Source organism: Brevibacillus sp. NPDC058079 (assembly GCF_042885155.1).
Lineage (GTDB): Bacteria > Bacillota > Bacilli > Brevibacillales > Brevibacillaceae > Brevibacillus.
In genome coordinates this window covers 704,115-757,693 of sequence record NZ_JBHVSO010000002.1, presented here as the reverse complement: position 1 = coordinate 757,693, position 53,579 = coordinate 704,115, and the positions used below count along the sequence as shown (strand labels likewise).

The following is a 53,579-nucleotide window of genomic DNA, read 5'->3' as shown; positions in this document are numbered from 1 at the left end:
CTCCCGCAACCAAATATGGAGCTGTGGTGAAGTTGGAGTTCACGCCGGTCTGTCACACCGGAGGTCGCGGGTTCGAGTCCCGTCAGCTCCGCCATCTTTCTTAACGAGATGGCATAGTTCATAAACGTGAAAAAGGTTTAACGGAATAAAAAAACCTTGATTTTTCATGAAAGATATGCCATAATTAAAGATATGCCGGTATAGCTCAATTGGTAGAGCACCTGACTTGTAATCAGGGGGTTGTGGGTTCAAGTCCTATTGCCGGCACCATGAAAATGGGGAGATAGTGAAGTGGCTAAACACGGCAGACTGTAAATCTGCTCCCTCCGGGTTCGGCGGTTCGAATCCGTCTCTCCCCACCATTTTTCATGAGCCATTAGCTCAGTTGGTAGAGCATCTGACTTTTAATCAGAGGGTCGAAGGTTCGAGTCCTTCATGGCTCACCAGTTTTTACAAACCCGAAAAGTGAAAGTCAGCTTATTAACAGATCTGGCTACTTGGATGGGAATATGCGGTCGTGGCGGAATGGCAGACGCGCTGGCTTCAGGTGCCAGTGGTGGCAACACCGTGGAGGTTCAAGTCCTCTCGACCGCACCAATCAACTTCTTCTTACAATGCGGACGTAGCTCAATTGGTAGAGCGTCGCCTTGCCAAGGCGAAGGTCGAGGGTTCGAGACCCTTCGTCCGCTCCATAACATGTGCCCTTAGCTCAGCTGGATAGAGCGTTTGACTACGAATCAAAAGGTCGGGAGTTCGAATCTCTCAGGGCACGCTTCTTTACTACAAAAGTGAAGAAGATATAATGTCGGGAAGTAGCTCAGCTTGGTAGAGTACTTGGCTTGGGACCAAGGGGTCGCAGGTTCGAATCCTGTCTTCCCGACCATGATTTGCCCACGTTTTACAGGTTTGCCGGGGTGGCGGAATGGGCAGACGCAACAGACTTAAAATCTGTCGGGAGTTTCTCCCGTACCGGTTCAAGTCCGGTCCTCGGCACCAGCATCTATTTTGATGCGGGTGTAGTTCAATGGTAGAACTCCAGCCTTCCAAGCTGGTCGCGTGGGTTCGATTCCCATCACCCGCTCCATACATAAAGCAGAGAGCCAATTGGTTCTCTGTTTTTTTATGTCTAGGAAAGCAGGACTATTTTTACTTGAGGCAAAAGTATGAAGGCTTATCCAATAGTTGAATAGATAAGCCTTTGTTCAATACAGGTATAAATTTTTGTCGAAAGCTGTCTGACGTTTTCTATGGTAGCAACATATGTTTTCGTGTACAGTAAAACTAAGGTCGCTTACCGATGAAATTGGTAACGGATCTCTTGCCTTGCCTCCTGCCTTGTCAGGGGGCTTTTTTGCGTGATACAAAAGAGAGCGACCTAGAGAGCTTCCAATCGTGGACCAACTTCCTGGGCATTCGCAATCGGCAGAGAAACGATAAAGCGTGTGCGTTTTTCATTGGAATCACAATGGATCGTGCCTTGATGCTTTTCGATAATATTTTTGCAGATGGACAAGCCGATACCTGTCCCATTTTGTTTAGTCGTAAAGAATGGTTGGAAAAGATTTTCCACGATCTCGGGTGGAATCCTTTCTCCATTGTTTTCCACACTCAAATAGAGCCATCCATCTGAAGAAGTGGAAATGACATGAATATACTTGTCTGTGCGATTTTGTACGGCGTCAATGGCATTGTTTAATAGATTGACGACAACTTGCTTCAAGCCTTCTTCATAACATGCGAGTGAGCAGGGGTGGATTTGTTTTTCAAAACGTATGTTTTCTCCCACGAGGCGAGGCGTAATCAGCATCTCTACTTCTTCAAGCAGTTCTTCTACTTGAACGGTTTTAAAGATTTCATCGAGAATTGGTTTTTTTGAAAAGCTGAGGAATCCGGTCAGTTGCCGATGTAAATTCTCAAATTCATGCATGACGACTTGGATATACGTCTGAAGCTGGGCCTGTTCCTGTGTAGACTCGCCGATCAGCTTCAGGAACCCTTCAATGGCGCACAACGGATTGCGCAGCTCATGAGCCATATTGGCGGCTATTTTACCGAGCATGGTCAGTTTGTCGTTATGCAAATAGGAGATCGTTTCTTCCTTCTGGACCAGCTCTTTATTAATCATTTGTTCAAAATGATAAACAGCCCAGAACACACTTTCATCCATGGCCTTGCCCAGTTGGCTTTCCAAATAGTGCATTTCTTGTGAGGAGAGGGACCATCTCTGTAATTCCGGTTGGAGAACCCGCCAGAATACATTCCGGTACAATTGATACGTGCGCAAAATGGAGGAGAAGGGGAATTCCTGAGAACGAAGCCACTCTCCCATATCTAATGCCCAAGTCTGCATGTCATGATCTACATCCTCAACCAGATAGCGAGCCAAGAGCACTGTTCGTTTTTCTGCAAAATCGCGAGGAATGGTTACAGGAATTTCCATGCTGCGAACAATTTCTTGCAGCCATATTGTAGTGATACTTGGTGTTAAGTCTAAAATCTTCCTTGAAACGTCATAAAGGTTTAGCGTCACGGTCTCCACCATCTCTTATCCACCCCACTAAAATCGTAAGGGAAAATGCCTAATTTAGACAAGGTATAATTAGCCTGATTTCGCAATAAAATGTATTTTTTTCGGAAGTTTTTATCTACAAAATCCGCTGAAAACCGCCTTTTTTCGGAAAAATATTCAATCATGAGTCCGATTCCAGTCGCATAAAGTAGAATGGACGAACTTTATTGGACCAGGGAGGCAGGGATGGGCGAGTATTTTTGGCTGGGTCTTGTACACATCTTTATGATCGATCTGGTATTAAGCAGCGACAATGCTGTGGTCATAGGTATGGCCTGCCGCGGACTCCCAAGAAATGAGAGAAAACGGGCGATTTTATATGGGACATTGGGTGCAATCCTCTTGCGAATTGTGCTAACGGGAATGACTACCTGGATGTTGGATATTCCTCTCGTGAAGGCAATCGGGGGATTATTATTGCTATGGATAGCATGTAAGCTGATGCTGGGTGAGAATGAAGAGCTCGCAAACGTATCGCATAATCAGACAATTGGTCAGGCAGTCAGGACTATCATAGTAGCAGATTTTGTCATGAGTTTGGACAATGTTTTGGCAGTTGGTGGAGCAGCACATGGCGATTTATGGTTAGTTTTGCTGGGGTTAGCGATGAGCATTCCACTATTAATGTGGGGAAGTGTGTGGATTGCCCGCATGATGAATCGTTTTCCCAGTATGGTCATCATTGGCGGCGGAATTCTTACCTTTACAGCAGTTGATATGTGTCTTCAGGATCCGTATGTCTGGAAGTGGGTGAATCCTTTGCTTCTCAATCATATGTGGTTGCCCGTATTTGCTGCCGTAGTAGTTATGTTTTGGGGGCGGATGAAAAGGACGTGAAAAGGTGATGAGGATTGTACATTGTTGGGCATACTACAACAAAGGTCATGGCCGTTTTGCGGAGTGTAAGTGGTCACATCCAGCTTAATGAAAACATAGCGGGAAAGGAACTATTTCGAAATGAATACAAGCCTCTTGATGCTATGGGGATACTGGGATGAAATCTACCAGCGTTGCACCAGACTTACCTATATTGAGAAAGGGAACAATATATTTCGGGTTGTTGTTTTACGCTATCGGGGAGAGCCACTTGTTACTACCGATAACTGCATCATTCATGACGGGGATTTGATCTTAAAGCTACATATACACAATTATTACTTTGCTACATTGTGCAAAGGAGTGAAGGATGAACTGCGCGTGGCACTTCTTTTGCGAAGACATATCCTCCAATCACTGCCGAAGCTAGCCACGTTCCTGGATTCGATGGAAGATAAGGATCAAATAAAAGGGATAGTGGGAACGACCATGCTACATAAAGGGGTAACACCTTTGGGCTTCTCTATTTCTGATGTGCCCATGACCTGGTTTTTTCGATACAAGCGATGGTACTTGCGTCTCATGCTCAGAATCGTGCATCCCAATGGAAAGCGACGATTGCAATCATGGAATCATGAAAGGCCCCTAAAGCGTGTTTATATGTCCAAGGAATTTTTACTCAATCGATATGCTGAGGGCAAGCAGCCTCTAGGAGAGTCCTACTAATGCCAAAGCGGTTTCTGTTAGTGACAGAGGAATGGGCAGGGAGTGGTCATCGGATGGCTGCCGAAGCTCTGCAAGAAGTTTTACTGGAAAGTGAGGGTGCACGATCGGCGCGAGTGGTGGGAGGGCTAAAAACCGCCAGTCCAGGCCTACGTGTGCTCTCTCATTTTTTTTATCGCAATATGCTGCGCTACGGTCAACCCGTGTGGCAACGCATCTATGAACAGGATGAAATGCTGAGTAGTGCATTGAGCAAAGCACTGGGATGGTGGCTATCCGCAAAATTAACCAATCAACTGTTGCAAGAAGAGAAGCCAGATGTCGTCATTGCTACGCATGCATACTGCTTGTCCGCATTGGCAGAAGCGAAGAAAAGGGTGTCCAAGCCTTTCCAGCTCGTTTGTGTGCCCACGGACTTCCATATTAATCGGTTCTGGGTTCATCCAGAAATTGATGCATACATGGTGGCACATGAGCAAATTGCACAAATTCTATTCGAACGCTATGGAATTGCCCCTGAAAAAATCCATGTTTATGGCATTCCAGTTCGGCCTGCTTTTACGACAGCGTTGCATACCGACAAAGCGGCTTGGAAAAAACAGCTTGGACTTGTGCCAGATCGATTCACCGTGTTGATTGGTGGGGGAGAAGGTGGTTATGGTGGAGTGGAGCAGGTCGTACGAGAGTTGCTGTTGGAAGAGCAACCATTGCAGATCGTAGTCGTGACTGGGAAGAATACAAGCCTGTACAGACGACTGACGGGCCTGTTAGGTACGGAGATCACTGACCATCGTTTTATACTGAAAGGGTTTGAGCCGCAAATGTGGCAGTGGATTGGAGCAGCTGACGCCTATATAACGAAGCCAGGTGGCATTTCGTGTGCGGAGTCACTTGCTCTTAAGACACCGCTCATTTTATTTCACCCATTGCCCGGACAAGAAAAGCATAATTGCTCCTTTTTACTCGAGCAACAAGCGGCGATTTTGGCTGAAACGCCAGTAGAAATCAAAGAAATCATCAGGTCATGGCGTCAGCCTGAAAAAAGGGATGCTTTTGTTGGAGGTTTAGACAAGCTGGGGCGACCAGAAGCAGCTCATCGAATAGCCCATGCCCTGCTCCAATTAACAGACTAAAATTGGAAGAAAAAAAGAACGAATGAACAAGCAAAACTTCACACATATTAAACTTACAAACGACGAGGAGGTGATATAAATGGCGAACAACAACAGATCCAGTAACAATCTGGTGGTTCCTCAAGCAAACCAAGCTCTGGACCAACTGAAATACGAAATCGCATCCGAATTCGGTGTTCAGCTTGGACCAGACACCACTTCCCGTCAAAACGGTTCAGTTGGAGGAGAGATTACAAAACGTCTTGTCTCCTTTGCTGAGCAACAACTGGCTGGACGTGGCTAATCTCATAAGCTGGATGAAGGGAGGCACCTATGGTGTCTCTCTTTTTATTTCTCTAATGAAAGGTAATTATTTACAGATGAAAATAGGGAAGACCACCGCATAAATAATGGGTGGAGGCGGATTCTATATGTGTTAGGAGGTGAGTGGATATGACAGTAGGAGCACAAGTAAAACAAACGCTTGCCAGCTTGAAAGGCGCACAAGCAGATTTTGAAACGTTTGCTCTGAGCACGCAAAACAAGAAAGCTAAGCAACTGTATTCGCAAGCAGCAGAGCAAACGCAATCCATTGTAGATAACCTCCAGCAGCGTGTAACGGAGCTGGAAAAGGAAGAACCACAGTTTAAGGGATTCTAGTGGAAGTGTTGGGAAAGGGAGAGGGACTTCCTCTCTCTTGGTTTTACTATCTATAACAATCACCTCAGGTGATGGAGGTGGCTTATGCCTGATTGGTTATCAATCCTGTTGCGCTCAATAGGCGCTGTTGCTTACTTATTTCTTTTGACAAAGATCATTGGGAAAAGGCAAATCAAGCAACTTACATACATCGAATATATCGTCGGCATCAGCATCGGTTCGATTGCGGCTTTTATGGCAACCGAAATGGATGGGCCGGTCTACCATAGTTTGATCGCCATGGGGGTATTTGCGCTTTTCCCTTATTTAATGGAGTGGCTTTCACTCAAGAGCAAGTTTCTCCGCGACTTATTTGAAGGAAAATCGACGGTTCTGATCAAGGAAGGCAAAATTTTGGAAGACAATCTGAAAAAAGAACGATTGACCGCGGAAGACTTGATGGAGCACTTACGAGTCAAAAACGTGTTCCGAGTAGCCGATGTAGAGTTTGCGTTAATGGAAACAAGCGGGGAAGTCAGTGTCCTATTAAAATCAGAGAGTCAGCCGGTAACACCCAAACATCTAGAATTGACAGTGGCACCTTCGGAAGAGAATCAATTAGTCATTATGGATGGGGTGATCATGGACGAGCCCCTGGCAACAGCAGGTCTGAATCGCAGATGGGTTCGCACGGAGCTGCAAAAAGCGGGAGTCGCTTTGGAAAATGTATTCCTCGGCCAAGTAGACAAAGGTGGAGAGCTCTATCTCGACCTGTATGACGATAAGCTGATGGTTCCTGGTGCCCAAGCGATGAAGCTGGCTTTTGCTACATTGAAAAAATGTCAGGCCGATCTGGAGCTATATGCACTCAGTACAAAAAATGAACAAATGAAGCGTACCTACCAAACCGATTCGGAACAGCTACAACAGATTATCGATCAAGTAAAACCGTTCATGATACGGTAAAAAGGAGTAAGTGACATGGCAGATCAAAAAAAGAAAAAGCTGACTCCCGTCCAGCAAGAATATCAGCAATTGGCAAAGGGACACGAGCCTCCGCGACCGCTTTTGCGCAATTTTACCCGGGCATTTTTAGTGGGTGGCGGCATTTGTATGGTCGGACAAGGGATACAAGAACTGTTCATTCACTACTTCCATTTTACGGAGAAAACCGCTGGGAATCCTACTGTAGCTGTTTTGATCATTCTTTCGGCTCTTTTGACTGGTCTAGGACTATATGACCGGATTGCCCAATGGGCTGGGGCAGGAACGAGTGTACCGGTTACGGGTTTTGCCAACTCGATTGCATCTGCGGCGATCGAGCATCGGAGCGAAGGATTTGTGCTGGGGGTCGGCGGGAACATGTTCAAGCTCGCGGGGTCAGTGATTGTGTTTGGAGTAGCGGCGGCATTCGTCGTTGGCTTGATCAAAACCTTGTTTACGATGGGAGGCTGACGGATGCGCCAGGGTCATCAGTCTTGGGTCTTTCCTTTAAAACCTGTCATTCTCGGGCACGCTGCGATTGGTGGGCCTTTTGAGGCTAAGGGACCGTTAGCCGAAGACTTTGATATCTTGCACGGAGACTTGAATCTCGGACAAGACAGCTGGGAAAAGGCGGAGAAAGTCCTGCTGGAAGAAGCGTGCTCGAAAGCGGTGGAGAAAGCGGGGCTCACGAAAGAGCAAATAAACTTTATGCTTGCCGGGGATTTAATGAACCAGATCATATCTGCCAGCTTTTCAGCCCGGACGCTTTCGATTCCGTTTCTGGGGATTTTCGGAGCGTGCTCAACAGCGATGGAAGGCTTGGCATTGGCTGCTCTCATGGTGAATAGTCAAGCTGCAGATCACGTCTTGGCTGCTACCTCCAGTCACAATGGGGCTGCGGAAAAGCAATATCGTTATCCAACGGAGTATGGTTCGCAGAAGCCCCCAACGGCACAATGGACCGTGACGGGAGCAGGGGCTGCTGTTGTAGCCAGTCAGGGAAAGGGATTGCGGATTACGGGAGCCACTATCGGGCATGTAGTCGATATGGGAATGACAGACCCATTCAATATGGGAGCAGCGATGGCGCCAGCCGCGTTATCCACGATTGAGTCGCATTTCCGTGACTTTCAGCTCCCTCACGACCATTATGATTTGATCGTAACAGGAGATTTAGGACGAACGGGCCATGCCATTTTATCTAATCTGTTGCCCAAGCATCACATGCACATTCCCTTAGAGCGTTATATCGATTGCGGGAAGCTCATTTATGGAGAAAATCCAAATGTGTGGTCGGGTGGTAGCGGATGTGGCTGTATCGCTACAGTAACGTACGGGCATCTACTTCGGCGGATGAAGCAAGGAGAATGGAAGCGAATCTTGCTGATTGCCACGGGAGCCCTCTTATCCCCGTTGACCTTCCAGCAGGGAGAAAGTATCCCTTGCATCGCCCATGCCGTGGCTGTTGAGTCGGAGTAACTTGGAGAGTGATACCATGATGTTTTTGTGGGCGTTTCTCGTAGGAGGAACGATTTGCTTAATCGGTCAATTTCTCATGGATGTCGTCAAGCTCACACCTGCCCATACAATGTCCTCTCTTGTTGTCACTGGAGCAGTGCTAGACGGATTCGGTCTGTACGAGCCACTGGTTAACTTTGCCGGAGCAGGAGCGACAGTACCCATCACGAGCTTTGGGAATGCACTGGTGCACGGGGCAATGGCGGAGGCCGAGCAACATGGAGTCATTGGCATTATTACCGGCATTTTTGAAGTGACGAGTGCAGGGATTTCGGCTGCCATCGTCTTCGGATTTATCACGGCAGTCTTGTTCCGACCAAAAGGATAATGGCAGGTACATGTTACCACTTGTGCCAAAATACTTGAATTGAACCTACTTTCGCCAACTTGTAGAATGGGTTGGGTAAAGGAGGGGACAATTTATGTGGTGGAGCAAGAAAGCAGTAACAACCTTGCTTGCTGCCTTTATGGCTGTAGCGTTTATTTTCCCGGCCGACTCCCTGGCAGCCACACAGATTCAACGCGGTAGTGTGAACGGGGATGTATGGGATTTGCAGTATCGTTTGCAGATGCTGGGCTACTACAATGGCAAAGTGGATGGCATTTACGGTGCGAATACAACAAAGGCCGTCAGACAGTTTCAAAAAGCATACGGATTACAGATTGACGGTATCACTGGTCCACATACATGGCGCGTTCTAAAGAAAGTGTCGGTAAATAAAGCGGAAATGCAGATGCTGGCACAGCTGGTCTATTCCGAAGCTCGCGGAGAGCCTTATGAGGGCCAAGTAGCTGTGGCTGCGGTCGCGTTGAACCGTATCCAGTCCAAAAAATTTCCCAATACACTTGCGGGTGTCATCTTTGAGCCATTAGCGTTTACCGCAGTAGATGATGGACAATTCTGGATGACTCCTAACAAGACTGCTTATCGGGCAGCTTGGGATGCTGTACGAGGATGGGACCCAACCAAAAATTCTCTTTACTACTTTAACCCTGTTACGGCGACCTCCAAGTGGATTTGGTCTCGTACACAAGTGAAAAAGATCGGCAAACACATTTTTGCCATTTAACCATTGTTCATGCAGCCCTTGAAACAGTATTCGTCATGATGCTGTTCGAGGGCTTTCCTTTTGACTGGAAACTATTGTTCATTGTTTTTGCAAAATAGTTCGATAAAATGATACGAAAGGATTCGCATATTTCCCCATGGAGGTTGATGATGAAGAAACAGATGATCCTTGCCTCGCTGGCAGCCCTTTTGCTAATAGGTACACCAGTTGTCGAGGCAGAAACAACGAAAATGAACGAAACACCTTATGTAGACATTAGCGGCCATTGGGCAGAACAAGAAATCAATCAACTTTACATAGCCGACGTAATTGGTCAAAACGAATATTTTCGACCTGATGACAATGTGACATTGGGTGAACTGCTCACGATGTTTGTGAATGCGAAAGGGATTGAACCTCTTGGCAACAAGCAACCATCCTTTGCGGACGTACCAGCAAACAGCTGGCTGTCGCCCTATGCAGAGACGGCCTATCGACTGGGAATTGTCCATGGGCAAAAGCAGGGGAATCACCTATACTTACATCCGGATGCCCCAGTAAAAAGAGCAGAGCTCGCCTCTATTCTGGTAAGAACGATGGGGGACAGCGGAGTAGTCAATAACCTGAAGTGGTCTACGACGATCCAGACATTGAACCAACACCCGGATGGGAAAAATGTGAAAGAGAAAGAGCAACGCCCACTCGTTTATGCCATGCAAAACGGGTTAATGAGTGCCTATGAGGACGATACATTAAAGCCGAACAAGTATATGACGAGAGCCGAAGCAGCCACATACGCGGCCCTTCATTTGCTTTCGGATAAGCCGAGAACGACAAAAGCTCTCGCAAACGGAACACCTTTTCGTCAGGAATTAACGGTACAGACGACTGCTTACAGCTACACGAACGACAAGATCCTGTCGTATCTGGAGTACCCACTGCGCGAAGGTGTTGTAGCGGTTGATCCAAATGTCATTCCGCTTGGTACGCACTTGTACATCGATGGCTACGGCTATGCAGTGGCAGCTGATATCGGTGGTGCGGTAAAGCAACGCCATGTGGATCTGTATCTTCCGACGTTGAACGAAGCTGAAAATCATGGCTTGCAAAAAGGCGTCAAAGTATACGTGCTTGACTAATAAAAATGCTGAACATATTTCCTGCTCTTTCCACTCATACTAACGTGGAAGGGGTGGGATTTTTTCATGGTATGGGTGTTGCTAGGATTGCTTGGTTTATTTGTCCTACTAGTGATCACGCCAATACAGTTGACGTGTTTATACAGTCGCGAGGGTGATAATGATCAATTGGAGATTACGATTGCAGCTTGGGGTATCATTCGCAGGAAATACGAAATTCCCATTCTCCTCTTGAAAATGACAGAAGCTGGGCCTGAGCTTGTTGCAAAGGTGGAAACGATCCAGCATGGAAGCAAGCTTCGGGAAAAGGTCAAAGATTTTACGCGGAGACAAGTGAAGATATGGTATCGCAATTATCGTGACGTGCTGGAAAGAGTACGTGACTTGCTGCCTTTGCTAAAAGACCTGTTCAAACAAATTCGCTGTACGAAGTTAGAATGGCATACGTTGTTGGGCACAGGTCAGGCAGCGGAAACAGGGGCGCTGACAGGACTAATCTGGGGAGTGAAAAGCCTGATAGTCGGGATTCTCTCCCACTCCATCTCTTTACAGACGAAGCCTGCCATGAGTGTACAGCCTGTCTGGAACCAAGCACTTCTACATACGAAAGTTCAAGCGGTGTTGCATTTTTATTTGGGCCAGTTCGTTTTCTATGCGCTAAAAGTTTTTCTGCGGATTCGAAAAAATAAACAGCGAAAATGGCAAGCTGCGCCTACGCGTGCTTAATCACAAATGTGAGAGCATATATATTTATTCCCTTGTGCAGGGTACATGCTCCGGATTTGTTGGGGGAATGATAAAACATGAAACAGATAGGAAGGAGGAGCGACAAATATGGCAGACCACCCGATTCAAGGCCTCATGAGAACAGCGATGGAAAATCTCAAGCAAATGGTGGACGTGAATACAATCATTGGTGATCCTGTTGAGACACCTGACGGTAGTGTCATTCTTCCGATCTCCAAGGTAGGATTTGGTTTCGCGGCGGGGGGGAGTGAGTTCCAATACGATCACCATCATAATGGGCACCAACACACTCAACAGCATGAACATACTGGTCACCCATTTGGTGGGGGTAGTGGGGGCGGTGTCTCCATCACACCTGTAGCATTTTTGGTCGTAGGCAAACAAGGAATTCGTTCGATTCCGCTTGAAAATACGACCCATCTCTATGACCGGATTTTGGATTCTGTTCCGCAAATCGTGGATAAAGTTCAGGGGATGTTTACCAAATCGGATGAACCTACTGTTTATTCCAATACGATAATTGCCAGAGCAGAAGAACAAGATTTGGAAGACCTTATGGATCGAAAGTAAGGAAAACACAAAACAGGTATGCTCCACAAACGGGGCATACCTGTTTTATCGATAGTAGGCGTATGACATTACCAGAGTTCGTTTACATACAAGCCTGTTTTCGCAACATGCTGATAATGAAGGCTCGAGCTGGAGGAGGCGATATAAGGATGGAGGGCCATCGCTTCCTCGTAATAACGGGAAAAGGAGCCGAGGGGCTTGCTTTGCAATCCCAGCGTACCTGCTCTGAATGCTTGGGCTACACGCTCCATTGTATTTGTATAGTCCACATAGCGGGTCTGTACGGCCTCCAACCATTTCTCATTATCCATTTCCAGTTGTCCATCTGGTAACAGCTTGATTCCAAACGTTTGGAGTTTTTCCTCTTCATCTTTTGCCACTTGAGCGAATGCATCCAGCTTTTGCGTCGTCAAGGTATCTGCTTTTTCCGCAAGAAATAGCTGTAGGCGATTATTTTTACTTACTAACGACTGTGTTCGCTCATGTAATAGCTCAATGTCAGGCCCAGCCTCGCTGTCTTTCCCGGCGGCAATCAATTCCCGAGCACTCTTCTCCAAATCTGAGGAAAACCGGTACAGACGCGATAAGGAATCGGAAAGCTCCGTTGTCCATTGCTGCTGACGAGTGTAGTACGGCTGCAAATTAAAACTGAGAATCGGGTTGACTGGCGTGCTTAATTTTGCCTGAAGCATATGGGAATGATAGCGCCCTACCCGCTGCGTAAATGGAACATGGCTGACTCGATTCGTTTTCATGTCGATCACCTCCTCATAAGCAAATGGAATGAATCCCCAGGAACAATTTACTATCTCCTATTATAGACGATGCCTACTCCATTTCAATGAGCAGATCGCCAGTTTGAATGGCTTCGCCTGCTTTCACGTAGACGGCTTTAATTTTTCCGTCGAGCGGGGCTTGAATCGTCGTCTCCATTTTCATCGCTTCACTCACCAAAAGATGCTCACCTTTTCGCACCTTGTCACCTTCAGCTACAAGCACCTTGAGCACTTTCCCTGGCATAGAGGCACCGAGGTGGGCAGGATTTTGTGCTTCTGCTTTTCGGCGGATCAGTTCAGAGACTTTTGCAGACTGGTCACGGATGAAGATTTCACGTGGCTGTCCGTTCAGTTCAAAATAGATGATGCGTCGTCCATCTGGATGAAGCTCGCCAACTGCGACCAGCTTGATAATCAGTGTCTTACCGCGCTCGATCGTAATGGCGGTTTCCTCACCCGGACGCAATCCGTAGAAAAACGTTCCCGTATTCAATACCGACAGGTCACCGTATTCCTTCAGGCGTTGTTCAAATTGCAAATAGACTTGCGGATACATGATATAGGACAGGACGTCTAGATGACTGGGCTCACGTCCGATTTTGGCCTCCAGCTCAGCGGCAACTTGCGTAAAGTCAACGGGCGCGAGCAATTCACCTGGACGTGCAGTAAAGGCATCGCGACCTTTTAGCACGAGCTCCTGCAACTCCTTCGGGAATCCTCCCGGCGGTTGGCCAAGATACCCCTGGAAAAATTGAATGACGGAATCCGGAAAGTCGAGGCGTGTGCCTTTCTCCCAAATGTTTTCCTCATTCAAATTGTTTTGGACCATGAACAGGGCCATGTCACCGACGACCTTGGATGACGGGGTCACTTTTACGATGTCGCCACACATCTGATTGACGACAGCATACATGTGCTTCACTTCGTCCCAACGACCTTCCAGACCAACCGCTTTGGCTTGCTGCTCCAGATTGGTGTATTGGCCTCCAGGCATTTCGTGAACGTACACCTCAGTGTTACTCGCTTTCATGCCGCTTTCAAAGCCTTGGTAGGACGGACGTACATCCTCCCAGTAATCTGACAGCTTGTTGAACGATTCAAGAGATAAGCCAGTCTCACGCTCTGTATGGGCTAGGCTCGCGATCAACCCGTTCAAGCTTGGTTGGGAAGTGAGTCCAGACATGGAGCTGACGCAAGCATCGACGATATCCACGCCTGCTTCGATCGCTTTCAGAAGCATGGCGCCAGCGTTTCCTGACGTATCGTGAGTATGCAGATGGATCGGAATGCTGATTTCTTGTTTTAAAGCAGAGACGAGCGAATGAGCAGCATACGGCTTCAAAAGACCTGCCATATCCTTGATCGCGAGAATATGGGCACCTGCTTTTTCCAATTCTTTAGCCAGATTGACATAGTAGGCCAAGCTGTATTTGGTTTTGGTCGGGTCTAGAATATCTCCGGTGTAGCAAATCGCTGCTTCGGCTACCTTGCCAGATTCGCGTACGGCTTCAATGGCTGTTTGCATCCCAGGAAGCCAGTTCAGGCTGTCAAAGATCCGAAAGACATCGATGCCATTTTCCGCAGAGGCTTTGACGAAGGCGTGGATCACATTATCCGGGTAATTGGTGTAGCCTACGCCATTTGCTCCGCGCAAGAGCATTTGGAACAGAACATTCGGTATGCGTTGGCGGAGAATTTGCAGTCGTTCCCAGGGAGATTCCTGCAAAAAGCGCATCGTCGTGTCAAAAGTGGCGCCGCCCCACATCTCCAGCGAGAAGAGCCCGGAACCGAGCTTGCCTGTCGCTTCTGCAATGGTAGCGAGATCGTAGGTGCGCACACGTGTAGCAAACAAAGACTGGTGGGCATCGCGGAATGTCGTGTCTGTGACAAGCACCTGCTTCTGCGTCTGAATCCAGCGTACGAGACCGTCGGCACCTTCTTTGTCTAGAATTTGCTTCGTGCCGTCCGGATATGGCTGAGTAAATGGTGTCCGCGGGATGCGAGGCGAGTCGAAATGCGGCTTTTTCTCCGATTTCTGGAGACCAGGATATCCGTTGACAATCGTGTCTCCGATATAAGATAGTAATTTGGTACCACGGTCTTGTCGGCCAGGGAAGATGAACAGCTCTGGTTTGGTGTCAATAAACGATGTATCGTAGTTGCCACTCAAAAAATCAGGATGTGTCACGACATTCTCCAAAAACGGCAGGTTCGTTTTCACGCCACGAATACGGAACTCACGCAGTGTGCGCAGCATTTTGCGAGCGGCTTGATCAAAGCTCGCGCCATACGTGGAGATTTTGACCAGAAGCGAGTCGTAAAACGGTGTAATGATCGCGCCTGGATAACCATTGCCGCCGTCCAGCCTTACGCCGAAGCCTCCACCGGAACGCCAGGCGGACAAGCGACCGGCATCTGGCAGGAAGTTGTTTTCAGCGTCTTCTGTTGTGACACGGCACTGGATGGCAAAACCACTCATCTGGATATCACTTTGCGCATTGATGCCAATTTCCTCATCGGAGAGCGCATGCCCCTCGGCTACGCGAATCTGCGACTGAACAATGTCGATTCCAGTGATGAGCTCCGTGATGGTATGCTCTACTTGAATGCGTGGATTGACTTCTATAAAATAAAAACGCTTGTCCGGCGTTAACAAAAACTCGACAGTACCAGCGTTCGAATAACCGGCTTTTTGCATGAGAGTGAGAGCAGCCTGGCAAATATCTTCACGCAGTTTGTCATCCAACGATAGGCTCGGTGCTACTTCGACCACTTTTTGATGGCGCCGTTGAACAGAGCAATCGCGCTCATACAGATGGACGATGTTTCCATAGTTGTCACCGAGAATTTGGACCTCGATGTGTTTGGGCTGTTCTAAGTATCGCTCCAAATACACCTTGGCATTGCCAAAGGAAGAGCGGGCCTCCGAACGTGCGCGATCTAACGAATCTTGCAATTCATCCTGACTGCGGACGATACGCATGCCACGGCCTCCGCCGCCAGATACGCCTTTAATAATGATGGGGTAGCCGTATTCTTTGGCAAAGAGAAGCGCCTCTTGGAGTGTTTCGATTGGTTCTGGAGTACCTGGAATCACTGGGATTTCCGCTTCAATCGCAAGACGACGGGCTTCTACCTTGTCCCCGAATTTGTCGATCAGCTCAGGGGATGGTCCAATGAAAATGATGCCTTCCTCTTGGCAACGCTTTGCAAAATCAGCATTCTCAGCAAGAAATCCATAGCCTGGGTGAATGGCATCGATATCGTTGCGCTTGGCAATTTCGATGATGCTTTCGATATCGAGGTAAGCCTCAATAGGCCCTTTTCCGGCTCCGACCAAGTAAGACTCGTCGGCCTTGAAGCGATGGATAGAAACGTTGTCCTGCTCGGAGTACACGGCTACCGTACGTATGCCGAGTTCCGTTGCTGCGCGAAAGATCCGAATGGCGATCTCACCGCGGTTTGCTACCAGTAGGCGATTGATTTTTCTCTTTTTCATTATTCTCTCCCCCTTACGTCTCGGAAAAAAAGACGTATTAAAATTATATATAGAACAAATATACAAAATTTTCTCGACACAAGACACACCTTTTTTCGATCACAGGAGGATGGATGAACGTGAACAATCAGAACGACAAGCTGCCTGTATTTGTGTACGGCACACTTTTGACGGGCTTTGGAAATCATAGGAATTACGTGAAAACGTATAAACATGAGGCAACACCTGCGACGATCCTAGGTGAGATCTATCATTTGCCGGCAGGCTATCCGGGATTGCTGAAAGGAGAGCAGGAGGTCGTGGGGGAGATCGTCACATTTGCCCCTGACGTGTATGAGCAAGCGTTAGCTGGACTGGACGAGCTGGAGACCTACTATGGCGAGGGTAATCCGCGCAATGAATACGAGCGGATCATCGTGGCAGCGACGATGGAAGAAACAGCTCAGGTCGTGAACGTCTACGTATATCGTTATTTGGATCAAGACCTGGTCAAGCAAACAGGCGTGCACATTCCGCATGGGAATTGGCGACGCTACATGCAAGAGCAGTCTGAATAGCCATTGCTAGTTTTGCCAAAACTGGTAGGGAAAAGGAGGGAGCCCTGCCATGGAATTACTCCATTGTGAACCTGCACAAATCTGGCGTTACTTGATTCCGCAAAATCACTGGATGTTTCCCGCCGAAGTTCCAGAAGATGAACTGATCTTTCATTATCGCGACCATATTTATTTTGTAAACAATGACGGCTCAGTTTTGTCCATGCCACAGCCTGCTTGCTTCGAAACGCTGGATATGGGGACCTTGCTGGAGTATTTGGCAACATCGGACGACACTATTGATTTTGACGATGAAGGAGAATTCGATTACGGTCATGTCTTAAAGCGTATGGGGTATATCGTGCCAGTCAGGGACAAGCGGGAAAAAGCTACGTATCAAATTGAGATTATCAACACGGCATTGCCGAAAGCACATGGAACGCGGTACGAAATGAAGCAGGTTACCTTTGCTTTTGCCCTCTATCACGCGCTTATGCGCTGTCATGAGCTGAATGCGAAAACGGATTGGGAGTATGAGCATGAAGTGAAGCGAATCGCTGAGGTACAAGCCAAGCAAAGCGGGAAAGTGCAAGTGAATCTGTAATTTCTACTATTGGCATAGTGAAAAAAAGTGAATGATAGGGTATGATAATTGAGGTACATACTGAAAGATTTGGTGAGGAGGAAGAAATCATGACAACTGTTGTTGAGCGTCAAGGCGCATTTGTATTCAAAGGTGGTCCTGTAACACTGCTCGGTCCTGAAATCAAAGTAGGAGATACTGCTCCTAACTTTACTGTAGTAGGTGGCGATCTGTCCCCTGTAACTTTGGAAGATTCCAAGGGAACTGTTCGCATCATCTCTGTAATCCCTTCTATTGACACTGGCGTGTGCGATGCACAAACTCGCCGTTTCAACGAAGAGGCTGCGAAATTGGAAGGCGTTACTGTGCTGACTGTTTCCGTTGACCTGCCATTCGCGCAAAACCGCTGGTGCGGTGCTGCTGGCATCGACAAAGTGAAGACAGTATCTGACCACAAAGACCTGTCCTTCGGTACAGCTTACGGCGTAGCGATCAAAGAATTCCGTCTCTTGGCTCGCGCTGTATTCGTAATCGATGCAAACGACAAGGTTGTACACGCTGAGTATGTGGCTGCTGCTGGTGAGCATCCAAACTACGAAGCTGCGATTGCTGCTGCACAAGCTGCGAAGTAAGCGAAAAACAATCCTTTTCATAGGTAAGCTCCCTTTTTGTCCAAGTGACGAGAAGGGAGTTTTTTATTTGCAGCAAGTGGAAAAAATAGTCTTGACGGATTTTGTAACCAGTGGTTATATTATAACCATCGGTTACTAACCATTGGTTATAAAGTTTCCGAGAAGTAAGGAGCTGAATATCACGCATGGCAAGCAAACAAGAAATACGCTCAGAAGAAACGAAACGGGCGATTTTGACGGCGGCAGCAGACCTTTTCGCCACCAGAGGCTTTGATACGGTATCCATCAGAGAAATCGCCAAAGCAGCCGGCTGTTCCCATACAACCCTCTATATTTATTTCAAGGACAAAGAAGCACTACTTCATCATTTGTCCAAGGAACCTTTGCAAAGCTTGACTCTACAAATGGAAGAAACACTTTCCAAACAAGGACGAACACCAGAAGAGAATCTGCGTGAAATCAGCAGTCAGTTCATCCACTTTTGCTTGCGCAATCGAACGATGTATACCTTATTCTTCATGATCAAAGCCTCTCGGATCGATGTAGAGGAACCGGAAAAAGAATTGCAAACGCTGCGCAATCAACTGTTTGGTTTATTGAGTGAGGCTGTAAGACGATGCTTGCCAAGTGACATAGAGGAAGAAAAAGCGCTGGCCCATGCTCGGATTTACTTCTACACGTTGCATGGCATCGTCGGTACGTATACACATTCCGAAGAACCATTGGACAGCTTGATGGAAAGGCTGGCACCTACATTCGCTTTATCCGTAGATGTTTTTCTCGCAGGAAGTCAAAAAATAATGAACAGGGAGTGACGATAGAATGATCAGAGTGGAGCAAATCTCGGCGAACATTTGGTGTATCAAAGCATGGTTGTTGATTCCTTTGCGGGTCTGGATTGTCAGGGAGGAGGATGGCGTTACGCTTGTCGATGCGGGGATGCCATTTATGACGAAACGGATTATGGCTTTTATCAAGCAGCTGAATGCAGGACCACTCAAGCGAATTTTGCTGACGCATGGTCATTCGGATCACGTGGGGGCCGTTAAAAAAATCGCGGCGGCAGAATCTGTACCAGTCTTTGCCCATCGAATCGAGATTCCGTATATGGAAGGGAAAGAGCTGTATCCTCGTCGTAAAAAGCTGGAAGTAAACGTCCAGCCTGGCTTGGCTCAGTCTTTGCCAGAGGATGCCGAAGGGAATATAGCCCCTATTGGCGGGCTGCAACCTTATCTGACACCTGGTCATTCTCCGGGGCATGTGGTGTATTATCATGAAAAGGACGGAGTGCTTTTGGCAGGAGACTTGTTTACTTCCAAACGCGGCAGATTGCATCGTCCCATGCCGATGTTTACGGCGGATATGGCTCAAGCACTCAAAAGCAGTTTGATCGTCCGCCAATTGCGACCACGCCATTTGGAAGTATGCCATGGCAAGCCGATCGAAAATCCGGCAGAACAGCTTGATGACTATTTAAAAGAGGTCTCTACTACTTTTTCGATTCCAACTCGTGTTTGGCAATCATAGGGCAATGATCGACTACCAAGTCGTATGAAACGAATCCCCTTTTTCTCGCGTCATAGGTTTGAGGTGATTGGATGAAAAAGGTAGGATGGATTGGTCAACTTTTTCTGATAGCGACACTGTTACTGACGGGGTGTGGGAACGGAACGTCCGCGCAAGGGACTTCGCAGCTTTCGGAACCACCACAGCCAGTCATTGAATGGAGCGGAAAAACAGCTACGACGGTGCCCGCATCTTCCTGCTGGAGCTACAATAACGAGGCGATCTGCAAGGATACGGCGGCACCACCAGAACTCGTCGCAGAGCAAAAGCCTGCCCCACTGCAAGTAAGGCCAGGGGCTACGCTGACCGTCACTTTTGCCCAGCAGCCAACTACAAATACGCTCAAGGTAACCCAATGGAACGGCATGAAAGAAGTAGAGCAAGTAATAGAGAACGGCAATCAGTGGAAGGCCCCCGAACAGCCAGGCTGGTATTTGTTTGACGTTCGCGGTCAGTGGACGCAAGGGGATGCAGGGCATGCATTTGTCATCGAAGTAAAGGACAGCATCGGATCAGCATACCAGACGGTTATGGCCAAACAGCCATGATCGTTTTTTGCTATACTGAGGGGGAGGGAAGACTTAAAGGAGAGACAACATGCTAGAAGAATTAATTAGCTTCACAGTTGATGAGGCAGATGCAGGGCAAACTGTGCGAGAAGTACTGCAAAAGCGCTATGGTGTATCACGCCGCTTGCTTATACGTGCCAAGTTTAAAGGCTCCATTACTCGGAATGGTGTCCTCGTTTTTGTGAACGAAAAATTGCATGCCGGCGACAAAATAGCAGTCATGGTGGAGGAAGAGGCGGAAGAGAACGTTGCCCCAGAGGACATGCTGCTCTCCATCCGTTACGAGGACGAGGATTTGATGGTCATCGCAAAGCCAGCGGGATTGGTCGTTCATCCGACAGGAAATCATCCCAGTGGAACGTTGGCAAACGGGATGATCGCTTATTGGAAAAAGCGTGGTGAGCACAGAAAGTTCCGAGCGGTGAACCGTTTGGATAAAGATACATCAGGCTTGATGATCGTAGCCAAGAATCAATGGGCGCATGAACAATTCAGCCGCATGCAGCAGATTAGGACGTTACAGCGGACCTATCGAGCTATCGTTCAAGGGATCGTGGAGTCAGACGAAGGTACGATTGATTCGCCGATTGGTCTAGCGGAAAATTCGTTTATCACCAGACAGGTGAGACCGGATGGGCAGACAGCTGTTACCCACTATCGTGTGCTTGCCCGAGGGGAAGGAATGAGTTTTGTTGAGGTGAAGCTGGAGACGGGACGCACTCATCAGATTCGTGTACATATGAGCAGTGAAGGGTACCCACTTGCAGGAGATGATCTGTATGGGGGAGAACGGGAGCATATCGGCAGACAAGCTTTGCATGCATGGGCGCTATCCTTTGTCCATCCGCGTAGCGGTCTTGCAATGAGCTTGGAGGAGCCGCTGCCACGTGATATGGAGCAGCTAGTCCAACAATTTTTTCCCGATTATCCGTGCAAGGAAATGACCTAGGCGAAAAATTTCGTCATTTCCCTCTGGAAAGCTGTAAGCGTTTTCGATATGATAGAAGAAATTCGTTACAAACAATTGGAAACACAACAGAGAATAGCTGGCTGTCTGCGGGGGAAAATCCCGCAAAGATTTTTTTCAGTAGCAGACTAGACCCAGCTTGCGCCTGAAGCCTGTTTCGGAGCGTTTTGACAAAGAGGGTTTCCCTTTCTATTTGTCATGCACCGGAATTGCTTTGGGGGTGAGCTGGGTTTTCTTATTTGCCCAAGAGAAGGAGAGGGTTTCATGAAGCTAGTTTCCTATCGAGAAAGGGAAAGGGATGCTTGGCGAGCGGGGCTCTTGCACGAAGGAAAAGTCAAAGATATTGCACATGCTTGCCCAGGCGCGCCGAGCACAGTGAGTGGTTTGCTCGAGGAGTGGGCGAACTGGCTACCCGTTCTCCAAACAGCATACGAGGCACAGGATGGCTGGGATTTGGAGCAAGTCGAGCTAGGTTCGCCACTCCCGCGTCCCGCCAGCTTTCGTGACTTTTACGCCTTCGAGGCCCATGTGATGACAGCGCGAGCCAAACGCGGACTTCCGATGGTGCCTGAATGGTATCACTTCCCCGTCTTTTATTTTTCAAATGCAGCAGCTTTTACAGGGACGCAAGCGAATATTCGCAGACCCAAAGCAACCGAGTGGCTGGACTATGAGCTGGAAATTGCCTGCGTGATTGGAAAAGCAGGAGTAAACATTCCAGTAGAACGAGCGGAAGAGCACATCGCAGGATATTGTATCTTAAACGACTGGAGCGCCCGGGATATACAACGGGAAGAGGTCAAGGTCGGATTAGGGCCAGCCAAAGGCAAAGACTTCGCAACGTCTATGGGACCGTGGCTGGTTACACCAGAGGAGCTGGAAGATGTACGTATCACAGGCGAAAAGGGCAGCCGCTACGATCTGGAGATGGTGGCACGCATCAATGGTAGGGAGTATTCAAAAGGAAACTTCAAAGACATTCACTATACATTCGCTGAAATGATTGCCCGCGCCTCAGAAGACTGTTCCTTGTATCCCGGAGATGTTATCGGATCGGGAACAGTAGGGACTGGCTGCATTTTGGAGCTGGGGACAGAGCAGTATGCTTGGCTTGCGCCAGGTGATGTAGTGGAGCTAGAGGTGGAACGCCTCGGTGTGCTTCGCAATACGATTTGTGAATAAGGATGAAAAAAGGAGGAAGGAACGTATGGCTTTTTATCAACGAATGGGGGAAGTTCCACAAAAGCGGCATACGACGTTTTACAAGCCGGATGGGGGACTGTACCGCGAGCAAGTGATGGGAACCAAAGGGTTTTCCGGAATTCAATCAATCCTCTATCATCACAATCCGCCTACCCAAGTGAGGGAGACGCGCAAATACGCAGATGTTCGCTTGGAATATGTGGAGCAGATTGATTTGAAGCATCAGCATTTTAAAACGTTTGATGTTCAGCCGGGTGGGGACCCGATTTTCGGACGTCGCTACATGCTGGGGAATAACGATGTCGTCATGGCAGTATGCGCACCGACAGAGCCTATGAATTACTTTTATCGCAACGCGGATGGGGATGAAGTCGTCTTTGTCCATCAAGGTGAGGGAGAATTGCAAACGATTTTCGGTACACTCACTTACAAGCCCGGCGACTACCTCGTCATTCCGATCGGCACGACCTATCGGATTGTACCTTCTGTGCAGAGTCGTTTCCTCGTCATCGAGTCACAGAATGAGATCGTGCCACCAAAGCGTTATCGCAACGAGCACGGTCAATTGTTGGAACATTCGCCGTTTTGTGAACGTGATATTCGTTTGCCTGAAAAATTGGTGACACATGTGGAAAGCGGAGACTTCGAGGTGCGCGTCAAACGCCAATCTGTGGTCTACAGCTACTTCTTTGACTTCCATCCGTTCGATGTCGTTGGCTGGGACGGTTATTTGTATCCGTATGCACTGAGTGTTCATGATTTTGAACCGATTACTGGACGCATTCATCAACCGCCACCTGTCCATCAAACCTTTGCTGGTCAAAACTTTGTCATCTGCTCGTTCGTTCCGCGAATGTACGACTATCATCCGCAAGCAATCCCTGCGCCTTACTACCACAGTAATGTAGAAAGTGACGAGGTGTTATACTACGTTGATGGCAATTTTATGAGCAGAAAAGGTATTTACGAGGGTTCGATCACTCTGCATCCAATGGGGATTCCTCACGGGCCGCATCCAGGCAAGGTAGAGGCGAGCATTGGGAAAAAAGAAACACAAGAGCTGGCTGTGATGCTGGACACATTCAACCCGCTTCACGTTACAAAGCAAGCGTTGGAAATTGAGGATGAGGCATACATGTCAAGCTGGTTGCCACCGCAGGAATAGGAAGAGGTGTAAAAACGCAATGGAAATCGCTATTCACGAGATTGAACGGCAGGAAAAATACAAGCTCTTGATCGGATGTATCGTCCCGAGGCCGATCGCTTGGGTCACCTCGTTAGGGGAGGGGACGATCGTCAATGCCGCTCCTTTCAGCTATTTTAATGTCGCCAGCATTGAACCGATGATGGTGTCAGTTGCCGTCATGCGCAAGCCGGGTAGTGTCCCAAAAGATACGGCACGAAACATCATGCAAACGGGAGAATTCGTGGTCAATATGGTGGACGTACACAATGTGGATGCGGTCAATCAGACTTCTGCTGATTATCCGCCAGAGATCAGTGAAGTAGAGGCATTGGGGCTGGAAGTCGCCCCATCTGTTCTCGTCAAGGTGCCGAGACTGCGTGCATCCCGCATCCATTTTGAGTGCAAGCTGCATCAAATTGTGGAATTAGGTAGTCCGACGACTTCGGATTTGATTATCGGGGAAGTGGTGCATGTACATGTAGCGGATGAGCTGTATCATGCAGGAAGGATTGATGCAGCAGCGTTTGCACCCGTTAGTAGATTAGCGGGTCATACGTATGCGACTCTGGGCGAACAGTTTGATCGTCCCCGCCCTGTTTATGAGCCACCTGCTAAATGATTGATCTCCGTCCAGCGACGGAGGACAAATCCCTCTACGGACCATTTTACCGGAATCGCCTATCGGGTATCCTGTAGATACAAGGCAAGCGGATACTGTAGAGAGGGTGGAATGCAATGATGGAAAGACGACTATACCGTTCTCATGATAAACGGTTATTTGGAGTTTGTGGTGGGATTGCGCAATTTCTGCGCATTGACTCTACGCTGGTACGTGTAGGAGTTGTCGTTCTCACTGTTTTTACAGGAGTACCGATTTTGCTTTACCTGCTGATGGCGATGATCATGCCAAAGGAACCGCAGTGGTCATACGCTTCTGACGGATTCCCGATGCATGATGCACCATATAGTGGACATGCACGTATGAACGATTTGGATCAGGAGATTGACCGTTTGGAGAAGCGTGCTTTGGTACAGGAAGTGTATCGCCTGCGTGAAGAATTGGGCAAATACAAAGGACTCTAAAGTAAATAAGAGACTTCCAGGGCTTTACGCTCATGGGAAGTCTCTTTTCCCTTTTACCTATTTCGACCCTACAAAAAAATTGGTCAGCAACTTCTGGAGATCGCTGCATATCATGTAAGGTGGAAAACCTACATAGGGAGGGAAAAGCAGTGTATCTCGGCGTGTTCGATTTGAATCAGCGTTTGGAGCAAACTCGCAAAATCTTGCGGGAAAAGCAACATCTGAAAAAACTGATTGAAGAAGACATCCTTGACTTGGAACAAGACGTCAAAGAATTAGAAGCGATGACGACGAAACAAGACAAGTATGCAACCAGTGCTCAGCGCTAAAACAGCAGTATGAGCGACAAAAAGAGGAAGTGGCAACTGCCCGAAGAAGGCAGGGAGCCACTTTTTTAATTGTGAAGCGCTTGGTCCAAAACTTTTTCTACGATGGCAGGAACCATGCGGATCGCTGCACTATCGGTTCCGTACGTCTGGCTATCCGCGTAAGTACCTTCCATTAACAAGATAAGCGTATAAGCCAACTCGCATGGATGCGCAGCGCCAAGGGCAGTCGTGCGGTCCAAAAAAGCGTCGCGGATTCGTTTCTGATGCGAGCAAACCACCTCGCGAACAGGATGAACCGGATCAGGAAACTCGACAGCTACATTGATAAAGCAACAGCCGCGAAATTGCTCGTTGGACGCTCGCTCAGCCAAATCAGCGAAAAACTGAATGAGCTGCTCTCGTGGCCGGTTGGGATGTTTGGCGATGCTCTCTTCCCACTCTTGCCAAAATACGTCTTGCTTACGGGTCATGTAGGCGAGAATCAGGTCCGTTTTCGAGGAAAACTGCCGGTAGACGCTCATTTTATTCATTCCGGCACGCTCGACGATGGCGTCTACACTGACGGCATGGACCCCTTCTTGATAAAACAATTCTTCAGCAGCGTTCAATATGATCTCTTGTGCTTTTTCTCGAGGCACGCGAGGCCGTTTTGCTTCCGTCATATATCATCCCCCATTTAGGACTTCCAGACGTCGGCGACAATTTCAAAAGAGCGCACACGATCGGCATGGTGGTACATTTGCGTCGTAATCATGAGCTCATCTGCGCCTGTAGCATCGACCAACTCTTGCAGTTTGCTTTTCACGGTAACAGGGCTGCCGATGATGGAAGACCGCAGCTGTGCTTGGACAGACAGTTTTTCGAATTCGCTCCATAGCTCATCCATATTGTCCACAGGTGGTTGGATTGGCTTGAGATCGCCGCGGACGAGATTTAAAAATGCCTGGTAATGGGAGGTGGCCAGTCGATTCGCGAGCTCATCGGTATCGGCAGCCATCACATTGACCCCAACCATGGCATATGGCTGATCCAGCACTTCCGATGGACGGAAACAATGGCGATACGTCTGCAATGCAGGCAAGGTGAAGTTCGGCGAAAAATGCCCAGCAAAAGCAAACGGCAAACCGAGCATGCCCGCCAGTCGCGCTGAGAAATCGCTGGAACCGAGCAGCCAGATCGGGATGTTCAGACCTTCGCCAGGGATAGCACGGATGGCTGATGCCGACTCGCTTGTTCGCGGACGAAGATATTCACGCAGCTCCTCCAATAACTCCGGGAAATCGTCTCCACCAATCCGCAAATCGCGGCGTAGCGCACGTGCCGTTCGTTGATCCGCCCCGGGTGCGCGTCCAAGACCTAAGTCGATCCGACCTGGATAGAGAGACTCCAGTGTCCCGAATTGCTCGGCGATCACGAGTGGAGCATGGTTGGGCAGCATAATGCCGCCTGAACCTACACGGATTTTACTGGTGCCTCCGGCAATGTAACCGATGAGAACGGAAGTGGCAGAGCTGGCTACGCTGGGCATTGCGTGGTGTTCGGCGAGCCAATAACGTGTAAATCCCCATTTTTCCACTTGTTGTGCCAGATTGAGACTGTTTTTGTACGATTCAGCAGCGTTGCTACCTTCTGTAATAGGTGCTAAATCAAGAACGGACAATGGGATATCTCGAAGTTGCTTAGATGAGATTGTATCGGACATGGGATGGAACCCTCCTTGTGCTTAACGGTTGCTGATCGGATAAGTTTGTTACTGGGTAGTAACAAAACGTACTTGCATCATACGGAGCAGAAGAAGGGATGTCAACGCTTGGATGTGCGACTGAGCACATTGGGAGAAAAAGAAAAAGCCCTGACAATGCAAGGGCTCTTCGTACATCCTTATTGTTTTGTTAAGATAACAGGTCCATTCGCGGTAATAGCGAGGGTATGCTCGTATTGAGCCGACAGCTTCCCATCGCGAGTACGTGCTGTCCAACCATCTTCATCGACCATCGCGTGGTACGTCCCGATGTTCAGCATGGGCTCAATGGTAATGACCATGCCTTCTTTGAGGCGTTGTCCTCTGCCAGGAGGGCCAAAGTGAGGAACGAACGGCTCCTCATGCATTTCCTGACCGATACCATGTCCGGTAAAATCGCGCACGACTGAGTAGCCTTGTTCTTGCGCATACGTTTGGATGGCGTGGGAAATGTCACCAATTCGATTGCCTACGACAGCTTGCTCAATACCGAGATACAGCGATTTTTCAGTGACTTCCAGCAGTCTTTTCGCTTCCGGGGACACTGTTCCCACTTCATAAGACCAAGCGGAGTCAGCCAGCCAACCGTTTTTGCGAACAACCATGTCGATTGTAACGATATCGCCATCACGCAGAGGCTCTTTTTTCGGGAAGCCATGGCAGATGACATCATTTACTGAACCGCATGTGGCATAGGGATATCCATGAAACCCTTTTTGCTCAGGGGTCGCGCCATTTTCAGCCAAAAATTCTTCTGCGAATTGATCAATCTCCCAGGTAGAAATGCCTGGGCGAATCATCTTGGCAATCTCACGATGACAAGCGGCCAAAATTTTGCCTGCTGCATGCATGAGTTCAATTTCTTCAGGTGTCTTGAGGATAATCATCGACTCTCTCCTTCTCCTCGTTAGTCAAAAACTCTCTATAGTATATAGTGTAGTCCCGTTCTGCGCCAATTGCCACACCGAAAACGGCATGGTAGGATGAGGGAGAAATAATCAACCCTGGGGGTAGGTAGCGTGGACAAGTTTCAAGAACATCTGGCGAACTACCAGATTCATGTAAAAGAAGACGTGGAAAAACGTATTGCCTTTATTCGTGAGCAAATTGACGGAAATGGCCTCGGCGGTGCAGTCGTCGGTATTTCTGGTGGGATTGACAGTGCCGTTACGGCAGCGCTGTGTGTTCGTGCTTTAGGCTCTGAACGCGTCATAGGCGTTTGGTTGCCTGCTTACTCGCAAACCGTTCATGAAACGGATTCCAAGCAACTTGCTGAAGCGATTGGATTGAATTTGCACACGGTAGATGTAGGGCCTGCCTACGACGCTTTGGTTCCTGCTATCGAAGGTGTACTTGGGCTTGATGACAAAACAAAGGGAAATACAAAGGCTCGTTTGCGGATGACAGTGTTGTACGCCATCGCTAACCAAAAAGGATACTTGGTAGCGGATACGTGCAACCGCAGCGAGATTCATGTTGGCTATATGACAAAAGGCGGAGACGGTCTTGCTGACTTTAATCCAGTAGCAAGCCTGACGAAGCATGAGATGCGAATTCTGGCTGCTGAGCTCGGGGTGCCTGCTGAGATCATTACGAAGCCGCCTTCAGCTGATTTGTGGGAAGGGCAGACAGATGAACAGGAGATGGGCTTCACCTATGAGGATCTGGATCGTTTGCTGATTACAGGGGAAACTCGTCCGGAAGCCAAAGAACGCATTGATTACCTGCATCGAATCTCTGAGCATAAGCGCAATATCATGCCAGGCATATAGTTATGGCACAATCCTACAAGCTGTTTACAAGTTGTCTGTGGCAAACGACCAGTGCAGTCGTATCAACCGAGCAACGTCTCTACTTGTTTGATCCGGCCTATTTTCCCCATGAGATAGAGGCGATTGCTGACTATGTGCAGAGTGTGAGGAATGGAAGAGAGCTCGTTCTTGTCCTGACTCACGGAGATTGGGATCATGTTGTCGGAGTTGGCAAATTTCCGGATGCCACAGTCATTGCACAAAAGGGAATCCTGACCGATGGACGGATCGAGAAGAAGCTGAACAAGGCGAAACGGTTTGACGGGTCGTATTACGTGGTCAGATCGTATGAAGTAGGAATGCCGAAATTCACGAAATTTGTGGAGGAAGCACAAGAGTGGCAGGAAGTCTTTTTCCTGCCTGTACCAGGACACACACACGACCAGATGGCGACCTTGTTCCGGGAGCAGAAGCTGCTTGTTGTCGGTGACATGCTATCCAATTTGGAGTTCCCGTTTATCGATGATAGCAGTGCCTATTTGGAGAGTCTGGAAAAAATCGAGCGGTTGGTCCTTCAAGGAGATGTGGAAGAAGTCATTCCTGGACACGGAGTACCTGCAAAAGGACGAGAGGAAATCCTGCATCGGATTGAACGGGATCGCCAGTACTTGTTGGATACACGTGCGGTTGTTTTCGAGGGTATCGCCAATAACGTAGAGGAAGACGTACTTAAAGAGCAGTTTTCCCAACTGACGTATGATGGGGTATCGATCGATGAACATCTCCTTTCCTCCCATGACCAAAACCGGGATCAACTATGCAAGGAAGCTATTTCGCAGAAAGGTTGATTATTCCACGGTTTTATAAGATAATAGGGGTTACGCAAATCTTTCTAGGAAAGAGGTGGAACAGATGTCTACGACTGAATTGATGCTGAGAACAAGTCTGGAAGGACGTGTGAAGCGTACGTTGCAAACGTACTTCCGTCGCCCTAACGACGTGTTGATCGAGGAAAGCCTCGGAGCGAACGGTTTGTCCCCAGAGCAAGTGAAAGTAACCGTGGAGCTCTTGAACGAAGAGAAAACTGTTGCCGAAATCATGGAGCACCTGCAGGATAAAGGCTACTTTGCATAACATTGCGAGTAAAAAAGACCGGACTGACATTCGATTGTCGGACCGGTCTTTTTCGTTTGAACGATTAAGGGGTAGGGCTTTCTTCAGGTAATGAGCGCCGTAATTTCTTGCGACGATACAATTGAAGACCAGTTAAAACGAGAAAGTAGCTCACAAAAGCGACTATCAGCCCCATGATGGCACTCCCGGTAAAATAGACAAGTCCTTTTTCTTTCACCCAGACAAGCCATTGCATCCCAGACTCGTGGTGGATCAAATGCCCTTGTAACGGTTTGCCGATCAACACGTATCCAATATTGTAATTGAAAAGGATGAAAAGCGGTAAGATGAGCTTTCCGATGACAAACGCAACCAAACCAGCGGGCAAACTGGCGCGAAACAGCTTGCTTAGCGGGAAAAGCAACAGAAACGCGAGGCCAAAAGTAGGCAGGGTAATGAACTCGATGAAGATTCCGAGCGAAAATCCGCGGGCGACAAAAGCTGGAGCCCCTTTCATTCTCAGCACCTTGTAGTATTCGAATTTTAGCTTTCGATATGTTTTTTTCCACATCCGTGCTATCCCTCGTTTGTCCGAAGTCATTTGTCTGTAATATCCCTTAAGGGTAAGGCGAATGGTGAGGCTGGATTCGATTTTCGGTTGATGTTGTAGAGTATCTCCAAGTTGGCAAAAATTAATAGTTGCCATACGAGCTCTGATTTGAGAATGCGCCTTTCTTTTGGCATAATGGAAGAGGGCAGCTTGCTGGAAAAGTGGTGACATTCGTGGAAGATGTAATGGGAACCTTCGGTGACTATATTGCGCAATATGGGTATGGCGCCTTGTTTGGATTGTTCTTTCTAGGAATTTTGGGGATGCCCTTGCCTGAAGAAACGCTGCTCGTTTTTTCTGGATTCCTTGTCTCAACGGGAAAATTGGATTTTTGGCCTACTTTTTTCGTTTGCTTTCTCGGTTCCGTTACAGCGATGACGGTGGCATACTGGATCGGAAGAACGTTGGGCTATGCTTTTCTCGAACGATATGGGAAACGACTGGGGATGGGCTATACGGTTTACAAAAAAACGGAAGAGTGGTTTAATCGCGTCGGTAAATGGGCGCTTCCGCTAGGCTATTTCATCCCTGGTGTTCGTCAGTTTACGGCCTATTTTGCCGGGATTACGCGATTGCCTTTTCCGACTTTCATGCTCTATACCTATTTGGGTGGGCTATTTTGGAGCTTGCTTTTTGTGACGCTTGGCTGGCAATTAGGAGAACGCTGGGATGAGCTGTTTGATTTGATTGCTCGTAACCTCGCGATTTTCTTTATCGCGTTGCTCGCATTGATCGCAACCTGGTCGTATTTCAGACACAAGAAGAATGTAAAAAAGCAATTACGGAGGGATCAGAATGAGTGAAGAAAACCGCAACGAAAATCTACTGCCTGTGGTTCAGAAGCCAACTGAACTGGTTCCTGTAGTATTACCAGAAAAACATCAGCGATTTTATGATAAATTGCGTGAAAAAATCGAAACGTTCATTAGAGACAAGGGAGTCAATGATTCTGTAGCCAACTTTATATTGCTTGCACCAGATTTGTTTGTACTCTTGGCCCGCCTTATGCTGGACAAGCGCGTAGGTGTTCAATCAAAAGCGTTAGCGGGTGTAGCGGTTGCCTACTTTATTACCCCGATTGATTTTATTCCGGAGGTATTAGTCGGCGGATTCGGACTTCTGGACGACGTTATTTTGGCTGTATATGCTTTACGCAAGATTTTGGTGGATATCGATGAATCGATTGTACGTGAGCATTGGAATGGCGAAGAAGACCTTTTGGCTGTCATTACGAAGGTGGTTCGATCAGCGGATGATTTAGTCGGCAAGAAAATAGTGAAAAAGCTAGAAGAAACCCTGTTCCGAAAAAAATAAGCTAGGATGGGACAAATAGATGAAATATTTATTGGATTATCAAGAGGGAGAGCGTGTTGTCGCTTTTTGCCTGATTAAAAGCAAGGAAGCTGGCGTAGCGAGTAACCAGAGTGAATACTTGAATCTGGAGCTGGGAGATCGCTCCGGAACGATCACGGCAAAGCTATGGGATGTCAATGCAGAAATGAAGGAATGGATCAACGTCAAGGCTGTCGTGAAGATCGACGCTGCCGTCCAAGTGTATCGTGGGAAAAAGCAACTGGTGATTCAACGGATCAGACCGGCTGCCGCATCCGACGAAGTTCAGATGGAGTCGCTCATTCCGATCTCACCAGTTCCAGTAGATGAACTGTGGACAAAGCTTACCCATGCAGTCGACAGCCTGCAGAGTGCCACGCTCAAGGCCATTATTCAAGAAGCGCTGGCAACTGAGGAGATTCAGGATCGCCTTCGCCATTATCCGGCTGGCGTTCGCATGCACCACAACTATTATCATGGTTTGCTCGAGCATATTGTCTCTCTGTTGACGGCGGCACAGAGCCTCTTGCCACTGTATCCACAAGTAGACAGGGATGTACTGATTGCGACTTGTATCTTGCACGATATTGGAAAACTGTACGAGCTATCTGATCCCATCGCCCCGGATTACACCACGCCAGGTCAGTTGATTGGTCATCTGGTCATGGGAGTCGAGATGGTAAGCGGCATTTGCCGCAAGCTAGATATTTCTTTAGGGGACGCGGAGGTTCTGCACTTGAAGCATTGCATTTTGAGTCATCATGGAGAGGTAGAGAACGGCTGGGGCAGTGCTGTATCTGGAAAAACGCCTACAGCTGTCATGTTCCATTACCTGGACCAGATCGACAGCAAAATGAACGCTTTGAGCCAAACACTAGCGGACATGACGGAAGAAGAGGAATGGGCGTATGCTGGCGTGCTTAGACGAAAAGTCTGGCGCGGGTATTAATTCATGCAATAAAAAGCCAACTGCTAAGCAAAACGAAGCAGTTGGCTTTTTTTAGATAAATCAGAAACGTTTTTGCAGGAAGCTCGTCTTAACAGTAATGCTTGTAAATAGGAGGTATTTGTGTGAAAAAGCGAAACAGAGCTGCCATGTTTGTATTGGCAGTCAGCATGGTCACGACACCAGTGGCACTTCTGCATCCGTTGTCTTCCTATGCGTATGATGGCAAATCGAGTCTGGAACCCATTGAGTTGCCAGAAGACATCGTCCATTTGTTAACCGAGTTGAAAGATGACTATGTGCCTCTCATGAAGGACCTTCATGTGGACTCATATGGAGGGACAAGCAACTCGGGGTATGTCATTAATCTCTCGGATCGAAAGAGTGTCATTACCACAAATACGACGCTCAATATATCCACAAATCCAGATGGAGATATGACCAGTTTTGTCCTGCATGATGTGAATCGGGACAAAACAACCAAAATCAATAAAAAGGAAGCCTATCAAAAGGCTGTCGATTTTATTCGAAATTACATAGCGGTTGACCATGTTATTTCCACGCAAGCGATGCTCTCTTTCGATCGTGTGTCAGAGCTAGATCATCTGGCAGTTGTCAGCATCTACCCACAGTTGAACAATACATGGGTGGACAAAGAGATGGCACGGGTCATGGTTGACGCAAAGGGTCAGGTTGTCCGTTTTCAGCAAGAAAAGGTAAAGCTACCTACGACAGCAGAGGTAGCGGACCCAAGCAAGGCAGTACCGCTTGAAAAGGCAATGAAGGAGTGGCAAGACAAGGTATCCTTGGAATTGGTCTATGATGAGTCAGCAGGCAAGCTCATTTACGTGCCTGACCAATTGCCAACGATAGATGCTCTGTCTGGTGAAGAAGTTCCGTCTGTGTATAAAACAACGAGTGAGACGATGAAAATCAAAGGAACAGCCGACATGGGCGTCTGGCGAGATGCGAAAAAAATGGAGCAGATGCTCGAGAAGGATTTTGGTCTGAAGCTGAATCAACGCACATACAAAAATGTAAAAGAAGACAAAAAGTATAAAAACAGTGACATCGATCGCCATGAATGGAATGCGAGCTCGTATCAAAGTGCGTGGATTACCCTCGACCGTAAAACCAAATCACCAATTGAATTCAAGCTGGACGGTCCCGTAGAAAAGGAGCTTGAGAAGCCGCTCGCACATGATGAGGCAAAAGACATCGCAGTACAATTTGTGGAGAAATACTTATTGTCCAAAGAACAATCTTTCTCCGTAAAGGAGACGAGTCTTGTGGAAAATCTGCCGGGTTGGGCGGATCAAAATCTGGTGCGGCCGATCAGTAGCTTTGCGTTTCATCCTGAGATTGACGGTATCCCATCCAAGAGGCCACTGTTTTACGTGGAAGTGGACGCAAAAAAGGGCAATGTAGTCCTTGCTCAAGTGAATGAACTGCCGTCCATGCCTGCTACCATCAGTAAAGACGGTATTGTCAAGGATGAGAAAGCAAAGGATGCGTATGTCAAAGAAGCAAATCTGCGCTTGGCATACTGGTATCCGAAGGTCGGTACACATGCAGCGAAACTGCCGCAGCTGGCCTATTTACCGACGGCTGATGCCAAGTCTTTGCAGATCGATGCTGCAACGGGTGCAGTGGAAGAAACCTGGCTGGAATGGAAAGCTACCCAATAACCAATACCCGATATGGTGTAGAAGCCATGTCGGGTTTTCCTTTTCATCATTATCGGAATTCATAAACACTTCAAGGCAGGTAGGATTTTTTTTCTTTTTGTAGAATATCTTCTTGATTCCCATTTGATTTGGCAAACAATGCCGATCACGAGAAGGAGAAAGTGCAATGAAACGGCCAACTTATACCCTACCAAGTATTGTAAAAAAGGTATTCCGGCCCGGTGAGCGCTCCCTTCCACGTACGGAGATCTGCTCCCGGATGGAAGCGAATGAGCTGAATGCTTTTTTGGATCTGGACTGCGAGACAATACTGGATAAAGTGTTGAACATGGAGCAGTCTCCAGTGCGAGTTGGAAGCTCAGAGGCGATCGTAGAGGTCACTCACCAGCCGCATCAAGTGTACGACTTGGCTCATCGCTATTTGCGAGACAGCCAAACACCAAAAAAGCTTGAGCAAATTGTCGCAGAGCTGCGTCGTCAAACGCAGTTTGGCTGGAATCAGATTCTTCGTATGCTGCAATTGGAACGCGATCCTCGCTTTGTGCAATATCAAGGCGACAGCAGATGGTTTTTGGCAGAGTGGACTTTGGGCAATGACCAAGTGTATGCGTTTTGCCGCGACAATGGCATTACGCAGGTAGCTGCTCGCACATTAGTCCATTTTCTGGAGCAGGAAGTAGGGATTGCTGCAGATGCTGCTTTTCTCCCTGCGCAAGATGACCGCTTCCGCATTGACGGTGATACCATGTACATCATTGCTCGTAGCGAAGATTCCAAGGAAGAGCAGGCGGCCCTCGAGGTTGCTATTGCTGCCCCTTCTGTATCGATAGGAAACAGCGAGTCCGTCTCAGAAGAAATTGCATCGGAAGAACCAGCGAATCCCTTACACCAGGTGGAAGAACAACAAGAACAATTATTTACCAAGGAGGAAGCTACTATGTCTACCATTACCAACCAGCAAGTTCTCGAGGAAGTACAAAAACTGATGCAAGAAGCTATTGACCGCTTGGAGACAAGAAACCTAGAAATGTCCCAAGAAGTTGTTGCTCATTTTCAACAAAGCAATATGCAAGCTATAGAAGTGCTGATGAAAGAGAAACATAAGCATGAGCAGATCGTACTTGGCATTCAACAGGTGCTAGCTACTAGTGAACAACAATGAGTAAACTTGAGGCTACGATCCGGTTAGAGCAGAGATTTGCCATCCTGCGCGAGGTTATCGCGGGCTATCGGATTCGCCTTCAAGAAATGGAGAAGGAAGTGGTGGAGCTTTTTGCCACGAACCAACTCTCTGCTATTTCAGCATGCATGGGCGAGAAGCAGCGCATCGTCAGGTTGATGAATCGACTGGAACAATTTATTGTCCAATGGGAAAGCAACAACACGGATGTGGGTATCGCACATGAACCAAAGCGAGAACACTTGAACACATGACGAATAATGCGGTAAAATAGGGGGATTGTGCATGATTCCCCGCGCATGCCGCGTGGGATGGAAAGGAGATCCAAACCCTCTATGTCGGTAGGAAGAAACGAACTGTGCCCTTGTGGGAGCGGAAAAAAATACAAAAAATGCTGTGGGGTTGTCACTCCCATTACGGAGTTGCGTAGCCGCCACGAGCAAAAGCTGCAAAAAGAATACGCTGGCTGGGTCGAAAGACTGAACCATTTTGTCGGCGCAAATGTAACCAGTGAGACGATTCAAGAAGCGCGGAGTCGTTTTGCAGAAGAAGTAGGCTTGACTCAAGAGAGCGTCGCACGTCCTGAATGGGCAGCCCATTTCTTCAACTGGTGTGTATTGGACGTCAAAACAGGTGGAAGCACGCTGCTTGAGAACTATATCAAACAGCATGGACGTCGGATGGAGCCTGATCTTCGCCGTGCGTTTGCTGGATTGCACCTGAATGTTTATGAAATCGTGGAAGTGGATCGTGATGTCATCACGGTTCAACAACCGATTTCGGAAGAAAAACACTATCTGCTTCGTGCCAATACGTTGAATGTTGTCCCTGGACAATTGATCGTAGGGCGCCTGCTGAATCTAGGTCTGCGTGATATGCTCTTCTCTGGCAGCATCATCTTGCAGCCACATGTCAAGGAAAGCCTGCTCGAGTGGTTACACCAGCATCCAGAAGTAGAAGCTGCGAAGGCAGATACGAGCAAGAGAAGCTATACGACAGAGCTGTATCACTTCATCGTTCAATTTGGTGAAGCGGCAAGCGAGTCGGAAGCACCGAAGCAAGAATCGCTTCTGCGTCGTACCTATGGTATGCCAGATCGTAAACAGCTGCTGAAAGTAATCGAGTCGAACCCTGCATTTGAGCTGAAAAAACGGGATGGTGCTCGTGAGACATGGGTATATGCGACACGCAAGGAAGAGCATTTGTTCCCGAATTTAAAGGATGCCTTGCTGGAGCTATACGAAGTACAGGCAGAAGTGATTTTGCAGGATGACAGCCTGATTCTAGAAGGGTATGCATCGCAGTTGGACGAAGTTGCAGAGCTTTTGCTGCTGCTTGCATTTGAGAACGAAGAGGAGATTCGCGTTCTTACTTCAACGGGCTCTCGTTTGTCCAAAGGAACTCTGTTTATCACGAGTCAGCCTACTTTGCCACCAAAAGTGTTGCAGTGGGCAGTCCAAACTTATTTTGCTGAAAAATGGCTGGTTACCTCCCATGAACAGCTCGATGATTTGGCTCCACTCTTGGTTGCGGCTACAGAAAACAAGGAGCTGCATGAAAAACTTCACAAGCTGATGGAGCAAATGGAACAGGATCATAAAATCGGACAAGGCTTGGCTCGCTTTATCCGAATGGACATGCTTCGTCCTCGCCTCTCGTTGTCAAATGACAGCCTGCATGTGCTTAACCTGCTGCGCCGTCCACTGATCGAGGGGTTGCCGGAGAGTGTGTACACCGTACATCCTGACAGACTTGCGGACATCAATCGCTTCGTGCATGAGATGACCGAGGGCAAGTCGGAAGCAACCGTCAAAAAGTACGATGAGGTTATGAACAACTTCCGTTCATTCGTCAGAGGAGCGTTTGGCCCATCTTTCACATGGGAGCAGTTGCGTAGAGAGGACCTGGTATACTTCCTCGTACACGACATTTTCACGCGCACGGACGCAACGACCAAAACGTTGGCAACAAATCTGATGTCTGTTTTGACGGCGTTCTTCAAGTGGCTGGATAAGCAAGGACCATACGCGCTTTATCCTGTTATGCAACCATTGTTCGCCGAGTTGAAGGAAACATTGCCGGAATCCTATCGCTTGCGTGGTGTGCTGGAAAAAGAAGCGACTCAAAATCTTTACAGCAACCCGATGGCGATCAAAGATATCACGGAAGAATCCATACTCGTGCAAGAGATCACTTCATCTGGTTGTACGGCAAAACGTGCGAATGGCGAGACAATCAAGCTGTCTGTTGGCGCTGAATTGGGTGCTACGCTGGCAGCAGATTGGATGATCCATGGCTTGTTCGGTCAAGGTGAGGACGGTACTTGGAGACTGTATGGTACGCCTGAAGTGTATCCGCCAGTCATTGCCCAAGTGCTGGGCGCACCAACAGGTGTATTGGTCTAGATTCCCTAGCATAAATAAAAACCCGAGGATTCGTGTCCTCGGGTTTTTTGTTTTGCCTTTTCTTTGGTATAGATTAGTGAGCCCATTCGCGGAGTGTCTTGTCTTTCGGCAGGAAAAAGCCCATAAATCCGATCAACGGGAGGAACGAACATAATAGAATGACAAAGTTCAGACTGTAGAGATCGGCGAGATAGCCGAATACGAGAGCGCCCATGCCTCCCATTCCAAAGGCAAGCCCGATAATCAGCCCGGATACAGTACCGATTTTGCCAGGCAATAGCTCCTGCGCGTATACGACTGTGACCGAGAAGCTGGAAAGCATGATAAAGCCGCTGATTACCAGCAATGGAAAGGCCCAAAAGCCGGAGACGTAAGGCGTCAGCAATGTCAGTGGAAGTGAACCGAGTGTGGAAATGATGAGCAAGTTCCTTTTTCCGAATCGGTCAGACAGCGGTCCGCCAAAAAATGTCCCAATCGCTCCTGCGAAAAGAAAACCAAAAATGACGAGCTGTGCATTGGCGTAATCCATATCTTTCACATACATCAAATAAAACTGGTAAAAGCTTTGGTAGCCAGCATTCATCCAGGAACGCACACTGACGATGACAATCAGGAGGCCGAGGGCAATCAGCCGCTTGTTCCGGTTCGTATACGTTACTGGTGAGGCAGTAGCCTTTTTCAAACGCTGTTGTCCACGATACCAGAGAGCAACATAGAGCAAGATGCCGCTAGCTACTAGCGCGGGCAACAGAAACCAGGCAGCCCCAGTCTGTCCCAGGTTCGCAAAGACCAGGATAGTCATCAAGGGAGCGAGTGCTTGCCCAGCATTTCCACCAACTTGAAAAATGGATTGTCCAAGCCCTCGGCGAGGACCGGATGCCAAGTGGGCGAAGCGTGAGGCTTCTGGGTGGAAGATGGCTGAACCAATTCCAACACAGGCGACTGCTACGAGAACGAAATAATAACTGCCGGAGAAAGCGAGTGCCAGCATCCCCAATCCCGATACGATCAAAGCCAGTGGTGGCAATAAAGGGATCGATTTGCGATCGGCGAAGTAACCGACGAATGGTTGCAAAACAGATGAGGTAAGATTCATGACGAGTAAAATCATTCCGACTTGTGTAAACGTTAATGCCAGATTCTTCTCTACAATAGGAAGCAATGCAGGGATGACCGCTTGCAAGCTATCGTTTAACAGATGCGCAATGCTAATGGCAAAGAGCATGCGATAGACAGTCGGTGCCGCAGTCCCTGCGGGTGTAGAGTGAATGGGTGTCGATGAGGCACTCATGTCAGTTCATCCCCAACCTTTCTTTCGTAACTTACTTTTTAGTTTTTTTTCAATGTAGCACGGATTCTACAGGACGTCATCCATGAATGGCGGGAATATAATGGTCGTAAATAAAGATTTTGATCTGTCAGGAAGTTTTTAAAAAGGTAGGTAAATGGGGAGATGCTGTCGAAAAAAAAGAAAGGAGCACAATCGACTAGACCATGAGCAGAAGGCTAGGGGGAATGCTGGAATGCTGGAAGGTATAACAGAATACTGGTTATGCGTGGGAGGTGCCAATGTTGACGTGCAGGGAGTCACTTCTGCCAGACTGTTACCTGGAACAAGTAATCCGGGTGAAGTGCATCAAGCAGCAGGCGGCGTAGCTCGAAACGTGGCGGAAAATCTCGGATGGCTAGGAGAAGAAGTGCAGCTGTTTGCTCTGGTGGGAGAAGATGCAGACGGCGAGTGGTTAAGACAGGTCACAGCAAATAGTGGAGTGGCTACCCATGGCATGTTGCGAATCACAGGGAAATCGACTGGGCGCTACTTGGCTATTCGTGATCGTGATGGTGAATTGTACACGGCTGTTGCAGATATGGAACTAAATGAAGAGTGGCCAGCGGAGATTGTCCAGCAAGGTCTCAAACGCTTGCCGCAGGCCACAGGCTTGTTTCTGGATGCCAATCTTCCCGTTGAGGTCATGCGTGCATTTTTGGCGGAAGCCAGAAGACTTAACAAAAAGATCATCGTGGACCCTGTTTCTGTGAAAAAAGCAGAAAAATGGAAAGGGTTGCTTGAAGGTGTTCATATACTTGTTGCGAGCATTGATGAACTGGAAGTGTTAGGTGGCCAATCGCTTCATTCCTATAATGATGTGGAAATATGCGCGAAAAAATTGGTGGGAGAAGGCATTCATCAGGTCATGGTCATTTGTGGGGAAGCAGGGCTGTGGTTGTGCACCGCACAGGAGGAAAAATGGCTTGCTGCACCGACTATGCCGATTCGAGAGTCCGCGGGAGATGCGTTTGCCGCGGGTATCATTTATGCGCAAAACAAAGCGTTATCCCTTACAGAACAAGCTGCTTTCGGCGTTGCTTTGGCCGAGATGAGAACAAAGGGAAATGGCCGATACGATATCGATGCCCTTTTGGCACGAAAAGATTACTATGCCGCAAAAGAAAGACAGATCCTCGACAGAGAATGAAAATACATAGCTTGACGTACACTACCCGTTAGTTGGTACAGAGGAGGAGTGTATGTCATGGAAAAGAAATCGAATGATGTAAACGGAAAACAAGAGAGTCATGTTCGGCAGGGCGGAGATTCACACCGCTCCAAAAACAAGCGTCCTGAAGGTCCTGTACAAGGGTTTAGTCAGGCACCACGCGGCTTGCAATAAGCCGAAAATTATATGTGAAACTAAAGTCCCCCTTATCGACAAAAAGATGGGGGACTTTTCGTTTAAAGGAACATTTTTCTACAAATGCAGACAACGATATGGTACAATACCTGAATCAGAGTATTGCCAACTGAAGAAAAAAGTGGTGCATATTGTCGAGTGGCACAATTCAAAATCGTGCCTCCCTTTACTTTGTCAAAAAGCGTGCGCGAACAAGGAGACTGATTCATATGCCAGATACTGTTGTGAAAACACGCGCTTCAGCTTCTCGAAAGAAACAGCCGAGCCGTAGTCGAAAAATACGTAAACTCGTTGTATCCTTCACATTGATCACCTTGCTGCTGGTTGGCGGTGTGGCTGGAGCAATTTATTGGAAAATTGAGGACACTCTGACGGAAGTAACGAGCCCTGCAAACAGCGGATTTACTTCGCCAGTATCCCAAAATGTCGATCCTGTTTACCACTCGGATAAGCCAATGTCGTTCGTATTGCTTGGTTCTGATTCCCGTCCGGAAACAGGTTCCATGAATACAGACGTAATGATCGTGGCAGTTGCCAACCCGAAGACGAAGAAAGTTACCCTGGTATCGATTCCACGGGACACACGCGTCAAGATCCCAGGCTATCGCGACTACCATAAGATCAATTCTGTCTATGCCAATGGCGAAGCAGAACGCAGGCAAGCAGAGCGCAACAACCAGACGGTTACTGAAGATGGTATTTCCTTAACGAAGAAAACGTTGAATGAAATACTGGGTATTCCGATTGAGCATTTTGTAGCCATTGACTTCGATGGTTTCAAAGCGGTCATTGACGAATTAGGTGGTGTGGAAGTCAATGTGGATCGCAGACTGGTATACGATGATCCAACTGACGATACACACATCAATCTCCAGCCAGGAGTTCAAAAATTGAATGGCGAGCAAGCACTTGGTTATGTACGACATCGTCATGACAACCGTGGAACAAAGTACTACTCCAGTGACTTCGACCGTAACCGTCGCCAACAAGAGGTCATCAAGGCTGTCGTGGACAAAACGGCTTCTCTTGAAGGCTTGACGAAGATATTTAACGTCATGGACGTAGGTGCCAAGAATATACATACCGATCTTTCCAAGGATCAGATCAAAGGCTTGGCCTACGATTTCAAAGGATTTAATTCCTCTACGGTCAGTGCATTGGATAATGGGGCATATTGGCAGGGAGGATACACGTATCTCGAAAAAGAAAAGCTTGAGACTGTTCGCGATTCCTTGCAATCAGAGATGGGATTGAGTGAGAGCGTCGTAGCGTCGCTCAATAATTCGCCGATACTCGGTTCCGGTGAAGCGGTAGCGACAAGCAACAAGAAGAGCGTCAAGAAGAAAACGACAGAATCAGCTGCGTCAACACCAGCGAAACAAAAAACGGAGGCTCCGAAAGAACAAGAGCCGACGAATTCACCAGACAATCAAGACGGTACGGCAAATGAAGGCACAATGCCGCCACCTGATGTCGTAAACCAAGAAGGGCAAGGCCAGTCGACAGATCAAGGCCAGGGAGCACAGACGCCTGCTACTGATGTAACGAATGTACCGGCAGGTAATAACGGAAACAACTCTACTCCACCGCCGGATATTATCCCACCGTCGAGTCAGGATGCAGGTCCTCCTACAGGAGGTTCGAATACGAACTCCTAACGAGTACGAAAAACACCCGTTCATCACGAGCGGGTGTTTTTATTTGTCGATTCGTTAAAAATTTTTAAAAATTCGTTTATGGAAAAGGTTTAGAAAACACCAATTTCGTGGTACAATAATAATATGCTGATAAGACAGATTAATCAGATAATTATTACTGACTGGAGGGATTTCTATGACGATTTTCTTGGTGAACCTGTTTCTGGTGATTGCTTTTGTGTACCTGATCAGCCGCCAACAAAACGAAGAGTTTGTGTACGATGAAGATTTTTTCCTCCAGAACCCTTCAGCTTTGGAAGAATATCAGCAGATGCCGATTGATTTCCAGCATGCCTTTTTCCGCAAGCATAAAGAGTGGATTAAGGAAAAATATATGCGCGGAGAAAGCTACATTTTAGGTTACTGTCCAAACAAAGAAGTACGTCGTGCGTGGCTGTCAGAATTCATGAATCAAAAAAATATGAACAATACACCGACCCCTTCCTCGTGAAGGGGTTTTTCGCATCTGTAGAACTCGTGCTATACTGCTACGAGAGGATATCGTGAAACAGGAGGAAAGAAGTACGTGCTACAATTTATGGTGGAAAAACTAAATCAACAGTTACATACGCATGGAATGATTTCGAATATCGTCTTGCGCTCCGATCATTCGTTGTTGGAAGAATCGGAAGGGCAAGAGGTTCTGATCACGTTTTCCGAGGCGGAGGATGAGAAGCAACCAACGGCTACCATCCATCTGTTTTCGCTTGCGGAAGAGGACAGCTGTGAAATTGAGGTGGAAATTGACTATCCTTATAGCTTGCAAGATGAGGAGATCCAACAATTATGGACGCAAGCAAAAAGCTTGGTAGCTGAGTGCTCGCTGACAGAAAAGCGCCGCTTTGTGGAGCCTGGCAAGCAGGCAGAAGCGAATGTCGTGCTGGATTATCACTTTGTCGTGCAGATGCCGCAAACAGAAGCTGAGGAAATCGCATTTACAGAAACCATCGCGAGATTTTCCGCAGATTTGGGGATGCTTGTCAAACTCGGCAAATAAAAACATAGGCTGTACATAAGGAAAGCTCAGGAGTAATGTCCTGAGCTTTTTGCATAAAAGGTGAGGAAGGAGGAATATGAGGAGAAGAGAGAGAATCGTATAGGTAATGAAAAATGAATGAGCATTCACTCGTTTAGGGGGCGTTTAACGTGGAACTTTCAAAAGTGTGGGAACCGATTCAAATTGGTTCGATGACGTTGCCAAATCGGATTATGATGGGGTCCATGCACGTTGGATTTGAAAAGCTTCAGAATGGTGTAGCGCGGCTTGCTACCTTTTACGCAGAGCGTGCAAATGGAGAGGCAGGTCTGATCGTGACAGGAGGGGCTGCCGTACATCCAGAAGGCGGCATGGGCGACGAGTATTGCAATGTATACCATGACGAGGATATCGAGAAATTGCTACTAATCACGAAAGAGGTTCATCAAGCTAATGGGAGAATTGCGTTGCAGTTATTCCATGCTGGCCGTTATGCGTACAAGGAAGCAACAGGATTAGACCCGGTAGCGCCATCGCCATTGCAGGCGCCGATTAACCGTTGGAAGCCGAGAGAGTTAACCGCAGAGGAGATCGAAGCAACGATCCAATGCTTTGCTGATGGCGCCGTCCGTGCTAAAAAAGCTGGCTTTGATGCCGTAGAAATTATGGGTTCGGAAGGATACTTGATCAATCAATTTTTGTCCCCTGTGACCAATAAGCGAGAAGATGAGTGGGGTGGGGACTTTTTACGTAGAGCTCGTTTTGGTATTGAGGTGGCTAACCGTGTCCGCCAAGCAGTGGGACCGGATTATCCGATCATCTACCGGATGTCGGGATTGGACTTGATGCCAGATAGTACGACGATGGAAGAGACATTGCAATTTGCCAAAATGCTGGAGGAGGCAGGAGCTGATGCTCTTAATATCGGAATTGGCTGGCATGAATCACAAGTACCGACGATTGGCATGATGGTGCCGCGTGGAGCATATGTATGGGTGGCGCAGCAAGTCAAGCAGGTCGTGAACATCCCGGTTATCGCCAGCAATCGAATTAACGACATGCGCCAGGCAGAAAAGATTTTGTATGAAGAATGCAGTGATATGGTTTCAATGGCTCGACCATTTTTAGCGGACCCTTACATCGTTCAAAAAAGTAAAGAAGGACGCTTTGATGAAGTAAATACATGTATTGCTTGCAATCAAGCCTGTCTCGACCATATTTTTGATGGGAAGGTAGCTTCCTGTCTGGTCAATCCTCTCGTCGGCAGGGAAGCAGAGTGGCGGTTGGTTTCGGCGGAAAACCGCAAGAAGGTGGCTGTAATCGGTGCGGGGCCAGCCGGCTTGGAGGCAGCTCGTGTGCTGGCAGAGCGAGGGCATCAGGTGGTCATCATGGAGGCCAAAAAACAGATCGGTGGACAATTAAACTACGCCAGACAGGTGCCAGGTAAAGAGGAATTTAATGAAACGCTTCGCTATTATCGGACAGAACTTGCACGTCTTGGTGTCGAAATTAGGCTGGGAACACTGGCAGAGGCAGATACCCTAATCGAAGAAGGCTTTGCAGAAGTTGTGGTAGCAACGGGAGTCATCCCACGGCGTCCAGAGATTCCAGGTGTGGAGCTCGGACATGTGAAGGGATATGATGCGGTATTTGAGAAGCGCGCCAAGGTCGGTAGACAAGTAGTCATCGTCGGTGCGGGAGGAATCGCATGTGATTTGTCCCATTTGCTGATGCACGACGAAACGATCTCATCGAAGGCAGCGGAATACTTGCAGGAGTATCGGATTCTGGATGGAAGAGCTGTACAGCAACTGCAACAGCGAAAACGAAAAATCAGCATGCTGCGGCGTGGGAAGCATGTCGGATCGGGCTTGGGTAAAACGACGCGCTGGGCAGTTCTCGCCAACCTGAAACGACGTGGCGTAGAGATGCTGACACAAATTGAATACAGCCGGATTGCAGAAGAAGGGGTGTATTTCATTCAAAACGGAGAGGAACGTATGATACCTGCTGATACGGTCATTGTAGCGGCTGGAGCGACCTCCAACAATTCGCTATACCACGCATTGCTGGATCGGCTGCCTGTTCACCTCATAGGCGGGGCGAAAGAAGCGGGAGAGCTCGATGCCAAGCGAGCCATTTTGGAGGGTGCGACCGTAGGAAGAGCGATTTAAGGCGTTGAAGAGATTTTCTATTTCGAAAACAAGGGTAATCGGATATGATTAAGAAAAGTATGTCGTCTTTTTAGAAGTTTTGTCGAATCGCTTTTCAACCTCCGCTAATTCTTGCAAAATGAAGTTATACTGTTCAAATTCATTTGATTGGGGGCTCTCGCCTTGATGAACCATAATGGCATTCTCTTAGGGAAACGTTACTTCCTGTACTCGTTAGCACCGCTAGTAGAGGTGGAGGGATGGACGTTTACGATAGCCCCGGGGTTTAAGATGATCGCAGGCGGGAGTGCCAATCCATTACAGACATTAATCAGCGTTTACCGAGAGAATGAAAAGGTAGCGCAACTCGTGCTTCATCATAGACGAAGTGATTCAGATGTCACTGTGCAGGCTGTATCGAGTGATCTCCTGTTAGAAATCGCCCCGGCGACTAGAACTGTAAATGTATCAGAAAAGCTGTAAGGCACCCTGAACGGGGTGCTTTTCGCTTTCGAACTTCAAACATCATTCCGAGCAATCGAGGAGGCGACAGGATCATGGTAGGGAACGAATGGCAGATAGGTCAGTTTCAATTGTCTTGGCTGAGAGGTGGACTCACGAAGCTGGATGGAGGCGCAATGTTTGGTGTAGTGCCTAAGCCACTCTGGAGCAAAAGATACCCATCGAATGATCTCAATCAAATCCCTTTGCGTGCTGACCCGATCCTGGTAAAAGCTCATGGCAAGCATATTTTGATTGAATCGGGTATGGGAAATGATCGGCTAACGGAAAAACAGAAGCGCAATTTTGGCTTGGAAGAAGAGTCTCAAGTGGTGGACTCCCTCGCTGCAAAAGGGTTGACTCCTGCCGATATTGATATCGTCATCATGACGCATATGCACTACGATCATGCCAACGGACTTGTCTCTCTTCGTGATGGACAACTTGTCTCTACGTTTCCACAAGCTGTCATCTACGTGCAGGAGCAGGAATGGGCGGAGATGAGAGAGCCGAATATTCGCTCGAAGAATACATATTGGGAAGAAAACTGGCGTCCGATTGAGAATCAGGTGAAGACGTATGGAGCTACGCACGAAGTTGTGCCAGGAATCACGCTTCATCATACAGGCGGTCACAGCCAGGGACATGCTATCGTCCGGATGGAGACAGAGGGGCAGCTGCTTTTGCATCTAGCGGACATCATGCCCACACACGCTCATCAAAATCCATTATGGGTGATGGCCTATGACGACTATCCGATGACATCCATCTATGCCAAAGAAGAATGGATCAACAACGGGATCAAGCAAGGAGCTTGGTTCACGTTTTACCACGATAGCGTTTACCGTGCGGTGAAATGGAACGAGCAGGGAGAAATGGTTGATCGTATAGAAGTTGTTTTGTAAAAAGGGATAGGCTAAGACCGTCAGCGATTTCTGGCGGTCTTTTGCGTTGTCTAGGGTTACTGTGTCCAACCTTATCGAAATTTTGATTACTCTCATAGAAATATTTCATAATCAAAAAATTTTGAATGCTCATTGACGAACGACCATTGCCTCTCTACAATGGGAACATCACAGAGCATCTGTTCTGGCAGCGGTGGGAAAGCATAACAGTGGTGAGGAGAGAGACAATGAGCTGGATCAAGATGCGTTTACAGGAGTTTCACCCGATCGTCTGGTCATTAGTCGTAGGGACCGTGTTCGTCCGGGCCGCCAGCTCGATGAGCATGCCGTTTTTGTTTTTATACTTGTCCAATCAAACAGATATGAGCTTGGCAATGATCGGATTGACTATTGGAGCAGGGCCGCTCGCAGGTACAATCGGAGGCTTTATTGCTGGAACATGGTCAGACAGGATCGGGCGCAGGCGAGTCATGCTTGGTGCGTTGTATGTGTGGACGTTCGTATTCGTCGGGTTTGCGCTTAGTAAAGACCCGTGGATTCTGCTTTTGCTCAATATAGCAGGTGGACTCTGTCGATCCTTCTACGAACCCGTTTCACAGGCACTGATGGCAGATGTAACGCCGCAAGAGAAGCGGCTTCGTGTGTTCGGTATTCGTTACATGGCAATTAACGTGGGGGTAGCGGTTGGGCCTATCGCAGGGGTAGTGCTAGCGAAAAGCTCTGTAGCCCTGCCATTTCTGATGACTGCACTGATTTATCTTATCTATGTGATTAGCTTGCAAGGATTATTGAAGAGGTTCGGCATTAAACAAATTGAAGGCCAAAAGAAAGAAGTCGTTACATTCAGCCGTGCATTCAGCGTAGTCGTGAACGACAAGGCGTTTCGATTGTACATGCTCGCAGGTGTTTTAGGAGCGATTGGCTACTCGCAGATGTCTTCTACGCTGGCCAAATTCGCAGAAATGACGGTCGTGAATGGAACAGAGCTGTTTGCCATCCTGATGACAGTCAATGCGATTGTCGTCGTTGTGATGCAGCTTCCGTTGACGACTTGGGCAGAAAAAAAGACGCCTCTCACCGCAATTTTGGTGGGAAACGCCATGTATGCGGTTGGTGACGTGGGTTATGCCTTTGCCAATTCGTGGCTGATATTCATCGTGGCGATGGTATTTTTCACAATAGGTGAAATCCTTACGTTTACGGCAGGAGACGTTCTGATCGACCGAATGGCCCCAGAGAGTATGCGGGGCAGCTATTACGGTGCGAAAAGCTTTAGCAACCTCGGCCAGTTCATCGGTCCGTGGATGGGCGGGTTGCTGTTGGCGCACTATGGAGGTACGACCTTGTTCCTGGTGGTAGCAGCTACCTCGATGATGAGCAGTGCCTTCCAATGGGCGGGTGCTCGCGCCTTTGAGGCAGCCCGTGGCAAGTCCATGAATGAGGTGAGGGCTGAATCACTCTAACGCTTGCAAGATACGATCTGCCATCCGTTTATAGCCATCAGCATTCGGGTGGAAGTGGTCTGTATACAAGTAGTTTTGTTCCTTACGCAAGAACAAGTCGTAGGTCGGCACCACGAGTACTTGCGGGTACCGTGAGGCGATTTGGGACGCCTGATTGTTCCAGTCGAGCACGGGCCCAATGGTGTCGACGGCAGCTTCGGTGTTGCCAAAAGGATTGTACAGGGAAGTGTAAACGATCGTCGCCGTCTTGTTGACGCTGCGAATCTGTTTGAGAATCTCTTCATAGTTGACCGCGAGCTTATTAAGAGCCGTGGTCACTTTTTCTTTTTCAATGGTATACAGCCCGCCTGTTTGCCTGAACAAGTCATTGCCGCCGATGGTAAAAAGAATCAGATCGGCTTCAGCGAGCAGCTTCTTCACTTGCTCCTGGGACATTTGTTTAAGCAGCTCAGATGATTCCTGTCCATTAATTGCGAGGTTTGTGAACGTAATAGACTGGCCCGATTTTTTCTCCAATGCTTGGCGAACGAGTCCGACATAGCCTTGGCCGTTTGCGTCTCCGGCACCGCGCGTGAGGGAATCCCCTAGTGCGACTACTTGATGGACACCCTTTCCTGGCAAAGGCGAGGGTGGCTGCTCTTTTTGCACAGGTGGGGCTGCTGTGGATGGTGCCAATTGCTGCGGATTCATCGCGAGGACAAACCCTGTCGCAAATAAGAGAAAGGAGAGTAAAGACAAGAGACCTGCCGTGCGCCAAAGAAATTGGCCGGATGTGCGCATCGGGTATCCTCCTATTCGTTTTAAAGTGTATGGTCATGGTATAATGTGGATGGACATCTTATGACAGTGTACCATAAACAGAACGCCATCGTCAGTTGACGAGGCGTGACCCAGATAGGAGGGCGCACATTGGCCGAAACGGTCCTCTCAGTAAAAGGATTGCAAAAAGCGATTGGCAAAAAGCCGATCATTCATGATATTACGTTTGACGTTTTCGCCGGAGAGGTATTTGGATTTCTCGGGCCGAATGGCGCAGGCAAAACCACGACGATCCGTATGCTCGTTGGATTGGCAAAAGCGGATGGGGGAAATATTCGCATCGGAGGCATCTCCCTGCAGGAACAGTTTCCGCAAGCGATTGCGCAGGTTGGTTGTATCGTCGAAAACCCGGAGCTGTACAAGTTTTTGACGGGCAGAGAGAATCTGGAGCAGTTTGCGAGAATGAGTGGCGGTATTACACCTGAGCGTATTGAGGAAATCGTTCGCTTCGTTGATTTGGAGCGGGCGATTGATGATAAGGTAAAAACGTACTCGCTCGGAATGAGGCAGCGCCTGGGGATCGCGCAGGCACTTTTGCACCGGCCGAAAATATTGATTCTGGACGAACCGACGAACGGTTTGGACCCGGCGGGGATTCGTGAATTGCGCCAGTTTATTCGCAAGCTTGCTGAGGAAGAAGGGCTCGCTGTCTTCATTTCGAGTCATCTTCTCAGTGAAATCGAGATGATGTGCGACCGAGTGGCGATTATCAGTCAAGGGAAAGTCATTTCGGTTGGATTAGTCAAAGAACTGATGGAGCAGTTTGCTGATCAGGTAGATTGGACAATCCCGTCTTCCCATATACAAAAGGCCGAGGAAGTCCTGCGAAGACTACCAGCAGTGACAGATGTGTGGATGGTTAGTGAAGAGCGGCTGAAAACACGCATGGATATAGAAAAAGTGAGCGAGGCTAACCAAGCGTTGGTCAATGGTGGCATACCTGTGATGGGGATTGCAACGAAGACGGTTACACTGGAAGACCTGTTCCTTACATTGACGGGAGGAGGGGGAAGTCATGGAGCAGAGCATGGTGGGGCTCGTACAGAATGAAACCATAAAATTGCTGCGTCGGCGCCGTTTTCTCGTCGTTGTGCTGATCTTGGCGATTCTGATCCCGATTTTTACATACGCGCAGTATCGTTCGGTTGTCACTGCACAAGAACGAATGGGGACGACCGACTGGCGACCACTATTAACCCAACAAATCGTCGATATGCAAAACAGGCTGGCATCAAGCCGTCTTCCTGAAGAGTGGCGGGATTTTATCAAGGTTAGGATCGCGCAGCAGCAATATTATTTGGATCACGACATTAACCCGATGGCACCGGGTGGACCTACATTCGCCCGTGGTTTTATGGACCAAGCCATTTCGATGTTTTTGCCGATGATAATCGTCGTACTCGCGGTCGACCTCGTATCTTCTGAGTTTAGCGAGGGGACGGTCAAGCTGCTATTAACGCGACCCGTACGGCGTTGGAAGGTACTGACCAGCAAATACATCACCCTGCTACTGTTTACCTCTCTCACGGTTCTCACGACACTGATTCTTGCTTATTTGCTCTCTGGGGTCGTGTTTGGCTATTCAGGATGGGACCTGCCCATTTTGACTGGCTTTGAAGTAGCGGGAGGAGAGCTCGAGACATCTGGCGCTTTCATGCTGCCACAGTGGCAATTTTTACTGATGCAGTATGGGCTAGGCTGGTTTGTTTGCGTCGTGGTTGCAACGGTAACACTTATGGTCTCTGTTTTGGTTCGGAGTGCAGCTGCGGGGATGGGGATTATGATGGCAGCGCTAATTAGCGGAACGATCCTGACGCAGATGGCATCCTCCTGGGAATCGGCCAAATACTTGTTCGTGGTAAATTTGCAGCTTACAGATTATCTCAATGGAACACTGCCTCCGATTAAGGGGATGACGTTGCCGTTCTCATTGACCGTGTTGAGTGTATGGGCGATCGCAGCGCTGATCATTGCGTACACGACCTTTATCCGTAGGGATGTCACATCCTAATTTGACATTTTTTCGTTACTTTATTACATGTCTGCTCGTCTTTACCATGACGAATGAAAAAGACAGCGAGAGGAGAAAGGCGAAACAGAATGGATGTATTATGGAAAGCAGGCTCGGTGACGCTATCTGGCATGTTTGAGCTGTGGGCAGCGATCCCTGTAGGTTTTATGTTGCAGCTACCACCGGTTCTGATCGGAATATTTAGTGCGGTGGGTGCAATTATCAGCGCCGGTATCGTCATTTTTCTGGGAGGTTCATTACGCGCCTGGCTTTTAAAGCGTGTAGAGAAACGGAGCAAGCGTCAGGGGCGTATGTGGCAGATATGGGATAAATACGGAGTGGTAGGACTTGGTCTCGCTTCGCCGCTTTTAACGGGAGCCCCGCTGGGAGCTGCTATTGGTATCTCGCTGGGAGCCCCTACGAAAAAGCTCATGTTGTGGATGTCGGTAGGCATCATTATCTGGAGTGTGTTATTGACCGCAGGAGTGGCTTTTGGTCTTTTGCAATTCATGGTACCAGAAACGAAATAGCTATATGCATGAAAACCGCCAATTTCTGGCGGTTTTTGTTCATGCTCTTCATAACGTGAGTCTGTAGACAATCTCTCCATCGTATACGTCCCCAGTTTCTTCAAAACCGGATTGACTGTATAAATGTCTTGCACCTGTATTGTCCGGGCATACGGTCAGGTTGACAAATCGGCTTTGCGGGAAACGGTTCCGTACCGTATCTACGATCGCTGCGAGAGCCGCTCTGCCATATCCTTTGCCTTGGTACTGGTGATCGATCAAAAAACCGTTGAACCAGAAACACCAATCTGTTGAGGCGTCATAGGTAATCATGACAAACCCAACCATTTCATCAGCGTCATACAAACAGAATGGTTCATATGCGCAGTTGTCACCATCAGGACGGATATGGACCTTCGCCAATGAAACGGCAACAGACGGGACAAAGTGCTGCTGCTCATCTTGTACCTGCAAGCGTAATGCATCTTGCCAGTTATCTCTGGTCGTTGGAACCAATCGAATGCAAATGTCTTTGATAAGTCTTCACCTCGATCATCTTGGTAGCTTAAGCGTAACCGATCGTTCCTGAAAAATCTTCCTTTTCTGCGTGGGCGTTTTTTCGTAAAATAAACCAAGGATACAAATAGAAAAGTTCCTGAAAGTGAGGTAACTGACATGGACGAGAAAAAAGAAGCGTTGGTCCCTGAACTGGAGGATCTAGTTCGTAAATTTACAGAGCTGTTGACAGGAGAAGCGACTCCTGAGCGCGTAGAAATGGTAAAAGTATGGTGCCTGTACACGACAATGGCAAAAGCAATGCCTCCGCTGATTCAGCATTGGGGAAGCGAGCCTGAGCATATGGAAGCACGGAATCAAATTCGGGAAATCATTGAGCAAATCAAGCAATGGAATCAGGAGAAAAATCAAAAGCATTAAAGATAGGAAAAAACGCTGTCTCTTTGCGAAAGAGAACAGCGTTTTTTTACTTCAATCGAATCTCTAAGTGGCGTAGAGGCATCAACTCTCCACGGTACTCTAGCAGGCCTTGCTTGATCAGCTCATGAACCCGGTATATCAAATACGTGTCACCAATACATTGATCGCTTTCCCCCATGACGGTACCGATCACACGTGCAGCCTTTTGGAGCTTATTAGAAGCATGTTCCAAGATCGAGGCATCATAATAATCCTCCGATACGGCTAGCACTTCACCCTTCTTGTAAACGCGCAGCATGCTTTCATCCGATTGCGACCACTTTTCCCATTCGAGGATCAACTTTTGTACGATTGACGCAGGCATATTCTTCTTTACTTGATAGGCGTCCATCACCAATCTAGGAGGGAGGGCACCTGCGCATTTTAATACATAAGATTCCTTGTTGCCGTCTACGTCCCTTACTTTGTAATGGCAATCTAGACTAAAGGCGGTAACGTCGATTGTTTCGAACGAGAGGTTTTTATCCCGGAGCATCGAGACAACATAACGAATTCCGATGCTGTCAGATGCGTTTTGACCATGCCACAGAATTACGTTACTGCCGTCCGGAATCTGAACTGGAAAGGATAGATTTCGCAGCAGATATGCCTTTACCGTTGTCAGGTCTTCGGGAGAGATTGCTTCTACTCGTTTGAAAAAAGAATGAATCCATTCAATCCTTTCATTCATCCCGGTTTCGGTGTCTAGTTGATGTAGCGGTCCAACCGAGAAATCATCCTCGATGCAGATGATGCTTTCTGTCTCTAACAGATTTTGGTTGCGGAAAACGGATCGGAGTGTACCGTAGGCAGATAGGCCGAAGCAGATGTGAAATTTGTTCATTAGTTAGCTCCTCATGATTATCTTCCCAGAAAAAAGACACGATCCAGAAAATCAGGTCGTGTCTTTTTCGATTGTAGGGATCTTTTTACGGATTCCATGTGATATGTTTGGCAGCATCCATTAATTCATTTAAGGTGACTCCATGTGCCGTCATGACTACATACAACGATTGGTTGTCGGACTGTGCGTTAAAATGTGCCGCGTGCTGGGCCGTTGATCCTTTTGAGTCAGTTTGATCAAATGAAACAGCGATGGCTTGTTCTCCGTTGACCGCGAACAACTGAGTAGAGGAGAAAGTACCTGGGATAGAGAGGCTACGCTTGCCTTCTGTATTGCGTACAACATCTATGCGAATCCAGTCGTTGTTCTTCTTGTAATCTGCAGTTAAGCGAGTCACCTTTTGACTGGTTTCGGATTCATATTGGACCGATACCGTACTCAGCGAGAAGCCATTCGGTGCTTGCGAGAGGGC

Annotated in this window: 60 protein-coding genes and 10 tRNA genes (1 of these 70 only partly in view); 58 read left to right on the top strand and 12 right to left on the bottom strand. The window is 48.0% G+C overall.

The annotated features are described in order from the left end of the window. Positions 1 to 17 precede the first annotated feature (17 nt). The 10 genes from ACFVS2_RS10225 (at position 18) to ACFVS2_RS10180 (ending at position 1,084) form a co-directional block, all read left to right on the top strand. Positions 18 to 94: transfer RNA gene (locus ACFVS2_RS10225), tRNA-Asp, on the top strand. A 100-nt stretch (positions 95 to 194) separates the two neighbouring features. Further along, positions 195 to 270, top strand: a tRNA-Thr gene (locus ACFVS2_RS10220). Between the two features lie 7 nt (positions 271 to 277). Continuing rightward, positions 278 to 362: transfer RNA gene (locus ACFVS2_RS10215), tRNA-Tyr, on the top strand. Positions 363 to 370: 8 nt separating this feature from the next. Further along, positions 371 to 446 (top strand) — tRNA-Lys (locus ACFVS2_RS10210). Between the two features lie 65 nt (positions 447 to 511). Continuing rightward, positions 512 to 597, top strand: a tRNA-Leu gene (locus ACFVS2_RS10205). Between the two features lie 19 nt (positions 598 to 616). Next, positions 617 to 692, top strand: a tRNA-Gly gene (locus ACFVS2_RS10200). Positions 693 to 698: 6 nt separating this feature from the next. After that, positions 699 to 772, top strand: a tRNA-Arg gene (locus tag ACFVS2_RS10195). A gap of 34 nt (positions 773 to 806) precedes the next feature. Then, positions 807 to 883: transfer RNA gene (locus ACFVS2_RS10190), tRNA-Pro, on the top strand. Positions 884 to 908: 25 nt separating this feature from the next. Continuing rightward, positions 909 to 996 (top strand) — tRNA-Leu (locus ACFVS2_RS10185). Positions 997 to 1,010: 14 nt separating this feature from the next. Beyond that, positions 1,011 to 1,084, top strand: a tRNA-Gly gene (locus ACFVS2_RS10180). 291 nt (positions 1,085 to 1,375) lie between these two features. Here ACFVS2_RS10180 and ACFVS2_RS10175 read toward each other — a convergent pair. Further along, the gene (locus tag ACFVS2_RS10175; protein ID WP_173617016.1) at positions 1,376 to 2,542 is read right to left on the bottom strand and encodes a sensor histidine kinase; all 1,167 of its coding nucleotides are present in this window, start codon (positions 2,540 to 2,542) and stop codon (positions 1,376 to 1,378) included. Between the two features lie 213 nt (positions 2,543 to 2,755). Between ACFVS2_RS10175 and ACFVS2_RS10170 the strand changes: the two genes are divergently transcribed. The 13 genes from ACFVS2_RS10170 (at position 2,756) to ytfJ (ending at position 11,866) form a co-directional block, all read left to right on the top strand. After that, positions 2,756 to 3,406: a TerC family protein gene (locus tag ACFVS2_RS10170; protein WP_390233457.1), complete on the top strand. Its 651-nt coding sequence runs from the start codon at positions 2,756 to 2,758 to the stop codon at positions 3,404 to 3,406. Positions 3,407 to 3,526: 120 nt separating this feature from the next. Then, positions 3,527 to 4,111 carry a YkoP family protein gene (locus ACFVS2_RS10165; RefSeq protein WP_173617018.1) on the top strand — a complete coding sequence of 195 codons (585 nt, stop codon included), beginning with the start codon at positions 3,527 to 3,529 and terminating at the stop codon, positions 4,109 to 4,111. Further along, positions 4,111 to 5,241: an MGDG synthase family glycosyltransferase gene (locus tag ACFVS2_RS10160; protein ID WP_390233453.1), complete on the top strand. Its 1,131-nt coding sequence runs from the start codon at positions 4,111 to 4,113 to the stop codon at positions 5,239 to 5,241. The genes ACFVS2_RS10165 and ACFVS2_RS10160 overlap by 1 nt, the downstream gene beginning before the upstream one ends. 79 nt (positions 5,242 to 5,320) lie before the next feature. Continuing rightward, entirely contained in the window at positions 5,321 to 5,524 is a 204-nt protein-coding gene (locus tag ACFVS2_RS10155) for an alpha/beta-type small acid-soluble spore protein (RefSeq protein ID WP_007717155.1), read from the top strand. A gap of 149 nt (positions 5,525 to 5,673) precedes the next feature. Further along, complete coding sequence (locus tag ACFVS2_RS10150; RefSeq protein ID WP_007717150.1) at positions 5,674 to 5,880, top strand: DUF1657 domain-containing protein; 207 nt, start codon at positions 5,674 to 5,676, stop codon at positions 5,878 to 5,880. Positions 5,881 to 5,964: 84 nt separating this feature from the next. Then, positions 5,965 to 6,825, top strand: a complete 861-nt coding sequence (locus tag ACFVS2_RS10145) for a DUF421 domain-containing protein (protein ID WP_390233449.1) — start codon at positions 5,965 to 5,967, stop codon at positions 6,823 to 6,825. A 15-nt stretch (positions 6,826 to 6,840) separates the two neighbouring features. Next, positions 6,841 to 7,314 carry a stage V sporulation protein AC gene (gene spoVAC, locus ACFVS2_RS10140; RefSeq protein WP_390233447.1) on the top strand — a complete coding sequence of 158 codons (474 nt, stop codon included), beginning with the start codon at positions 6,841 to 6,843 and terminating at the stop codon, positions 7,312 to 7,314. 3 nt (positions 7,315 to 7,317) lie between these two features. Continuing rightward, positions 7,318 to 8,322 carry a stage V sporulation protein AD gene (gene spoVAD / locus ACFVS2_RS10135; protein ID WP_390233445.1) on the top strand — a complete coding sequence of 335 codons (1,005 nt, stop codon included), beginning with the start codon at positions 7,318 to 7,320 and terminating at the stop codon, positions 8,320 to 8,322. A 16-nt stretch (positions 8,323 to 8,338) separates the two neighbouring features. Beyond that, on the top strand, positions 8,339 to 8,689 hold the full coding sequence (gene spoVAE, locus ACFVS2_RS10130; protein ID WP_106837897.1) for a stage V sporulation protein AE: 351 nt from the start codon (positions 8,339 to 8,341) through the stop codon (positions 8,687 to 8,689). Positions 8,690 to 8,783: 94 nt separating this feature from the next. Next, positions 8,784 to 9,431: a spore cortex-lytic enzyme gene (gene sleB, locus ACFVS2_RS10125; RefSeq protein ID WP_390233442.1), complete on the top strand. Its 648-nt coding sequence runs from the start codon at positions 8,784 to 8,786 to the stop codon at positions 9,429 to 9,431. 149 nt (positions 9,432 to 9,580) lie between these two features. Next, positions 9,581 to 10,549, top strand: a complete 969-nt coding sequence (locus ACFVS2_RS10120) for an S-layer homology domain-containing protein (RefSeq protein ID WP_390233439.1) — start codon at positions 9,581 to 9,583, stop codon at positions 10,547 to 10,549. Between the two features lie 66 nt (positions 10,550 to 10,615). Then, positions 10,616 to 11,275 carry a DUF2953 domain-containing protein gene (locus tag ACFVS2_RS10115; protein ID WP_173617023.1) on the top strand — a complete coding sequence of 220 codons (660 nt, stop codon included), beginning with the start codon at positions 10,616 to 10,618 and terminating at the stop codon, positions 11,273 to 11,275. A 108-nt stretch (positions 11,276 to 11,383) separates the two neighbouring features. Further along, positions 11,384 to 11,866, top strand: coding sequence for a GerW family sporulation protein (gene ytfJ, locus ACFVS2_RS10110; RefSeq protein ID WP_173617024.1), 483 nt, complete (start codon positions 11,384 to 11,386; stop codon positions 11,864 to 11,866). A gap of 68 nt (positions 11,867 to 11,934) precedes the next feature. Here the strand turns inward: ytfJ and ACFVS2_RS10105 are convergent, their stop codons facing one another. Beyond that, a complete protein-coding gene (locus ACFVS2_RS10105) occupies positions 11,935 to 12,621 on the bottom strand; it encodes a hypothetical protein (RefSeq protein WP_390233436.1) in 687 nt (228 codons plus the stop codon). Positions 12,622 to 12,694: 73 nt separating this feature from the next. Continuing rightward, positions 12,695 to 16,141: a pyruvate carboxylase gene (locus ACFVS2_RS10100; protein WP_390233434.1), complete on the bottom strand. Its 3,447-nt coding sequence runs from the start codon at positions 16,139 to 16,141 to the stop codon at positions 12,695 to 12,697. 113 nt (positions 16,142 to 16,254) lie between these two features. Between ACFVS2_RS10100 and ACFVS2_RS10095 the strand changes: the two genes are divergently transcribed. The 12 genes from ACFVS2_RS10095 (at position 16,255) to ACFVS2_RS10040 (ending at position 24,795) form a co-directional block, all read left to right on the top strand. Next, entirely contained in the window at positions 16,255 to 16,698 is a 444-nt protein-coding gene (locus tag ACFVS2_RS10095; RefSeq protein WP_390233432.1) for a gamma-glutamylcyclotransferase family protein, read from the top strand. A 49-nt stretch (positions 16,699 to 16,747) separates the two neighbouring features. Further along, positions 16,748 to 17,281, top strand: coding sequence for a hypothetical protein (locus tag ACFVS2_RS10090; RefSeq protein ID WP_390233430.1), 534 nt, complete (start codon positions 16,748 to 16,750; stop codon positions 17,279 to 17,281). A gap of 89 nt (positions 17,282 to 17,370) precedes the next feature. Next, positions 17,371 to 17,892 (top strand): thiol peroxidase, encoded by a 522-nt coding sequence (tpx, locus tag ACFVS2_RS10085; protein ID WP_390233428.1) that lies wholly within the window; start codon positions 17,371 to 17,373, stop codon positions 17,890 to 17,892. Positions 17,893 to 18,077: 185 nt separating this feature from the next. After that, entirely contained in the window at positions 18,078 to 18,707 is a 630-nt protein-coding gene (locus tag ACFVS2_RS10080; RefSeq protein ID WP_390233426.1) for a TetR/AcrR family transcriptional regulator, read from the top strand. Positions 18,708 to 18,714: 7 nt separating this feature from the next. Next, a complete protein-coding gene (locus ACFVS2_RS10075) occupies positions 18,715 to 19,419 on the top strand; it encodes an MBL fold metallo-hydrolase (RefSeq protein WP_390233423.1) in 705 nt (234 codons plus the stop codon). Between the two features lie 71 nt (positions 19,420 to 19,490). Beyond that, a complete protein-coding gene (locus ACFVS2_RS10070; RefSeq protein WP_173617032.1) occupies positions 19,491 to 20,006 on the top strand; it encodes a hypothetical protein in 516 nt (171 codons plus the stop codon). Positions 20,007 to 20,055: 49 nt separating this feature from the next. Then, complete coding sequence (locus ACFVS2_RS10065; RefSeq protein ID WP_390233421.1) at positions 20,056 to 20,976, top strand: RluA family pseudouridine synthase; 921 nt, start codon at positions 20,056 to 20,058, stop codon at positions 20,974 to 20,976. 282 nt (positions 20,977 to 21,258) lie between these two features. Continuing rightward, positions 21,259 to 22,176, top strand: coding sequence for a fumarylacetoacetate hydrolase family protein (locus ACFVS2_RS10060; protein ID WP_173617034.1), 918 nt, complete (start codon positions 21,259 to 21,261; stop codon positions 22,174 to 22,176). A 25-nt stretch (positions 22,177 to 22,201) separates the two neighbouring features. Next, on the top strand, positions 22,202 to 23,362 hold the full coding sequence (locus ACFVS2_RS10055) for a homogentisate 1,2-dioxygenase (RefSeq protein WP_390233418.1): 1,161 nt from the start codon (positions 22,202 to 22,204) through the stop codon (positions 23,360 to 23,362). A 19-nt stretch (positions 23,363 to 23,381) separates the two neighbouring features. Then, positions 23,382 to 24,002: a flavin reductase family protein gene (locus ACFVS2_RS10050; protein WP_007717087.1), complete on the top strand. Its 621-nt coding sequence runs from the start codon at positions 23,382 to 23,384 to the stop codon at positions 24,000 to 24,002. 116 nt (positions 24,003 to 24,118) lie between these two features. Continuing rightward, positions 24,119 to 24,466: a PspC domain-containing protein gene (locus ACFVS2_RS10045; RefSeq protein WP_017250375.1), complete on the top strand. Its 348-nt coding sequence runs from the start codon at positions 24,119 to 24,121 to the stop codon at positions 24,464 to 24,466. 149 nt (positions 24,467 to 24,615) lie between these two features. Then, entirely contained in the window at positions 24,616 to 24,795 is a 180-nt protein-coding gene (locus ACFVS2_RS10040; protein ID WP_007717080.1) for a hypothetical protein, read from the top strand. A 65-nt stretch (positions 24,796 to 24,860) separates the two neighbouring features. Here the strand turns inward: ACFVS2_RS10040 and ACFVS2_RS10035 are convergent, their stop codons facing one another. From ACFVS2_RS10035 to map, 3 genes are all read right to left on the bottom strand, one after another. Then, the gene (locus tag ACFVS2_RS10035) at positions 24,861 to 25,457 is read right to left on the bottom strand and encodes a TetR/AcrR family transcriptional regulator (RefSeq protein WP_390233416.1); all 597 of its coding nucleotides are present in this window, start codon (positions 25,455 to 25,457) and stop codon (positions 24,861 to 24,863) included. A gap of 14 nt (positions 25,458 to 25,471) precedes the next feature. Beyond that, positions 25,472 to 26,497, bottom strand: a complete 1,026-nt coding sequence (locus ACFVS2_RS10030; protein WP_390233414.1) for an LLM class flavin-dependent oxidoreductase — start codon at positions 26,495 to 26,497, stop codon at positions 25,472 to 25,474. Between the two features lie 179 nt (positions 26,498 to 26,676). Next, the gene (gene map, locus ACFVS2_RS10025) at positions 26,677 to 27,423 is read right to left on the bottom strand and encodes a type I methionyl aminopeptidase (protein ID WP_173617038.1); all 747 of its coding nucleotides are present in this window, start codon (positions 27,421 to 27,423) and stop codon (positions 26,677 to 26,679) included. 132 nt (positions 27,424 to 27,555) lie between these two features. On the opposite strand from map, the gene nadE reads away from it, so the two are divergent. The 3 genes from nadE (at position 27,556) to ACFVS2_RS10010 (ending at position 29,421) form a co-directional block, all read left to right on the top strand. Then, positions 27,556 to 28,308: an NAD(+) synthase gene (gene nadE, locus ACFVS2_RS10020; protein ID WP_173617039.1), complete on the top strand. Its 753-nt coding sequence runs from the start codon at positions 27,556 to 27,558 to the stop codon at positions 28,306 to 28,308. Positions 28,309 to 28,310: 2 nt separating this feature from the next. Beyond that, positions 28,311 to 29,135 (top strand): MBL fold metallo-hydrolase, encoded by an 825-nt coding sequence (locus ACFVS2_RS10015; protein ID WP_390233411.1) that lies wholly within the window; start codon positions 28,311 to 28,313, stop codon positions 29,133 to 29,135. 64 nt (positions 29,136 to 29,199) lie between these two features. Further along, on the top strand, positions 29,200 to 29,421 hold the full coding sequence (locus tag ACFVS2_RS10010) for a hypothetical protein (RefSeq protein ID WP_173617041.1): 222 nt from the start codon (positions 29,200 to 29,202) through the stop codon (positions 29,419 to 29,421). A 64-nt stretch (positions 29,422 to 29,485) separates the two neighbouring features. Here the strand turns inward: ACFVS2_RS10010 and ACFVS2_RS10005 are convergent, their stop codons facing one another. Further along, positions 29,486 to 29,971, bottom strand: coding sequence for a DUF2062 domain-containing protein (locus ACFVS2_RS10005; protein WP_173617042.1), 486 nt, complete (start codon positions 29,969 to 29,971; stop codon positions 29,486 to 29,488). Between the two features lie 212 nt (positions 29,972 to 30,183). Between ACFVS2_RS10005 and ACFVS2_RS10000 the strand changes: the two genes are divergently transcribed. The 7 genes from ACFVS2_RS10000 to ACFVS2_RS09970 all read left to right on the top strand — a co-directional run bounded on the left by ACFVS2_RS10000 (position 30,184) and on the right by ACFVS2_RS09970 (position 37,561). Further along, the gene (locus tag ACFVS2_RS10000; RefSeq protein ID WP_173617043.1) at positions 30,184 to 30,813 is read left to right on the top strand and encodes a DedA family protein; all 630 of its coding nucleotides are present in this window, start codon (positions 30,184 to 30,186) and stop codon (positions 30,811 to 30,813) included. Beyond that, positions 30,806 to 31,324 carry a YkvA family protein gene (locus ACFVS2_RS09995; protein ID WP_173617044.1) on the top strand — a complete coding sequence of 173 codons (519 nt, stop codon included), beginning with the start codon at positions 30,806 to 30,808 and terminating at the stop codon, positions 31,322 to 31,324. Before ACFVS2_RS10000 ends, ACFVS2_RS09995 begins: the two co-directional genes overlap by 8 nt. Before the next feature lie 19 nt (positions 31,325 to 31,343). Continuing rightward, entirely contained in the window at positions 31,344 to 32,291 is a 948-nt protein-coding gene (locus ACFVS2_RS09990) for a 3'-5' exoribonuclease YhaM family protein (RefSeq protein WP_376899962.1), read from the top strand. Positions 32,292 to 32,413: 122 nt separating this feature from the next. Then, positions 32,414 to 33,976 (top strand): YcdB/YcdC domain-containing protein, encoded by a 1,563-nt coding sequence (locus tag ACFVS2_RS09985; RefSeq protein ID WP_390233407.1) that lies wholly within the window; start codon positions 32,414 to 32,416, stop codon positions 33,974 to 33,976. A 166-nt stretch (positions 33,977 to 34,142) separates the two neighbouring features. Beyond that, positions 34,143 to 35,138, top strand: coding sequence for a hypothetical protein (locus ACFVS2_RS09980; protein ID WP_173617047.1), 996 nt, complete (start codon positions 34,143 to 34,145; stop codon positions 35,136 to 35,138). Further along, positions 35,135 to 35,410, top strand: coding sequence for a hypothetical protein (locus ACFVS2_RS09975; protein WP_007717030.1), 276 nt, complete (start codon positions 35,135 to 35,137; stop codon positions 35,408 to 35,410). The genes ACFVS2_RS09980 and ACFVS2_RS09975 overlap by 4 nt, the downstream gene beginning before the upstream one ends. An 81-nt stretch (positions 35,411 to 35,491) precedes the next feature. Beyond that, on the top strand, positions 35,492 to 37,561 hold the full coding sequence (locus ACFVS2_RS09970; protein ID WP_390233405.1) for a YecA family protein: 2,070 nt from the start codon (positions 35,492 to 35,494) through the stop codon (positions 37,559 to 37,561). A gap of 73 nt (positions 37,562 to 37,634) precedes the next feature. Here ACFVS2_RS09970 and ACFVS2_RS09965 read toward each other — a convergent pair whose 3' ends face one another. Next, a complete protein-coding gene (locus ACFVS2_RS09965; protein ID WP_390233402.1) occupies positions 37,635 to 38,852 on the bottom strand; it encodes an MFS transporter in 1,218 nt (405 codons plus the stop codon). Between the two features lie 232 nt (positions 38,853 to 39,084). Here ACFVS2_RS09965 and ACFVS2_RS09960 point away from each other — a divergent pair, with 232 nt between their 5' ends. The 9 genes from ACFVS2_RS09960 (at position 39,085) to ACFVS2_RS09920 (ending at position 47,949) form a co-directional block, all read left to right on the top strand. Further along, positions 39,085 to 40,038 (top strand): carbohydrate kinase family protein, encoded by a 954-nt coding sequence (locus tag ACFVS2_RS09960; protein WP_390233400.1) that lies wholly within the window; start codon positions 39,085 to 39,087, stop codon positions 40,036 to 40,038. A gap of 57 nt (positions 40,039 to 40,095) precedes the next feature. Further along, entirely contained in the window at positions 40,096 to 40,233 is a 138-nt protein-coding gene (locus ACFVS2_RS09955) for a hypothetical protein (protein ID WP_007717021.1), read from the top strand. A 230-nt stretch (positions 40,234 to 40,463) separates the two neighbouring features. Further along, positions 40,464 to 41,912 carry an LCP family protein gene (locus tag ACFVS2_RS09950; RefSeq protein WP_390233398.1) on the top strand — a complete coding sequence of 483 codons (1,449 nt, stop codon included), beginning with the start codon at positions 40,464 to 40,466 and terminating at the stop codon, positions 41,910 to 41,912. A gap of 175 nt (positions 41,913 to 42,087) precedes the next feature. Beyond that, positions 42,088 to 42,402, top strand: coding sequence for a hypothetical protein (locus ACFVS2_RS09945; protein ID WP_007717017.1), 315 nt, complete (start codon positions 42,088 to 42,090; stop codon positions 42,400 to 42,402). A gap of 75 nt (positions 42,403 to 42,477) precedes the next feature. Continuing rightward, positions 42,478 to 42,948 (top strand): hypothetical protein, encoded by a 471-nt coding sequence (locus ACFVS2_RS09940; RefSeq protein WP_173617052.1) that lies wholly within the window; start codon positions 42,478 to 42,480, stop codon positions 42,946 to 42,948. A gap of 149 nt (positions 42,949 to 43,097) precedes the next feature. Beyond that, a complete protein-coding gene (locus ACFVS2_RS09935; RefSeq protein ID WP_390233395.1) occupies positions 43,098 to 45,101 on the top strand; it encodes an oxidoreductase in 2,004 nt (667 codons plus the stop codon). Positions 45,102 to 45,266: 165 nt separating this feature from the next. After that, positions 45,267 to 45,563, top strand: coding sequence for a hypothetical protein (locus ACFVS2_RS09930; RefSeq protein WP_173617494.1), 297 nt, complete (start codon positions 45,267 to 45,269; stop codon positions 45,561 to 45,563). Between the two features lie 74 nt (positions 45,564 to 45,637). Further along, positions 45,638 to 46,486, top strand: coding sequence for a YtnP family quorum-quenching lactonase (locus ACFVS2_RS09925; protein WP_390233393.1), 849 nt, complete (start codon positions 45,638 to 45,640; stop codon positions 46,484 to 46,486). A gap of 227 nt (positions 46,487 to 46,713) precedes the next feature. Then, positions 46,714 to 47,949, top strand: coding sequence for an MDR family MFS transporter (locus ACFVS2_RS09920; protein ID WP_390233391.1), 1,236 nt, complete (start codon positions 46,714 to 46,716; stop codon positions 47,947 to 47,949). Here the strand turns inward: ACFVS2_RS09920 and ACFVS2_RS09915 are convergent. Then, complete coding sequence (locus tag ACFVS2_RS09915) at positions 47,941 to 48,729, bottom strand: GDSL-type esterase/lipase family protein (protein WP_390233389.1); 789 nt, start codon at positions 48,727 to 48,729, stop codon at positions 47,941 to 47,943. The genes ACFVS2_RS09920 and ACFVS2_RS09915 overlap by 9 nt on opposite strands. Before the next feature lie 129 nt (positions 48,730 to 48,858). Here ACFVS2_RS09915 and ACFVS2_RS09910 point away from each other — a divergent pair, with 129 nt between their 5' ends. The 3 genes from ACFVS2_RS09910 to ACFVS2_RS09900 all read left to right on the top strand — a co-directional run bounded on the left by ACFVS2_RS09910 (position 48,859) and on the right by ACFVS2_RS09900 (position 51,309). After that, positions 48,859 to 49,818: an ABC transporter ATP-binding protein gene (locus tag ACFVS2_RS09910; protein WP_173617057.1), complete on the top strand. Its 960-nt coding sequence runs from the start codon at positions 48,859 to 48,861 to the stop codon at positions 49,816 to 49,818. Continuing rightward, a complete protein-coding gene (locus ACFVS2_RS09905) occupies positions 49,784 to 50,779 on the top strand; it encodes an ABC transporter permease (protein ID WP_173617058.1) in 996 nt (331 codons plus the stop codon). The genes ACFVS2_RS09910 and ACFVS2_RS09905 overlap by 35 nt, the downstream gene beginning before the upstream one ends. Before the next feature lie 89 nt (positions 50,780 to 50,868). Next, entirely contained in the window at positions 50,869 to 51,309 is a 441-nt protein-coding gene (locus ACFVS2_RS09900) for a small multi-drug export protein (RefSeq protein WP_007716989.1), read from the top strand. A gap of 48 nt (positions 51,310 to 51,357) precedes the next feature. Here ACFVS2_RS09900 and ACFVS2_RS09895 read toward each other — a convergent pair whose 3' ends face one another. Continuing rightward, positions 51,358 to 51,816 carry a GNAT family N-acetyltransferase gene (locus tag ACFVS2_RS09895; protein WP_390233488.1) on the bottom strand — a complete coding sequence of 153 codons (459 nt, stop codon included), beginning with the start codon at positions 51,814 to 51,816 and terminating at the stop codon, positions 51,358 to 51,360. A gap of 147 nt (positions 51,817 to 51,963) precedes the next feature. Between ACFVS2_RS09895 and ACFVS2_RS09890 the strand changes: the two genes are divergently transcribed. Next, positions 51,964 to 52,224 carry a YusU family protein gene (locus tag ACFVS2_RS09890; RefSeq protein ID WP_015892299.1) on the top strand — a complete coding sequence of 87 codons (261 nt, stop codon included), beginning with the start codon at positions 51,964 to 51,966 and terminating at the stop codon, positions 52,222 to 52,224. 46 nt (positions 52,225 to 52,270) lie between these two features. Here the strand turns inward: ACFVS2_RS09890 and ACFVS2_RS09885 are convergent, their stop codons facing one another. Together ACFVS2_RS09885 and ACFVS2_RS09880 are read right to left on the bottom strand one after the other, a co-directional pair. After that, complete coding sequence (locus ACFVS2_RS09885; protein ID WP_390233384.1) at positions 52,271 to 53,107, bottom strand: DUF1835 domain-containing protein; 837 nt, start codon at positions 53,105 to 53,107, stop codon at positions 52,271 to 52,273. 85 nt (positions 53,108 to 53,192) lie between these two features. Beyond that, on the bottom strand, positions 53,193 to 53,579 hold the final stretch of the coding sequence (locus tag ACFVS2_RS09880; protein WP_390233381.1) for a hypothetical protein. The gene runs 1,002 nt beyond the window's last position; only the last 387 of its 1,389 coding nucleotides appear in the window; its start codon lies off the right edge, out of view; it ends in the stop codon at positions 53,193 to 53,195.

Coding starts and splice junctions, on each gene's coding strand:
- ACFVS2_RS10175 (WP_173617016.1), bottom strand. CDS start 2,542: ATGGTGGAGACCGTGACGCTAAACCTTTATGACGTTTCAAGGAAGATT.
- ACFVS2_RS10170 (WP_390233457.1), top strand. CDS start 2,756: ATGGGCGAGTATTTTTGGCTGGGTCTTGTACACATCTTTATGATCGAT.
- ACFVS2_RS10165 (WP_173617018.1), top strand. CDS start 3,527: ATGAATACAAGCCTCTTGATGCTATGGGGATACTGGGATGAAATCTAC.
- ACFVS2_RS10160 (WP_390233453.1), top strand. CDS start 4,111: ATGCCAAAGCGGTTTCTGTTAGTGACAGAGGAATGGGCAGGGAGTGGT.
- ACFVS2_RS10155 (WP_007717155.1), top strand. CDS start 5,321: ATGGCGAACAACAACAGATCCAGTAACAATCTGGTGGTTCCTCAAGCA.
- ACFVS2_RS10150 (WP_007717150.1), top strand. CDS start 5,674: ATGACAGTAGGAGCACAAGTAAAACAAACGCTTGCCAGCTTGAAAGGC.
- ACFVS2_RS10145 (WP_390233449.1), top strand. CDS start 5,965: ATGCCTGATTGGTTATCAATCCTGTTGCGCTCAATAGGCGCTGTTGCT.
- spoVAC (WP_390233447.1), top strand. CDS start 6,841: ATGGCAGATCAAAAAAAGAAAAAGCTGACTCCCGTCCAGCAAGAATAT.
- spoVAD (WP_390233445.1), top strand. CDS start 7,318: ATGCGCCAGGGTCATCAGTCTTGGGTCTTTCCTTTAAAACCTGTCATT.
- spoVAE (WP_106837897.1), top strand. CDS start 8,339: ATGATGTTTTTGTGGGCGTTTCTCGTAGGAGGAACGATTTGCTTAATC.
- sleB (WP_390233442.1), top strand. CDS start 8,784: ATGTGGTGGAGCAAGAAAGCAGTAACAACCTTGCTTGCTGCCTTTATG.
- ACFVS2_RS10120 (WP_390233439.1), top strand. CDS start 9,581: ATGAAGAAACAGATGATCCTTGCCTCGCTGGCAGCCCTTTTGCTAATA.
- ACFVS2_RS10115 (WP_173617023.1), top strand. CDS start 10,616: ATGGTATGGGTGTTGCTAGGATTGCTTGGTTTATTTGTCCTACTAGTG.
- ytfJ (WP_173617024.1), top strand. CDS start 11,384: ATGGCAGACCACCCGATTCAAGGCCTCATGAGAACAGCGATGGAAAAT.
- ACFVS2_RS10105 (WP_390233436.1), bottom strand. CDS start 12,621: ATGAAAACGAATCGAGTCAGCCATGTTCCATTTACGCAGCGGGTAGGG.
- ACFVS2_RS10100 (WP_390233434.1), bottom strand. CDS start 16,141: ATGAAAAAGAGAAAAATCAATCGCCTACTGGTAGCAAACCGCGGTGAG.
- ACFVS2_RS10095 (WP_390233432.1), top strand. CDS start 16,255: ATGAACGTGAACAATCAGAACGACAAGCTGCCTGTATTTGTGTACGGC.
- ACFVS2_RS10090 (WP_390233430.1), top strand. CDS start 16,748: ATGGAATTACTCCATTGTGAACCTGCACAAATCTGGCGTTACTTGATT.
- tpx (WP_390233428.1), top strand. CDS start 17,371: ATGACAACTGTTGTTGAGCGTCAAGGCGCATTTGTATTCAAAGGTGGT.
- ACFVS2_RS10080 (WP_390233426.1), top strand. CDS start 18,078: ATGGCAAGCAAACAAGAAATACGCTCAGAAGAAACGAAACGGGCGATT.
- ACFVS2_RS10075 (WP_390233423.1), top strand. CDS start 18,715: ATGATCAGAGTGGAGCAAATCTCGGCGAACATTTGGTGTATCAAAGCA.
- ACFVS2_RS10070 (WP_173617032.1), top strand. CDS start 19,491: ATGAAAAAGGTAGGATGGATTGGTCAACTTTTTCTGATAGCGACACTG.
- ACFVS2_RS10065 (WP_390233421.1), top strand. CDS start 20,056: ATGCTAGAAGAATTAATTAGCTTCACAGTTGATGAGGCAGATGCAGGG.
- ACFVS2_RS10060 (WP_173617034.1), top strand. CDS start 21,259: ATGAAGCTAGTTTCCTATCGAGAAAGGGAAAGGGATGCTTGGCGAGCG.
- ACFVS2_RS10055 (WP_390233418.1), top strand. CDS start 22,202: ATGGCTTTTTATCAACGAATGGGGGAAGTTCCACAAAAGCGGCATACG.
- ACFVS2_RS10050 (WP_007717087.1), top strand. CDS start 23,382: ATGGAAATCGCTATTCACGAGATTGAACGGCAGGAAAAATACAAGCTC.
- ACFVS2_RS10045 (WP_017250375.1), top strand. CDS start 24,119: ATGATGGAAAGACGACTATACCGTTCTCATGATAAACGGTTATTTGGA.
- ACFVS2_RS10035 (WP_390233416.1), bottom strand. CDS start 25,457: ATGACGGAAGCAAAACGGCCTCGCGTGCCTCGAGAAAAAGCACAAGAG.
- ACFVS2_RS10030 (WP_390233414.1), bottom strand. CDS start 26,497: ATGTCCGATACAATCTCATCTAAGCAACTTCGAGATATCCCATTGTCC.
- map (WP_173617038.1), bottom strand. CDS start 27,423: ATGATTATCCTCAAGACACCTGAAGAAATTGAACTCATGCATGCAGCA.
- ACFVS2_RS10015 (WP_390233411.1), top strand. CDS start 28,311: ATGGCACAATCCTACAAGCTGTTTACAAGTTGTCTGTGGCAAACGACC.
- ACFVS2_RS10010 (WP_173617041.1), top strand. CDS start 29,200: ATGTCTACGACTGAATTGATGCTGAGAACAAGTCTGGAAGGACGTGTG.
- ACFVS2_RS10005 (WP_173617042.1), bottom strand. CDS start 29,971: ATGTGGAAAAAAACATATCGAAAGCTAAAATTCGAATACTACAAGGTG.
- ACFVS2_RS09995 (WP_173617044.1), top strand. CDS start 30,806: ATGAGTGAAGAAAACCGCAACGAAAATCTACTGCCTGTGGTTCAGAAG.
- ACFVS2_RS09990 (WP_376899962.1), top strand. CDS start 31,344: ATGAAATATTTATTGGATTATCAAGAGGGAGAGCGTGTTGTCGCTTTT.
- ACFVS2_RS09980 (WP_173617047.1), top strand. CDS start 34,143: ATGAAACGGCCAACTTATACCCTACCAAGTATTGTAAAAAAGGTATTC.
- ACFVS2_RS09975 (WP_007717030.1), top strand. CDS start 35,135: ATGAGTAAACTTGAGGCTACGATCCGGTTAGAGCAGAGATTTGCCATC.
- ACFVS2_RS09970 (WP_390233405.1), top strand. CDS start 35,492: ATGTCGGTAGGAAGAAACGAACTGTGCCCTTGTGGGAGCGGAAAAAAA.
- ACFVS2_RS09965 (WP_390233402.1), bottom strand. CDS start 38,852: ATGAGTGCCTCATCGACACCCATTCACTCTACACCCGCAGGGACTGCG.
- ACFVS2_RS09960 (WP_390233400.1), top strand. CDS start 39,085: ATGCTGGAAGGTATAACAGAATACTGGTTATGCGTGGGAGGTGCCAAT.
- ACFVS2_RS09955 (WP_007717021.1), top strand. CDS start 40,096: ATGGAAAAGAAATCGAATGATGTAAACGGAAAACAAGAGAGTCATGTT.
- ACFVS2_RS09950 (WP_390233398.1), top strand. CDS start 40,464: ATGCCAGATACTGTTGTGAAAACACGCGCTTCAGCTTCTCGAAAGAAA.
- ACFVS2_RS09945 (WP_007717017.1), top strand. CDS start 42,088: ATGACGATTTTCTTGGTGAACCTGTTTCTGGTGATTGCTTTTGTGTAC.
- ACFVS2_RS09930 (WP_173617494.1), top strand. CDS start 45,267: ATGAACCATAATGGCATTCTCTTAGGGAAACGTTACTTCCTGTACTCG.
- ACFVS2_RS09925 (WP_390233393.1), top strand. CDS start 45,638: ATGGTAGGGAACGAATGGCAGATAGGTCAGTTTCAATTGTCTTGGCTG.
- ACFVS2_RS09920 (WP_390233391.1), top strand. CDS start 46,714: ATGAGCTGGATCAAGATGCGTTTACAGGAGTTTCACCCGATCGTCTGG.
- ACFVS2_RS09915 (WP_390233389.1), bottom strand. CDS start 48,729: ATGCGCACATCCGGCCAATTTCTTTGGCGCACGGCAGGTCTCTTGTCT.
- ACFVS2_RS09905 (WP_173617058.1), top strand. CDS start 49,784: ATGGAGCAGAGCATGGTGGGGCTCGTACAGAATGAAACCATAAAATTG.
- ACFVS2_RS09900 (WP_007716989.1), top strand. CDS start 50,869: ATGGATGTATTATGGAAAGCAGGCTCGGTGACGCTATCTGGCATGTTT.
- ACFVS2_RS09890 (WP_015892299.1), top strand. CDS start 51,964: ATGGACGAGAAAAAAGAAGCGTTGGTCCCTGAACTGGAGGATCTAGTT.
- ACFVS2_RS09885 (WP_390233384.1), bottom strand. CDS start 53,107: ATGAACAAATTTCACATCTGCTTCGGCCTATCTGCCTACGGTACACTC.